The 42,580-nt window shown below is 67.8% G+C and carries 38 protein-coding genes; 11 read left to right on the forward strand and 27 right to left on the reverse strand.

Annotated elements, in window-relative coordinates:
• On the forward strand, window positions 1-936 hold a 936-nt coding region (locus RMP09_RS07275), incomplete at its 5' end, for a hypothetical protein (protein WP_310565305.1).
• 413 nt (window positions 937-1,349) lie between these two features.
• Here RMP09_RS07275 and RMP09_RS07280 read toward each other — a convergent pair.
• From RMP09_RS07280 to RMP09_RS07295, 4 genes are read right to left on the reverse strand one after another with little or no spacing between them, the layout of a single operon-like run.
• Window positions 1,350-1,625, reverse strand: a complete 276-nt coding sequence (locus RMP09_RS07280) for a hypothetical protein (protein WP_310565306.1) — start codon at window positions 1,623-1,625, stop codon at window positions 1,350-1,352.
• Between the two features lie 51 nt (window positions 1,626-1,676).
• On the reverse strand, window positions 1,677-2,438 hold the full coding sequence (locus RMP09_RS07285; RefSeq protein WP_310565307.1) for an FkbM family methyltransferase: 762 nt from the start codon (window positions 2,436-2,438) through the stop codon (window positions 1,677-1,679).
• 46 nt (window positions 2,439-2,484) lie between these two features.
• Entirely contained in the window at window positions 2,485-3,219 is a 735-nt protein-coding gene (locus RMP09_RS07290) for a hypothetical protein (RefSeq protein WP_310565308.1), read from the reverse strand.
• On the reverse strand, window positions 3,216-4,019 hold the full coding sequence (locus RMP09_RS07295) for a SapC family protein (protein WP_310565309.1): 804 nt from the start codon (window positions 4,017-4,019) through the stop codon (window positions 3,216-3,218). Before RMP09_RS07295 ends, RMP09_RS07290 begins: the two co-directional genes overlap by 4 nt.
• 299 nt (window positions 4,020-4,318) lie before the next feature.
• Between RMP09_RS07295 and RMP09_RS07300 the strand changes: the two genes are divergently transcribed.
• On the forward strand, window positions 4,319-4,942 hold the full coding sequence (locus RMP09_RS07300; protein ID WP_310565310.1) for a response regulator: 624 nt from the start codon (window positions 4,319-4,321) through the stop codon (window positions 4,940-4,942).
• Window positions 4,943-5,328: 386 nt separating this feature from the next.
• Here the strand turns inward: RMP09_RS07300 and RMP09_RS07305 are convergent, their stop codons facing one another.
• Complete coding sequence (locus tag RMP09_RS07305) at window positions 5,329-6,315, reverse strand: NADPH:quinone oxidoreductase family protein (RefSeq protein ID WP_310565311.1); 987 nt, start codon at window positions 6,313-6,315, stop codon at window positions 5,329-5,331.
• A 144-nt stretch (window positions 6,316-6,459) separates the two neighbouring features.
• Here RMP09_RS07305 and surE point away from each other — a divergent pair, with 144 nt between their 5' ends.
• The 5 genes from surE to rlmD all read left to right on the forward strand — a co-directional run bounded on the left by surE (window position 6,460) and on the right by rlmD (window position 11,315).
• Entirely contained in the window at window positions 6,460-7,242 is a 783-nt protein-coding gene (surE, locus tag RMP09_RS07310; protein ID WP_310565312.1) for a 5'/3'-nucleotidase SurE, read from the forward strand.
• Window positions 7,239-8,054: a protein-L-isoaspartate(D-aspartate) O-methyltransferase gene (locus tag RMP09_RS07315; RefSeq protein WP_310565313.1), complete on the forward strand. Its 816-nt coding sequence runs from the start codon at window positions 7,239-7,241 to the stop codon at window positions 8,052-8,054. The genes surE and RMP09_RS07315 overlap by 4 nt, the downstream gene beginning before the upstream one ends.
• Before the next feature lie 146 nt (window positions 8,055-8,200).
• A complete protein-coding gene (locus RMP09_RS07320; RefSeq protein ID WP_310565342.1) occupies window positions 8,201-9,046 on the forward strand; it encodes a peptidoglycan DD-metalloendopeptidase family protein in 846 nt (281 codons plus the stop codon).
• Window positions 9,047-9,055: 9 nt separating this feature from the next.
• On the forward strand, window positions 9,056-9,841 hold the full coding sequence (locus tag RMP09_RS07325; RefSeq protein ID WP_310565314.1) for a 3'-5' exonuclease: 786 nt from the start codon (window positions 9,056-9,058) through the stop codon (window positions 9,839-9,841).
• 37 nt (window positions 9,842-9,878) lie between these two features.
• Entirely contained in the window at window positions 9,879-11,315 is a 1,437-nt protein-coding gene (gene rlmD, locus RMP09_RS07330) for a 23S rRNA (uracil(1939)-C(5))-methyltransferase RlmD (protein WP_310565315.1), read from the forward strand.
• A 24-nt stretch (window positions 11,316-11,339) separates the two neighbouring features.
• On the opposite strand, the gene RMP09_RS07335 is transcribed toward rlmD, so the two are convergent.
• Both RMP09_RS07335 and RMP09_RS07340 read right to left on the reverse strand, forming a co-directional pair.
• Window positions 11,340-11,696 carry a hypothetical protein gene (locus RMP09_RS07335; protein WP_310565316.1) on the reverse strand — a complete coding sequence of 119 codons (357 nt, stop codon included), beginning with the start codon at window positions 11,694-11,696 and terminating at the stop codon, window positions 11,340-11,342.
• 136 nt (window positions 11,697-11,832) lie between these two features.
• Entirely contained in the window at window positions 11,833-12,531 is a 699-nt protein-coding gene (locus tag RMP09_RS07340; RefSeq protein ID WP_310565317.1) for a Bax inhibitor-1/YccA family protein, read from the reverse strand.
• Window positions 12,532-12,763: 232 nt separating this feature from the next.
• Between RMP09_RS07340 and RMP09_RS07345 the strand changes: the two genes are divergently transcribed.
• Window positions 12,764-13,171: a heme-binding protein gene (locus RMP09_RS07345; protein WP_310565318.1), complete on the forward strand. Its 408-nt coding sequence runs from the start codon at window positions 12,764-12,766 to the stop codon at window positions 13,169-13,171.
• Window positions 13,172-13,274: 103 nt separating this feature from the next.
• On the opposite strand, the gene hemP is transcribed toward RMP09_RS07345, so the two are convergent.
• From hemP to RMP09_RS07380, 7 genes are all read right to left on the reverse strand, one after another.
• On the reverse strand, window positions 13,275-13,466 hold the full coding sequence (gene hemP / locus RMP09_RS07350) for a hemin uptake protein HemP (protein ID WP_310565319.1): 192 nt from the start codon (window positions 13,464-13,466) through the stop codon (window positions 13,275-13,277).
• A 35-nt stretch (window positions 13,467-13,501) separates the two neighbouring features.
• A complete protein-coding gene (locus tag RMP09_RS07355; protein WP_310565320.1) occupies window positions 13,502-13,915 on the reverse strand; it encodes a biopolymer transporter ExbD in 414 nt (137 codons plus the stop codon).
• Window positions 13,916-13,934: 19 nt separating this feature from the next.
• A complete protein-coding gene (locus RMP09_RS07360) occupies window positions 13,935-14,669 on the reverse strand; it encodes a MotA/TolQ/ExbB proton channel family protein (RefSeq protein ID WP_310565321.1) in 735 nt (244 codons plus the stop codon).
• A gap of 36 nt (window positions 14,670-14,705) precedes the next feature.
• Window positions 14,706-15,377, reverse strand: coding sequence for a TonB family protein (locus tag RMP09_RS07365; RefSeq protein ID WP_310565322.1), 672 nt, complete (start codon window positions 15,375-15,377; stop codon window positions 14,706-14,708).
• 306 nt (window positions 15,378-15,683) lie between these two features.
• On the reverse strand, window positions 15,684-16,817 hold the full coding sequence (locus RMP09_RS07370) for an alpha-hydroxy acid oxidase (RefSeq protein ID WP_310565323.1): 1,134 nt from the start codon (window positions 16,815-16,817) through the stop codon (window positions 15,684-15,686).
• 320 nt (window positions 16,818-17,137) lie between these two features.
• Window positions 17,138-17,830, reverse strand: a complete 693-nt coding sequence (locus RMP09_RS07375; protein ID WP_310565324.1) for a Fe2+-dependent dioxygenase — start codon at window positions 17,828-17,830, stop codon at window positions 17,138-17,140.
• Between the two features lie 260 nt (window positions 17,831-18,090).
• Entirely contained in the window at window positions 18,091-20,439 is a 2,349-nt protein-coding gene (locus tag RMP09_RS07380; RefSeq protein ID WP_310565325.1) for a TonB-dependent siderophore receptor, read from the reverse strand.
• A 383-nt stretch (window positions 20,440-20,822) separates the two neighbouring features.
• On the opposite strand from RMP09_RS07380, the gene ahpC reads away from it, so the two are divergent.
• Together ahpC and ahpF are read left to right on the forward strand one after the other, a co-directional pair.
• Window positions 20,823-21,398 (forward strand): alkyl hydroperoxide reductase subunit C, encoded by a 576-nt coding sequence (gene ahpC, locus RMP09_RS07385; protein WP_310565326.1) that lies wholly within the window; start codon window positions 20,823-20,825, stop codon window positions 21,396-21,398.
• A 236-nt stretch (window positions 21,399-21,634) separates the two neighbouring features.
• The gene (ahpF, locus tag RMP09_RS07390; protein WP_310565327.1) at window positions 21,635-23,236 is read left to right on the forward strand and encodes an alkyl hydroperoxide reductase subunit F; all 1,602 of its coding nucleotides are present in this window, start codon (window positions 21,635-21,637) and stop codon (window positions 23,234-23,236) included.
• Window positions 23,237-23,240: 4 nt separating this feature from the next.
• Here the strand turns inward: ahpF and RMP09_RS07395 are convergent, their stop codons facing one another.
• From RMP09_RS07395 to RMP09_RS07455, 13 genes are all read right to left on the reverse strand, one after another.
• Window positions 23,241-25,244 carry a hypothetical protein gene (locus tag RMP09_RS07395; RefSeq protein ID WP_310565328.1) on the reverse strand — a complete coding sequence of 668 codons (2,004 nt, stop codon included), beginning with the start codon at window positions 25,242-25,244 and terminating at the stop codon, window positions 23,241-23,243.
• Entirely contained in the window at window positions 25,241-25,987 is a 747-nt protein-coding gene (locus tag RMP09_RS07400) for a toll/interleukin-1 receptor domain-containing protein (RefSeq protein WP_310565329.1), read from the reverse strand. Before RMP09_RS07400 ends, RMP09_RS07395 begins: the two co-directional genes overlap by 4 nt.
• A gap of 31 nt (window positions 25,988-26,018) precedes the next feature.
• Complete coding sequence (locus RMP09_RS07405; RefSeq protein WP_310565330.1) at window positions 26,019-27,047, reverse strand: M12 family metallopeptidase; 1,029 nt, start codon at window positions 27,045-27,047, stop codon at window positions 26,019-26,021.
• A gap of 34 nt (window positions 27,048-27,081) precedes the next feature.
• On the reverse strand, window positions 27,082-28,143 hold the full coding sequence (locus RMP09_RS07410; RefSeq protein ID WP_310565331.1) for a toll/interleukin-1 receptor domain-containing protein: 1,062 nt from the start codon (window positions 28,141-28,143) through the stop codon (window positions 27,082-27,084).
• Between the two features lie 33 nt (window positions 28,144-28,176).
• Window positions 28,177-33,774 (reverse strand): CHAT domain-containing protein, encoded by a 5,598-nt coding sequence (locus RMP09_RS07415; protein ID WP_310565332.1) that lies wholly within the window; start codon window positions 33,772-33,774, stop codon window positions 28,177-28,179.
• 53 nt (window positions 33,775-33,827) lie between these two features.
• Window positions 33,828-34,844, reverse strand: a complete 1,017-nt coding sequence (locus tag RMP09_RS07420; RefSeq protein WP_310565333.1) for an N-acetylmuramoyl-L-alanine amidase — start codon at window positions 34,842-34,844, stop codon at window positions 33,828-33,830.
• Between the two features lie 50 nt (window positions 34,845-34,894).
• Complete coding sequence (locus RMP09_RS07425; protein ID WP_310565334.1) at window positions 34,895-35,800, reverse strand: caspase family protein; 906 nt, start codon at window positions 35,798-35,800, stop codon at window positions 34,895-34,897.
• A 161-nt stretch (window positions 35,801-35,961) separates the two neighbouring features.
• The gene (locus RMP09_RS07430) at window positions 35,962-37,398 is read right to left on the reverse strand and encodes a bifunctional serine/threonine-protein kinase/universal stress protein (protein ID WP_310565335.1); all 1,437 of its coding nucleotides are present in this window, start codon (window positions 37,396-37,398) and stop codon (window positions 35,962-35,964) included.
• Window positions 37,395-38,147: a metallophosphoesterase family protein gene (locus RMP09_RS07435; RefSeq protein ID WP_310565336.1), complete on the reverse strand. Its 753-nt coding sequence runs from the start codon at window positions 38,145-38,147 to the stop codon at window positions 37,395-37,397. The genes RMP09_RS07430 and RMP09_RS07435 overlap by 4 nt, the downstream gene beginning before the upstream one ends.
• A 63-nt stretch (window positions 38,148-38,210) precedes the next feature.
• The gene (locus tag RMP09_RS07440) at window positions 38,211-38,714 is read right to left on the reverse strand and encodes a hypothetical protein (protein ID WP_310565337.1); all 504 of its coding nucleotides are present in this window, start codon (window positions 38,712-38,714) and stop codon (window positions 38,211-38,213) included.
• A 52-nt stretch (window positions 38,715-38,766) separates the two neighbouring features.
• On the reverse strand, window positions 38,767-38,943 hold the full coding sequence (locus RMP09_RS07445; protein ID WP_310565338.1) for a hypothetical protein: 177 nt from the start codon (window positions 38,941-38,943) through the stop codon (window positions 38,767-38,769).
• Window positions 38,944-39,052: 109 nt separating this feature from the next.
• The gene (locus RMP09_RS07450) at window positions 39,053-40,813 is read right to left on the reverse strand and encodes an MFS transporter (RefSeq protein WP_310565339.1); all 1,761 of its coding nucleotides are present in this window, start codon (window positions 40,811-40,813) and stop codon (window positions 39,053-39,055) included.
• 177 nt (window positions 40,814-40,990) lie between these two features.
• Window positions 40,991-41,812 carry a pyruvate, water dikinase regulatory protein gene (locus RMP09_RS07455; protein WP_310565340.1) on the reverse strand — a complete coding sequence of 274 codons (822 nt, stop codon included), beginning with the start codon at window positions 41,810-41,812 and terminating at the stop codon, window positions 40,991-40,993.
• A gap of 244 nt (window positions 41,813-42,056) precedes the next feature.
• On the opposite strand from RMP09_RS07455, the gene RMP09_RS07460 reads away from it, so the two are divergent.
• Window positions 42,057-42,580: PEP/pyruvate-binding domain-containing protein (locus tag RMP09_RS07460; protein WP_310565341.1), on the forward strand; the 524-nt coding region annotated here is incomplete at its 3' end.

The following is a 42,580-nucleotide window of genomic DNA, read 5'->3' on the forward strand; positions in this document are numbered from 1 at the left end:
GGCCTGAACCTGGGCGACGTGAGCACCACGGGCGGCCTGAGCCTGGACAGCAACGGCGATATCCAGCAGTTGGCTGGGACGACGGTGTCCGTACAAGGCAGCACGGCGGTTCACAGCTCTGGTGGCAGTGTCCTCCTTGCCAGCGCTGGCAACACCTTCGGTGGCCAGGTGACGGCCATGGCTGGCACTGGATCGAGCAACAGTGTGATCTTGAATGCCACTGGCAGTCTGACCACCAGTGCTTCAGCGGGTGGCAATGGGACCGTGCAGTCCAGCGGCGATGTCAATGCCCAGTTGAACCTGGGCGGGAGCGGCAGTGTGACCAGTTCTGCCGGGGCGGTGAATCTGCAAGCCTCGTCTGTTGGTGGCGATCTGGCGGTGACGGCGCTGGGCAACATCACACAGTCGGGACCGCTGTCTGTCGGAGGTGACACCACGGTCAAGACGCTGACAGGGACTGTCGATCTGAGTGATCCGGGTAACAGCTTCAGTGGCGCATTGACGATCAACACGCCGTTTGTCGATCCGAGTGAGCAGAGCTATCAGCCGCAGTTGCCGAGCCTGATCGTTGAGACGGCGATGTTCACCTCACCGCCTTCTGAGGCCACGAGTTCCAGCGTCAGCACATCTGCGGATGCGTCCGGTAGCAGTGCGCCTGGTGTTGTGACAGATGCGGCTGAATCGGTTGGCGATGACGCTGGTTCGGGCTTCGGGACCTCAGGTTCTCTTGGTTCCGGTCTGAATTTTGTGTCTGTCACAACGCAGATGACCGGATCGGCCGCAGAGAGCGGGGATGGAACAGCTCAGACCAGTACGAGCGAGCAAGAAGTCACCGCCGCGATCAACAACGCGTTGTTGAGCAGCACTGGCGTGGTGCAGGCTATCTCGGTCGATGGAGGTACCCGCAACCCCGACGACGCGATCGTGGCCGAGTAAGGCAGGACTGCCACCCGGGGAGGCCACCAGCCTCCCCGGGTGTCCTTGCCACTACCCACCGAACCCATTGAACGCATGGGAGCGGTGTGAATCGACGTGAAATCAGACAGCCGCAGTGAGCCTTTGCACCATCCCTGGCCAGAGGGGGGAACGCCGCCGGTGAGTCGGGTTCTCGGCTCTGTTGCTTGTGGCTGTGTGGCGGACCGGCGGATAGAGCCGGCGGGTCCCTCCCCGGCAGCTTAGTTCCTGCCATGGGTCATGGTCGGTGGCGTGTGAGGACAGGCATCATGCGGCGGCCGACACGTGGCCTGCGACGTCTGTTGCTTGCGCTTCTTCAGCCTGCCTTGCAACGCGGGCGCTGGTACTTGCGTGGGTGCTGAAGGGACGCAACGCCCCGTAGCGGCTGTGGAGTCTCAGCTGTCGAAGAAAGACAGCGATTCGCGGGTGGGGTCTTGCTGTCTTTGAGGATCGACCTTCTGCAGTGCATGGGCCAAGATCGACGAAGGAAGAACCACGGCAGCGTGACTTTCCGCCTGCCGGCCAGCGGGATCCGTGGGCAGGGTTGATTTCTCAAGGGGACTCCGCCAGTCAAGGCTGGAGAGCCTGCCTTTGCGGCTGGCCTTCATACCGCACGGCTGCGCGCTGCTCACCGCGACGGAACCGCCATCGCAAGGCTTGGACCATGCCATTGGTGGCCTCATGCCACGGTGGCGGTTGGCTCCTCAGCGCGACCCTGGTGTTCAGGCGAGCTGTAACTTGTTGGACGGCGTCAGGGTGATGTCCCATTCGCTTCGGGTGGCCATCACATTCGCCCGGTCAAGCTCCCACAAGGTGTAACCGTGTGGGCGGAGTGTGTCCTTGATGGCTTCATAGTCCGACTTGTGCCTTTCGAAGAACAGGACGGGACGGTGGCGGCGGATGGTGCCCGTGGCACCTCGGAGGGCACTGGCTTCCATCCCTTCCACATCAAGCTTGATCAAGGCGCACCGGTTCAGATCCAGATCGTCGATGCAGAGCGATTTCACGGCCTCTTCGACCATGAATCGCGTGCCGTCGTAGTCGCTCGATCTGACGTTCTTCTCAATCTCGAAGGCACCGAAGTTCGCCCGGTGGTTCAGGTCAGGCGGTGCGATCAGCATGGAACGCTCGTTGTCTTCGCCAAGTACGGCATGGTAGGTCCAGACGTTCTCCAGGCTGTTGAGCGCCATGTTGGCATTGAGCATCTGGAAGATGAGGCGCTGTGCTTCCACGGCATGCACCTTGGTCGGTCGCGTGGCGAGGCTCGAGAACGCCAGGGAATACACGCCATAGTTTGCGCCGCCATCCACGATGTCCACGGTATCGGTTCCCGGGTAGTGCTGTTCGATGATCTGTTTCAACGCCCGGATGTACTTCGATTCCCAGCTGCCCACCTGCGAAATGGTGGGCCCGATGATCGAGTCGTTCCTGTTGATCAGCATCAGACCCAGATCCGAAGGGGTCAGCACATTCTTGAATTTCACGGTGGGTTCCGGATCGACGCGGTGAAGAAGAGGTGATGACGCGGCGTCAGAAGCTCGCCGCCCCCGTATGCACCAGCCGGTGGTTCATGCAGGCAAACACGTCGCCGCCAATCTCTCGCCAGCGCTTGCAGAACGCGTAATCTTCCGAGAGGTACCGTCTCGTGACGGGGTCGATCATGGTGTCGAAGATCGCCACGCAGTGCTCCGGCCGGCAGTTGTTGTTGTAGAAGCTGATGTCGTTCACATACCGCAGTTGCTCACGGTAATGGTCCTGCATCTTTTGCAGCGCGCTGCGGCGGATCATCAGAAAGCCCGTGCCCAGCGATTCGGCCTTGCGCCAGCCGGGCTGGAGCGCTGTTCCGTCGTCGGGCAGGTAGTTGATCGTGAAGCGGCGGGTGATGTTGTGCAGCTTCTGCGTGGTCATGGGGTCGCCTGTGGGGGGCGGCTCATTGATCAGGCGGGTGATCTTGTCCCAGTCGTAGCTCTTGGTGGGATAGGGGATGCCACACACCTCGTGCGGACTCTCCATCAGTTCCGTGAGGGCGTCTGGGTTCCAGGTGATGTCGGCGTCGATGAACATCAACGCCTCGTGGTCGGTCGCCATGAACTGGGCCACCATGTTGTTGCGTGCCCGCGTGATCAGGCTCTCGTTGCCGAACGCCAGCAGATGCATCTGGCAGCCGCGCTGCATCAGATGCTGCCGGGTGTTCAGCAACGAGACCACATAGCCACGAAGCATCTGGTCGCCATAGCATGGCGTGGCGATGACAAGAGACTTCATGCCTTTGCTCGGCGGGTGCTGCGCCCTTTTCTGGCGGGCTTGTCCGTTGCTTTGGGGGACGACGCTGCGTTTTGAGCGGGGTCCTGTTGCGGCTGGGTCGGCTTCTGGACGTCTTCCGCCAGCTGGATCAATCGCTCGATCTGTGTGAGCGACATCAGGTGGGCGTACACAGCGGGCAGATAGCCGCGTTCGCGCATGGCGATGAACTGCTCGTGCGGCAGTGCGGCGAGGAGGCTTTCGTTGATGGCAAACGAACCTTGAATGTTTTTGACGCCGCTTCCCGAGTGCAGCTGCATGTTCAGCGGGACCAAAAGATCCCGTTCCGCCAGGAATTGACAGAAAGCTTGGGTCTGGACGTCCATCTGTTGCAGGTCGGTCAGGTACTTGACCACCCCTTGCAGAACGGGGGTCGGGTTGCCTTCGCTGCCAAAGAGCGGCTCACCTTCTTCTTGTCCCAGGCAATCACTGCCCTCGTCGACGCAAACGACGAAGTCGGCCGGTGTTTCTTCTTTCAAGGCAAGGTTGAAGGGGTATTGCCGGATCGTCGCCGGCACATAGGATGCTTTCCATCGGCCGGCTTCATCGACAAAAAGGTTCTGACCTTCGGTCAGTCCGAGCAGGGCGACCGGACGAAAACGCGCCGAGGCTGGGTCCTTGAGGAACACGAGCGGGTAGAGCGCGGCCGCGCGCGGAAACTCCTGTGCCACAACGCCAGCGACATGTAAGCGGGCGGCATGTGCAAACCCGGTCAGCGGGCGGACCCTGGTGGCGGCGTGACGGTCTCGGTTCAGTGCGGTCAAGTGGGCGAACATGATGGCTTCCCGGTTGGTGTGGACAAAGGTTTTGAGGTGCTGGCAGCCTCAAAAATCACAAAACTAACAATATTATAAATAATGGAAATATATTGTGAGTATGGTTTCGTATGAGGCCGTGTGGCATGTCACGGCAACCGAAACCTTTTTTCGCGGGCGGAAGGCGAAATGATGAACAAGGTGGTTGTGCACTCTTTTGTGGCATCAGGTCTCGGCGCTGGGTCCAAGGGAGTCATAATGCGAAAATTGACAAGACATTCAACATCGCGGTGATGGCCATGTGACACATGGCGGACCGTGAACAACCGGTATCCGGAATGGCAGATCACTGCGGGACTTTCGAAGCGGCCAGATTGCTGGGACTGTCGGTGGGGACTGTGCAGTCACTGGTGGAGCAGGGCGAACTCAACGCCTGGAAAACATCAGGCGGTCACAGGCGCATCTACCTTGAGTCGATCGAGCAATATCGCCAAAAGCACGGCAAGGTTGCGCAGCCGTCCGCGGCGACGGGTGCCGAGGGCGCTTTGCGTGTGTTGGTGGTGGAAGATGACGAAGTGACCCTGGCGGTGATCAAGGCGGCTATCGACTCTTGGCAGCTTCCCATGGAGGCCGACTACACGAACTCGGGTGTCAAGGCGCTGCTCGAGATCGGTTCCTTGCGGCCTCGGGTGCTGCTGACCGATCTCATGATGCCGGGTGTTGACGGATTCGAGTTGGTGGCAACACTCGATCGCGATGCCACGTTCAGCTCTTTGCTCATCGTGGCCATCACCAGCCTCTCTGATGAGGAGATCCAGGCAAAAGGGGGGTTGCCGGCGCGTGTCCAGCTGCTGAAAAAGCCGGTGAACCTGCAGTGGCTCCATGGCTTCTTCACGGCCTTGGTCGCTCAGCGGCGTCTGGTTGCTGCCTGAGACGGTGGCTGAGGCGGTGGATGTGGGCCGCCTCTGGTGGCCGTGCGAGAGTTCAAGTCCCATCCGGTAACGGGTCGGGCTCTCTTGGGCGGACGTGATGGCGTGGGTCGACGTTTCAACCCCGGGGCATTCTCGCGAGAGTGCTCGGGGATGAAAATGATAAAAATCTCATGTCAGGAGCGTTCCCGCTCCCCCTTGTATACCCAGTGAGTGATCCGGTTCCCAGGCATTGCAGGCCTGGCTGGATTCGGAGGCGCTTCGGTCGGGTTCGCGCGGGGTGATCACGTGTAGGGCGTGGGCACGGCGGCCGCTGTGGCTGCGCAAGCCCACAGACGGCTCTCTCCCGCGCGCATCGCTGACCCCTGCCGCCAGCTGAAAAGCGGGCCTCAGTTCACCAACACCAGCTTGCCCTTGACCGAGCGCGATCCCATGACCGCGTAGGCCTTGGGCAGCTCGCTCATGGGCAGGGTCTGGTCGATGACCGGCTTGATCTGACCTTTGAGGTAGAGGCCGGCCAGGGTCTGCATCATCTGTGCATTGGCCTGCGGCTCGCGTTTGGCGAAGTCGCCCCAGAACACGCCGACGATGCTGGCGCCCTTGAGCAGGGCCAGGTTCAGCGGCAGGCTGGGGATGGGGCCGCTGGCGAAGCCCACGACCAGGTAGCGGCCGCGCCAGGCGATGGAGCGGAAGGCCGGCTCGGCAAAGTCGCCGCCCACCGGGTCGTAAATCACGTCCGGGCCTTTGCCGCCGGTCAGGCGTTTGATCTCCTCGCGCAGCGTGCCCTGCGGCGTGTGCACGCTGTAGTTGATGGTGTCGTCGGCCCCCAGTGTCTTGCACAGCGCGCATTTGTCGTCGGTGGACGCGGCGGCGATCACGCGCGCACCCGCCGCCTTGGCCAGCTGGATGGCGGCCGTGCCCACGCCGCCCGCCGCGCCCAGCACCAGCACGGTTTCGCCGGCTTTGAGCTGGGCACGGTCCACCAGCGCGTGTTGCGAGGTGGCGTAGATCATGATGAACGCGGCCGCATCGACCGGCGGGAAGCCCGGCGGCAGGGGCATGCACAGCGCGGCCGGGGCCAGCGTGTGGGTGCCAAACCCACCGGTGCCGCTGAGGCAGGCCACGTTCTGGCCCACCTGCAGGTGCGTCACGCCTTCGCCCACCGCCTGCACCACGCCGGCGTATTCCGACCCGGGCACGAAGGGCAGGGGCGGCTTCATCTGGTACTTGTTCTGCACGATGAGCAGATCGGGGAAGTTCAGGCTGGCCGCCTGGATCTGGATCAGCACCTCGCCGGCCTTGGGCACGGGGGTCGGCAGTTCTTTCCAGGTCAGGGCTTGCACGCCCACGGGGTTTTCGCACAGCCAGGCTTGCATGGGGTGGTCTCCTTGTTGGTTCGGGCTGGCGCGATGATAGGCAGGCCCCCTGGTTTTGACCCAGAGATGCCGGTGCTTTTCTGTCGCGGTCGGGACCCCGGCCGGTGCCGGGGCGGGGCGGGGCCTTCCACCTAAAATCGCGGCATGAAAATCCTCATCTCCAACGACGACGGCTACCAGGCGCCGGGCATCGTGGCCCTGTACGACGCGCTCAAGGATCTGGCCGACGTGGAGGTGGTGGCACCCGAGCACAACAACAGCGCCAAGAGCAATGCGCTGACCCTGCATTCGCCGCTGTACGTGCACACGGCCGCCAACGGCTTTCGCTACGTCAACGGCACGCCGGCCGACTGCGTGCACATCGCGCTGACCGGCCTGCTGGGCTACCGGCCCGATCTGGTGGTCTCGGGCATCAACAACGGCGCCAACATGGGCGACGACACCATCTACTCCGGCACTGTGGGCGCCGCGATGGAGGGCTACCTGTTCGGCATCCCGGCCATCGCCTTCTCCCAGACCGAAAAGGGCTGGGCGCACCTGGACACGGCCGCGCACAAGGCGGCCGAGCTGGTCAAACAACTGATGCCGTCCCTGCCCGATGCGGCGCAGCGTGGTGAACCCTGGCTGCTCAATGTGAACGTGCCCAACCGCCCGGCCGCCGAGCTGCGTGGTTTCAAGGTGGCGCGCCTGGGGCGCCGGCACGCGGCCGAGCAGGTGATCACGCAGACCAGCCCGCGTGGCGAGACCATGTACTGGATCGGCAGCGCCGGCCCCGCCAAGGACGACGCCGAAGGCACGGACTTCCATGCCACGGCGCAGGGCCACGTCAGCGTCACGCCGCTGCAGGTGGACCTGACCGACCACCAGCGCCTGCCGTACTGGGCGCCGATGGCGGCGCTGCTGTCGCAGCCCAAAGGCCCGGCATGAAGCGCCTGCCCCACGGCCTGCCGTCGGGCAATCCGCCCGCCGCACGCCCGCGCCCGGGCTTTCCGGCGCGGCTGGACACACCGCCCGCACCCACGGCGGTGCGTCCGGGCGCCCTGGTGGCCAAGACCGCGCCTGCGCCCCGCGCCGCGCCGGCCACCACCGGCCTGGGCATGGACTCGCAGGCCGTGCGTGCGGCCATGGTGCGCAAGCTGCAGGCCCAGGGCGTGGCCCATCCGGCGGTGCTGGCGGCCATGCACGCGGTCGAGCGCCACCGTTTTGTCGATTCCGCGTTGGTCAACCAGGCCTACGAAGACACCAGCCTGCCCATCGGCCTGGGGCAGACCATTTCCAAGCCCAACGTGGTCGCGCGCATGATCGAGCTGCTGTGCCAGGGCCGCACCGAGAAGCTCGGCCGGGTGCTGGAGATCGGCACCGGCTGTGGCTACCAGGCCGCGGTGCTGAGCCATGTGTCACGCGAGGTCTACAGCATCGAACGCCTGCGCGGCCTGCACGAGAGGGCGCGTGAGAACCTTCGCCCGTTCCGGCTGTCCAATGTGCACCTGCTGTTCGGCGACGGCATGGTCGGCTATGCGCAGGGCGCGCCGTACGCCGCCATCATCGCGGCAGCGGGCGGCGACGCCATTCCCCAGGCCTGGATCGACCAGCTGGCCGTGGGTGGTCGCCTGGTGGCGCCGACGGTGAACGCCTCGGGGCGCCAGAACCTGGTGGTGGTCGACAAGACCGCCACCGGCGTGCTGCGCAGCGAACTCGAGGCGGTGCACTTCGTCCCCCTAAAATCAGGGATCGCCTGAGGTTGATCCCCTTGACAGGGGGCCTGTTTTGTTTATTGGTGGCGGCCTTGATGCGGCCACCTCGTATGGGAGTTTTCATGAGCACATTCCTGATCCACGCATCTGCCGCGCCTGTGGCCGAACGCCGCCCCGTGTGGCGCGGGGCGATGGCCCTGACGCTGCTGGCCGCTGCGTTGGTCGGCACCGGCTGCGCTGGTCGCCGCCTCTCCGGCCCCGCCCCGGTCGAAGACCGGGGTGCTGCGGGCGGCGCCCGGGCGGCTGAAGTGAAGACGCTGCCCGGTGCCGAGAACGCCGGCAAACCCGGTTACTACACGGTGCAACCCGGTGACACGCTGTTCCGCATCGCCCTGGACAGTGGCCAGACCTGGCGCGACGTGCAGAGCTGGAACAACCTGGCCAATCCGAACGTGATCGAGGTCGGGCAGGTGCTGCGCGTGGCACCACCGGTGGGCGCCGCCGCAGCGGCCACCCCGGCAGCGGCTGCGCCCACGGGGGTGACCGCCGCGCCCGTGGCCAGCGCCACCGTGGTCTCGCGCCCCCTGACCGCCACCAGCACGGCGACGGCGACCGGGACGGCGACGGTCGCGCCAACGCCTGCGGCACCCGCGGCGGTGCCGGCGAGCGACGCGGTGAACTTCATCTGGCCGGCCCAGGGTTCGGTGGTCGTCAACTTCGACGAGGCCAAGAACAAGGGCGTGGCCATCGGCGGCAAGGTGGGCGACCCGGTGCTGGCCGCGGCCGACGGCCGTGTGGTCTACGCCGGCGCCGGGCTGCGTGGCTACGGCAACCTCATCATCCTCAAGCACAACAACACCTACCTCACCGCCTACGCCCACAACCAGGCGCTGCTGGTGCGCGAGGACCAGGCCGTCAAACAGGGCCAGAAGATCGCCGAGATGGGCAGCAGCGATGCCGACCGCGTGAAGCTGCACTTTGAGGTGCGACGCCAGGGCAAACCGGTGGACCCGATCGCCTACCTGCCCAAGCGCTGAGCCCCCGCCATGGCCTGGCCGGTGCTGGTGTTCGACATCGAGTCGATTCCCGACATCGCCGGCCTGCGCCTGTTGCGTGACGACCCGGCCGACTGGACCGACGCACAGGTCCACGCGGCCTGGCTGGCCGAACGCCAGGCCAAGGGCCAGAGCGACTTCATGCCGCTGCACCTGCAGCGCGTGCTGGTCATCAGCGTGGTGTTCCGCAACGCCGAGGGCTTGCGGGTGCATTCCTTCGTGGACCGCGATGGCCACAGCGAAGGCAAGGTCGTGCAGACCTTCTTCAACAGCATCGAGAAGCACCAGCCCCAGCTGGTGAGCTGGAACGGCGGCGGTTTTGACCTGCCCGTGCTGCACTACCGCGGCCTGCGCCATGGCGTGGAAGCCAACCGGTACTGGGACATGGGCGAGGACGACCGCGAGCACAAGTGGAACAACTACATCAGCCGCTACCACATGCGCCATCTGGACCTGATGGATCTGCTGGCGATGTACACGCCCAAGAACAACGCGCCGCTGGACGCGCTGGCCAAACTGTGCGGCTTTCCGGGCAAGCTGGGCATGGACGGCTCTCAGGTCTATGCGCAGTATCTGGATGGCCGGGTGGAGGACATCCGCCGCTACTGTGAAACGGACGTGATGAACACCTACCTGGTGTACTGCCGCTTCCAGAAAATGCGCGGCGGCTTCAGCGCGGCCGAATACGAGCAGGAGATCGGGTTCGTCAAGGACACGCTGGGCCAGCTGGCGCCCACCGAGCCGCACTGGGACGAGTACCTGCGCGCCTGGGGTTGAAGCCTGGGCGGGGCCGCGGGCCTGAGACAATCGGGGCATGAGCCAAGACAGCCCCACCACCCAAGACCCCCTGACCCCCGTGTCCCCCTCTGCCGGCCTGCCCGAAGGCCAGCTGTTCGTCGAGTCCCTGGACATCGAAGCCCAGGGCATTGCCCACCGGCCCGACGGCAAGGTGGTGTTCATCGACGGCGCGCTGCCCTTTGAAGTGGTCAGCGCCAAGGTCAACCGCAAGAAAAACAACTGGGAAGCGGCGACGCTGACCGAAATCCACCGCGAGTCGCCGCAGCGCGTGACACCCGGTTGCCCGCACTTCGGCCTGCACGACGGCGCCTGCGGCGGCTGCAAGATGCAGCACCTGGAAGCCAGCTCACAGGTCGCCATCAAGCAGCGCGTGCTGGAAGACAACCTCTGGCACCTGGGCAAGGTCAAGGCCGAGACGCTGCTGCGCCCCATCCAGGGGCCGAGCTGGGGTTATCGCTTCCGCGCGCGCCTGTCGGTGCGCTTCGTGCACAAGAAGGGCGTGGTGCTGATCGGCTTCCACGAGCGCAAGAGCCGCTACGTGGCCGACATGCAGGTCTGCCGCGTGCTGCCGCCGCACGTGAGCGCCATGATGATGCCGATGCGCGAACTGTTCTACGGCATGGACGCACGCGAAACCTGCCCGCAGGTCGAGCTGGCCTGTGGCGATGACGTGACCGCGCTGGTGCTGCGCCACCTGGAACCGCTGAGCGACGACGACCTGGCCCGCCTGCGGGCCTTTGGCGCGCAGCACGGCGTGCAGTGGTGGCTGCAGGCCAAGGGGCCGGACACAGTCAAGCTGCTGGACGAAGGCGGCCCGCTGCTGGCCTACGGCCTGCCGGATTTCGGCATCACCATGCCGTTCAAACCGACCGACTTCACCCAGGTCAACCCGCACATCAACCGCGTGCTGGTCTCGCGCGCCCTGCGCCTGCTGGGCGCGCAGAAGCACGAGCGCGTGATCGACTGGTTCTGCGGCCTGGGCAACTTCACCCTGCCGATCGCCACGCAGGCCGGCGAGGTGCTGGGCATCGAAGGCAGCGAAACCCTGGTGGCGCGCTCGCGCGAGAACTGGTCGGCCAACCAGCACGGGCGTGCCACGCCGATGGCGCCCACGCAATTCGTGGCGCGCAACCTGTTCGAGATGACGCCCGAGCGGCTGGTGGCCGATGGCCGGGCCGACAAGTGGCTGGTGGACCCGCCGCGCGAAGGCGCCTTTGCGCTGGCCAAGACCCTGGCCGATCTGCACCAGCAGCCCGAACTGCGGGGCGCCGACTGGACGCCGCCCAGGCGCATCGTCTACGTCAGCTGCAACCCGGCCACGCTGGCGCGCGACGCCGGCCTGCTGGTGCACCAGGCGGGGTACCGCTGCACGGCGGCGGGGGTGGTGAACATGTTCCCGCACACCGCCCACGTGGAAAGCATGGCGGTGTTCGAGCTGGCCGATCCGGCCTGACGCGGCAGGCCCGGGCGCCGGGCCTCAGGACTTGTGGGTCTTCTTGGTGGCCGGTTCGTGCGCCTTGTCCACCGCCTCGGCTTCGGCCTCGGGTTCTGACGGCGGGGGGGTGAAGGGCATGCCCACGATCTCGTTTTCGCGCATGTAGGCGTCCATCTCTTTCCAGCCGGCGAACACGGCGGCTTTGCCGGCCTTGGGGTTGGAGCGGAAGCAGTCTTCGACACTGCGCACCGCGTGGCGGCAGGCGCTGCCGATGGCTTTGCCTTCGGCCTCTTTCTTTTCGGCCACTTGCGTGGCGGTTTCGAGGCCCAGCGCGTCGCATCCGGTCAGCAGGGCGCTGGCGGTGGCGAGCAGGGCGGTGACAAGGAGGGTGCGGCGCATGGCAATCGGTCCGGTTTGCACCTTGTTTCGGCCGTTGGCGCGCCAACTTGATGCCTGCGTGATGGGCGCCTGGTGCACCGGGCGCAAAAAAAGGGGGCCATTCGGCCCCCTTTTGTCGATCGAACGCGCAGCGTGTTCAGTCGCGGTCGCCGCCGAAGATGCCCAGCAGGGCCAGCAGGCTCTGGAAGATGTTGAACAGGTCCAGGTAGACCGCCAGCGTGGCGCTGATGTAGTTGGTCTCGCCGCCGTCCACGATGTTCTTCAGGTCGTACAGCAGGTAGGCGCTGAAAATGACGATGGCCAGGGTGGCGATGGTGGCGAACATGGCCGTGCTGCCCACGAACACGTTGATGACGCCGCCGATCAGGATGGCCAGGGCGCCGATGAACAGCCACTTGCCCATGCCCGAGAGGTCGCGCTTGATGACCGTGGACAGGCTGGCCATGACCACGAACACACCGGCAGTGCCGGCGAAGGCGGTCATGATCAGGCTGGCGCCGTTGCTTAGGCCCAGGACGGAGCCGATCAGGCGCGAGAGCATCAGGCCCATGAAGAAGGTGAAGCCCAGCAGCACCGGCACGCCGGCGGCGGAGTTCTTGGTCTTCTCGATGGCGAACATGAAGCCGAAGGCGCCACCCAGGAAAACGATCAGGCCCAGGCCACCGGTCAGGGCGGCGGTGATGCCGGTCTGCACGCCGATCCAGGCGCCCAGCACGGTGGGCAGCATGGACAGGGCCAGCAGCCAGTAGGTGTTGCGCAGCACCTTGTTGCGCTGCAAGGCCGACCCGGAGGCGGCGGTGCCGAAGCGGCCGCGGGTGTCGATGGGCTGGTTCATGGTGTGCTCCTGTGGTGTTGAACGCTGCCGGCACAGGCCCTGCAGCGGATGTGGCGCATTGTAGGTGTGGCCGGCGCGCCGCGCCGGAGGCCGGTTTTGGCCACACCGGGGTGGCGACAATGCTGACCCCCGTGCACCCAATTCCTGCGTTAAGGTGGCGTCCCCCCGGTTCGGGCGGCGCCGTGTGCGCACAGCCTTGTCCGTTCAGACTCCCTGTTTCAGAAAGAAGTTCATGAAAACCAAAGCCGTTCTCGAAGCCGCCGACGTGAAGCTGATCGCCGCCGCGGCCGAAGCCGAAGCCCTGAAGAACAACTGGGCCGTGACCATCGCCATCGTCGACGACGGTGGCCACCTCCTGTGGCTGCAGCGCCTGGACGGTGCCGCGCCGCTGTCCTCGCACATCGCCCCGGCCAAGGCCCACACCTCGGCGCTGGGCCGCAAGGAGAGCAAGGGCTACGAAGACGTGATCAACCAGGGGCGTGCCGCGTTCCTGAGCGCACCGGCCGTGGCCGGCATGCTCGAAGGCGGCGTGCCCATCGTGAAAGATGGGCAGTGCATCGGTGCGGTGGGCGTGAGCGGCGTGAAATCGTCGGAAGACGCGCAGATCGCGCGCGCCGGCATTGCCGCCATCGGTTTGTAAGCTCGTGAAAAAATGACTGGCTACCGGGGCGCGAAGCCCCCTGGCTGGCCAAAAAACGACGCTCGGAGAGGGTGAGCTCTCCGGGTCGCCCCACGATGAAAAACTATTTGGTCAGGATCAGCTTGCCCTGACGTGTGGCCTGCAGGCGGTAGAGCGAGCCGTTGTGCGCGATGGCAACGGCGTTCTGGCCGCGCAGCAGGTCCTGGCTGTCGAGCGAATGTGGCGCCCCCGGGGCGGGCGCTTCACGCGTCTGTGCCGCGGTTTGCGGGCGCGGCGTGGTGGTGGCGGTGTGCATGCGGTGCTCCTGGGCCATGGCGGGTTCGGCGGGCTTCAAGGCTTGGCCGGCTCGGTCACGAAGCCGATCTTGCGCACCCCGGCACGCTGGGCCGCGGCCATGGCCAGCGCCACACGCTCGTAGCGCACCGCCTTGTCGCCGCGGATGTGCAGCTCCGGCTGCGGTTCCTGGGCGGCGGCGGCGCCCAGGCGCTGCTCGAAGTCGGCGTCTTCGACCTGGGCATCGTTCCAGAAGTAGGCGCCGTCGGCGGCCACCGACAGGCGGATGTTCTCCGGCTTGTCCAGCAGCTTCTGGTTGCTCGCCTGCGGCAGGTCGATGTTGACCGAGTGGTTGATCACCGGCACGGTGATGATGAAGATGATGAGCAGCACCAGCATGACGTCGATGAACGGGATCATGTTGATCTCGCTGAGCATCTGGTCGCTGTCGTCCTGGGTTCCGATGGCCATGGTCGTGTCCTGGTGAAACTCAGGCCTTCTTCATCGGCAGGACCTTGGCATCGCCTCCTGCCGTGACGCGGGCGCCGGTGACGAAATAGGCGTGCAGGTCGTTGCCGAAGCGGTTGAGGCGGTGCGTCAGCCCCTTGTTGCCGCGCACCAGGGCGTTGTAGCCCAGCACCGCGGGGATGGCGACCAGCAGGCCCATGGCGGTCATGATCAGCGCCTCGCCGATGGGGCCGGCCACCTGGTCGATGCTGACCTGGCCGGCCGCGCCGATGCCCAGCAGGGCGTGGTAGATGCCCCAGACGGTGCCGAACAGGCCCACGAAGGGGGCGGTGGAGGCGATGGAGGCCAGCACCGTCAGGCCGCTCTGGGCGCGGGCGGTGAAGTCGTCCAGGCTGTTGCGCAGGGCGCGTTCGACCCAGTCGCTCAGGTCCAGGCTGTCGTGCAGCTGCGGGCGGGACTGCCCGTCCTTGTGCAGGATGTGGCGGGTGGCTTCGCGGCCTTCCATGGCGAGGGCGCGGAAGGGATTGCCCGGCTCATGGCCCAGCTTGGTCACGCCTTCGGCGAAATCGGCGCTGTGCCAGAAGCTTTCGCAGGCCTTGGCCTGGCGGCGGTGGGCGCGCTGGTCCAGGGCTTTCCACAGGATGATGACCCAGGTGGTCAGCGACATGGCCAGCAGCACCAGGGCCACGGTGCGGGTGACGGCGTCACCCTGGTTCCAGACGTGGGCGATGCCGGAAGAAGCGAGTTGGGGGTCCATGGCGGTGGGGTTCCTGAGTCGAGAAAGTGGGACGGTTTATTCGAGGACGAAATGGATGGGCACGTTGAACCACATGCCTTCGATGACGCCGGCACGCTTGCCCGGCACGTAGCGCCACTTCAGCACGGTCTGCAGCGCGGCCTGGTCCAGGCGGTCGTAGCCGCTGGACGTGCGGACCTCGGCTTTGGTGGCGGTGCCGTTGGCCTCGATGAAGGCGCGGACCACGACCTTGCCTTGTTCGCCCAGCCGTTTGGACAGGGGAGGATAGGCCGGCTTCGGATTGTTGAGGTAGTCGGCGTTGCTGGAGGGCAGTTCGATCTTGGGCGGCGCCGGTGGCGCGGGTGGTGCAGGCGGGGCCGCGGGTTCGGTCGCAGCGACGGCCGTCACCGGTGGTGCCGGTGGCTGGGGTTCGGTCACGCCGGTGGGGGCCTGGGGCGCCGGGGTGGGGGTGGCCACGGCCACCGGTTGCGGTGCCGGCTGGGCCACGGGTCTGGGCAAGGGGGCTGCCTTGGGTGTGGGGGCCGTGCGTGGCTGGGGCTGCGGCGGGGTGGGGGTGACCTGCGGCTGGGGCGGCTCGATCATGTCCGACAGCACCGACACCGGGACCACCAGTTCAACGGCACGGCGCAGCAGGCCGGCCTGCAGGGCCCACAGGCCCAGCACATGAAAGCCGAGCACGGCGATCACGATGGGAATACGGCGGTCCATGCGGGGTGCGGTGGTCCGGGCCGGATGGGGCCCGGGGTGGGGAAGCGCAAGCGCTGCGCTGGCGGAAGACATAGTGTAGAGAGTGTGTGCGGGAATGTTCGGTCCGGGCTGGAGACGCCGCTCAGTGGCGAAAGACCCACCAGAGCGCACCCAACAACAGGACCAGGCCGCCACCCAGGGCGGAAAGGGTTTGAAGAACCATGGGCAGCTCCTGTGTTGTCGGTCGGGTCGACGATGGGATGGATTATAAATGCGAATCCTTCTTATTTGAATAAATCGGTCGAAAAAGACCGAATGGCTGGGGGCTCAGTGCTGTGGCGGTGCATGCAGCACGGCGGCCGCGTCGCTCAACTGGCGACAGCCGCACAGCGCCATGGCGATTTCCAGCTCGTCGCGCAGCAGGCGCAGCACATGGGCCACGCCCTGGGCGCCGGCGTTGGCCAGCCCGTGGATCACGGGCCGACCCACCAGCACCGCCGAGGCGCCCAGCGCCATGGCCTTGAGCACGTCGGTGCCGCGGCGGATGCCGCCGTCCACCAGCACCGGCAGGGCACCGTCCAGCGCCTGCACCACGGCGGGCAGCAGCTCGGCGGTGGGGGGCAGGGTGTCCAGCGTGCGGCCGCCGTGGTTGGAGACGATCACGCCCGCCGCGCCATGTTCGGCTGCGAGCACAGCGTCCGCCGGGTGGGTGATGCCCTTGAGCAGCACCGGCAGGCGGGTGATGGAGCGCAGCCAGGCGATGTCGTCCCAGGTCGGGGCGTGGGTGAGCAGGTCGTCGAAAAGGGCGCTCTGGCCGGGTTGCAGGTCCACCGGGGGCGGCACCATGCGGCCGGCCAGGTTGTCCGCCTGGAACGCCGGCGGGCGGCGGTAGCCGGTGCGGCGCTCGCGGTCGCGCGCGCCTTGCACCGGCGCGTCCACCGTCAGCACCAGCGCTTCGCAGCCGGCGGCTTCCACGCGCTGCACCAGGCTGCGCACGAAGCCGCGGTCGGGCAGCATGTACAGCTGGAACCACAGCGGTCCACTCGCGGCATCGTCGCGCATGAGGCGGGCCACGGCTTCGACCGGCGCGGTGGCCTGGGTGCTGAGCACCAAGCCGGCCCCCTGGGCGGCACAGGCCAGCGCGGTGGCCTGTTCGCCGTGGGGATGGGCCATGCGCTGGTAGGCCATCGGCGCCACCAGGATGGGGTGGGCCAGCGTGCGGCCCAGCAGGTTCACCCGCGTGTGGCCACCCGCCAGCGGGCGCAGCACGCGGGAGGACAGGCGGATGCGCTGCCAGGCCAGCTCGTTCTCGCGCAGCGTGATTTCGTCGGCGGCGCCACCGTCGAAGTAGGCGAGCACGCGCGGGTCCAGCGTCTGGCGCGCGCGTTCGGCGTGGTCGGCCAGGGTGGCGGGCAGGCCGTGAGCGTGGGGGTCTGCGGGCCCGTCGCCGGGCCGCCCCAAGGCGGGCCCAGCCCCTCCGGGGGGCAGCGACCCGCGCAGCGGCGGAGCGTGGGGGTCTGCGGGCCCGCCGCAGGGCCGCCCCAAGGCGGGCCCAGCCCCCTCGGGGGGCAGCGACCCGCGCAGCGGCGGAGCGTGGGGGTCTGCGGGCCCGCCGCCGGGCCGCCCCAAGGCGGGCCCAGCCCCCCCGGGGGGCAGCGACCCGCGCAGCGGCGGAGCGTGGGGGTCTGCGGGCCCGTCGCCGGGCCGCCCCAAGGCGGGCCCAGCCCCTCCGGGGGGCAGCGACCCGCGCAGCGGCGGAGCGTGGGGGTCTTTATGTCCGGTCATGTTTCAGCCCACATGCGCAGCAGGTTGTGGTAGGTCCCGGTCAGGGCCGTGGTCTCGGCGGTTTCGCCGTGGCGCTGGCGCAGGGCCAGCAGGTTCATGTCGAGTTCGTACAGCAGGCGGCGCTGCTCGTCGCTGCGCACCATGCTCTGCACCCACAGGAAGCAGGCCATGCGGTGCCCGCGCGTGACCGGCGTGACCTGGTGCAGGCTGGTGCCGGGGTACAGCACGGCGTGGCCGGCCGGCAGCTTGACACCGCGCGTGCCGTAGGTGTCGCTCACCGTGAGCTCGCCGCCCTCGTAGTCGTCGGGGTCGTTGAGGAACACGGTGCACGACACGTCGGTGCGCACGTATTCGGTGGCGCCGCCGTCGGTGGCCTTGAGGCGGATGGCGTTGTCGACGTGGTTGCCGTAGGTGTTCGTCTCGCCGCCGTAACGGTTGATGCGCGGCGTGAAGATGCGCATCGGCAGCGCGGCGCTGAAGAACAGGGCCGACCGGTTCAGGCCGCCCAGCACCATCTGGCGGATGGCGGTGGCCGCTGCGCTGTCGTGCGGCAGTTGCTGGTTGTTCTTGACGGTGCGGGCCTGCGGGCCGGCGCTCTCGCGTCCGTCCTGCCAGGGGGCGTCGGCTAGCAGGGCGCGTGCGCGCGCCAGGTCGTCGGGCGAGAGGATATTGGGCAGGGTCAGCAGCATCGTGGGGGCCTGTGAAGGGGGTCTACCCTATGGAAAAAGCCTAAGGCAACGCTGATCAAGTCCCTCGTGGCGCGCTCATCCAGCTCTCGGGCGGTCTTCAGCGTTGCAAAGCCTCGCCGGGCCGCCCGGCCCGTCTGCGTTTTGCGCCTTGCAGCCCATCCCGACAGCGGGCGATCGCATCCACGGGGACTTGTTCAGCGTCGCCCTAAAGGCCGCACTGTCGTGGACGGGCGGCCTTTGGGCAGGGAGGGCTGGACCGGTCAGAACTTCAGGCTGGCGGTGACCTGCAGCATGCGGCCGGCGCCCGGGATGTAGTGCGCCGGATACAGCTGGTCGGCGTACAGCTTGTTGGTCACATTGCTCAGGTTGGCCTTGAGGACCAGCTTGTCGAAGTCGAACTTGTATTCGGCCATCAGATCGGCGGTCACATAGCTGGGCACGTTGAACTCGGCGCGGGTCGGCTTTTGCTTGCCGCGGAAGTTCAGGCCGCCCCCCAGGCGCAGCTTGGGCGTGAGCTGGTAGGTGGTCCACACCGTGCCGCTGTGCACCGGGGTGAGGGCCGGGCGGTCACCCTCGCGCTCGCCAGGGGCGCTTTGTGTGCACTGACCCGTGGCCGGGCAAGCGGCAGCCTTGTCCACCTTGGCAATGGGCATCCACATGTAGGAGCCGTAGATTTCCCATTGCGGTGTCAGGCGGCCGGTGAGGTCCATTTCAAAGCCAGCCACGTGGCGTTTGCCTGCGGTGCTGATGAGGGCGGTTGTTGCATTGGGGTCGGTCGCGGTCGGCGCCGGCACGGTGCGGTCGGGGTCGGTGTTGCGTTCGTTGAACTTGGTCGAACGGAACAGGGCCAGGCGGGTGGTCCACTGCTTGTCGGCCGAGTCCAGCTTGGCGCCCAGTTCGATGTTGATGCTCTGCTCGGGCGGCGTGTCCACGTTGCCGGCCCCCAGCGAATAGGCATCGCCCGAGGAGTTGAACGACGTGCCGGCGGAGAAGTGGTAGGACTGCCGATCGGTGGGCTGGTAGAGCACGCCAAGCCGCTTGCTGATCTCCGAGATCTTCATCGTGTAGCTGCTGGTGGTCACGGGGCCGGCCGCGTTGTTCGGAATCGCGTACGCGTTGTAGTCGCCTTCGAGGTTGTCGTAGCGCAGACCGCCCACCAGCTTCCACTTCGGCGCGATCTGGATCATGTCCTGCACGTAGACACCCCAGGCCGTGGAGACGTAGTCGTTGCCCACGCGCAGCACGCGCGAGGCTTCGTCCACCGAGGCGCCGTCGTTGGGGGTGCCCACCGTGGTGGTCGGTTTGGTGATGTTCACCCCACCCTGAGCCGCTGAGCGGGCCGCATAGACGGTCTTCTTCTCCCGCGTGATGTCCACGCCGGCCAGCAGTTCGTGCTTGACGCCCAGGGCGTCGAACTTGTTGCTGAAGTCGCTCTGGACCTGGGCAATGTCCATGTCCTGGATCTTCAGGTGGGTGCCGCGTGTCAGCACGGTGTCGGGGCCGAAGTTCGTCAGGTTGGCCGCCACGCCGCCCGGCTGGAGGCTGGCGTTGGCAAAGCGGATGGCACCGGAGCGCTGGTCGCGGTTGAAGCTGCCCACGCGGGCCTGCGTCTTGAGTTCGCTGTCGTGGCTGAACCGGTGCGTGTGGCCGACGCTGGCGATGGTGCCGCCGCTTTCGTTGTAGTCGCTGGCCAGGCCGTAATAGGCCGTCGGGTCCAGCGGCAGCAGGACGCGGTCGGTGCTGGGTGCACCTTCATAGGGCGCGATGAACGGCAGGCCGTAGTTGATGCCGTTGTTGTTGTCCAGGTGGTACAGGCTGGCCTGGAACTCGTCGCGCTCGCCAATGCCCCAGCGGTAGGCGGCGGCCAGGCCCTTTTTGTCGAGACTGCGCCCCGTGCCGTCGTTGTTGGCGTCGGTCACCATGGCATTGAGGCGAAGGGCGGCGCTTTCGCCGGTCTGGATGTTGAAGTCGCCCACCAGGCGCTTGTAGGCGTGGCTGCCCAGCGTCAGGTCGACCTGGTGTTCGTTGATCAGACGCGGCTGCTTGCTGACCTGGTTGACTGCGCCGCCGGTGGAGCCGCGGCCGAACAGCATCGACGCCGAGCCGCGCAGCAGTTCCATGCGGTCCATGTTGAAGGTGTCGCGGTCGTAGATGGCCGGGTCGCGCATGCCGTCGATGAACAGGTCGCCGGTGGCCTGCAGGGCGAAGCCGCGCAGGCGGATGTCTTCTTCGCCCCCTTCGGCCGCCAGGAAGGTGATGCCCGCGGTGTTCTTGAGCGCTTCCTTGACGGTGTCGAGGTTGCGGTCGTCGATCAGCTTCTCGGTCACCACGGTCACCGACTGCGGGATGTCACGCAGCTGCTGCTTGCCTTTGCCGATGGTGGTTTCCGTCGCGCGCACCGCCTCTTTGCCTTCCGGGGCCTCTGCGCGCTCCTTCACGGTCACGGTCTTGAGCGTGGTTTCGGAAGCGGATGGGGTGGTGGCGGTCTGGGCGAAGGCGCCCATCGAACCGGCCAGCAACATGGCGCCCAGGGGCAGCATGGCGGCGGGGGATGCGGGGGAGGGGAGGGCGTGCGACTGGGCGCGGCGGGACTTCAGGCGTCGGGGCATGGTGGCAGTGAGTCGATGGGTTTTCGGCTGGCTGCAACGGTTCGACGCTGTGGCTGGCTAAGATGCTAGATTGTATTGCAAATGCGAATAATTCGTAAACAATACTTTACAAGGTCTTTGCTGGAGGGGCATCGGCGGGTTACCAGCGGTTTTGGAACGGCTTGAGCGCCATGGGCGGATGTCACCGACCCGAGGAAAGGCATGATCAATGCGAATCACTGGCATCTGACGTGTTCTGGTGCGCTGCAGCACAAAAGCTATAGACCGAATAGAGACTATCAATGTTTGATGTCGATAGTTCTCGGCTATGATTCACGCCGTTGCGGTTCACGTATCGCATCGCCTTCTCCGGTTCTTCAATCCCAACCTGTTAGGAAACAACCATGTCCCTGATCAACACCCCAGTCCAGCCGTTCAAAACCACCGCTTTCGTCAACCGCGCCGGCAAGGGCGAGTTCATCGAAGTGACCGAGCAGTCCCTCAAGGGCAAGTGGTCCGTGCTGATCTTCATGCCGGCCGCCTTCACCTTCAACTGCCCGACCGAGATCGAAGACGCCGCCGACAACTACGCCGCCTTCCAGGCCGCCGGTGCCGAGGTCTACATCGTCACGACCGACACCCACTTCTCGCACAAGGTGTGGCACGAGACCTCCGACGCCGTCGGCAAGGCCAAATTCCCCCTGGTCGGTGACCCGACCCACGCCCTGACCAACGCCTTCGGCGTGCACATCCCCGAAGAAGGCCTGGCCCTGCGCGGCACCTTCGTGATCAACCCCGATGGCGTGATCAAGACCCTGGAAATCCACTCCAACGAAATCGCCCGCGACGTGTCGGAAACCCTGCGCAAGCTCAAGGCGGCCCAGTTCACCGCCGCCAACCCTGGCCAGGTCTGCCCGGCCAAGTGGAAGGAAGGCGCCAAGACCCTGACCCCCAGCCTCGACCTGGTCGGCAAGATCTAAATTGCCCACCCCCGCGCCGCGCTGGCGCGCGGGGCCGCTGCCAGAGGCTGCGGCACTTCGCGCTGTCCCAAGCTGCGCAGGCCGCTTGCGGCCCGGCAAAGCCGGTTCCGCGGCGTTCTGGATTGAGGCACTTCACGCTTCCGTTTGTTCAGGCAGTTCCGCTGCCTCATGGGCTTCTCTGCAGGCCCATGCACCAGCGGTCTTCCGCACCTTCTTTTCCTTTTCAGGAGTTCGCCATGCTCGACGACACCCTCAAAGCCCAGTTGCAGCAGTACCTCGGCATGCTGCGCCAGCCGATCACGCTGATCGCGTCACTGGACGACAGCACCACCGGCGCCGAAATGCGTTCGTTGCTGGAGACCATTGCCGGCCTGTCCGACAAGGTGACGCTGGACACCTCGGGCAAGGATGCGCGCAAGCCCTCGTTCGTGGTCGCCCGTGCCGGTGAAACCAGCGGCGTGCGCTTCGCGGGCCTGCCGCTGGGCCACGAGTTCACCTCGCTGGTGCTGGCCCTGCTGTGGACCGGCGGCCACCCGCCCAAGGTCGAGGCGGACGTGATCGAGTCGATCAAGGCGCTGGATGGCGACTTCCGCTTCGAGGTCTACATGTCCCTGACCTGCCACAACTGCCCGGACGTGGTGCAGGCGCTGTCGCTGATGGCCATCGTCAACCCGAAGATCCAGACGGTGGTGATCGAAGGCGGCGCCTTCCAGACCGAGGTCGAGGCTCGCCAGATCATGGCCGTGCCCATGGTGTTCCTCAACGGCGAGGTGTTCGCCTCCGGTCGCTTGAGCGTGGAAGAGATTGTCGCCAAGCTGGACACGAAGTCGGGCGAGCGCGAAGCCGCCAAGCTCAACGCCAAGGACGCCTACGACGTGCTGATCGTCGGCGGTGGCCCGGCCGGTGCCGCCGCAGCGGTGTACGCCGCCCGCAAGGGCATCCGCGTCGGCGTGGCCGCCGAACGCATGGGCGGCCAGGTCAACGACACCATGGCGATCGAGAACTACATCTCGGTGCTGGAAACCGACGGCCCCAAGTTCGCCGCCGCGCTCGAAGCCCAGGTGCGCCACTACGAGGTCGACGTGATGAACCTGCAGCGCGCGCAGAAGCTGATCCCGGCCAGCGAGCCGGGCGGTCTGGTCGCGGTGCAGATGGAGAACGGTGGCGTGCTCAAGGCGCGCAGCGTGATCCTGTCGACGGGCGCGCGCTGGCGCAATGTCAACGTGCCGGGTGAGCAGGAATACAAGAACAAGGGCGTGGCGTACTGCCCGCACTGCGACGGCCCGCTGTTCAAGGGCAAGCGCACGGCGGTCATCGGCGGCGGCAACTCGGGCGTGGAAGCGGCCATCGATTTGGCCGGCATCGTGCAGCACGTGACCCTGGTTGAATTCGCCGACCAGCTCAAGGCCGATGCGGTGCTGGTGAGCAAGCTCAAGAGCCTGCCCAACGTCACCATCCACGTGAACGCGCAGACCACCGAGATCACCGGCGACGGCAGCAAGGTCAACGGCCTGAAGTTCAAGGACCGCGTGAGCGGCGAGGAACAGCTGGTGCCGCTCGAAGGCGTGTTCGTGCAGATCGGTCTGGTGCCCAACACCGAGTTCCTCAAGGGCACGGTCGAACTCAGCCGCTTTGGCGAGATCGTGGTCGATGCCAAGGGCCACACCAATGTGGACGGTGTGTTCGCCGCCGGCGACTGCACCACGGTGCCCTACAAGCAGATCGTGATCGCTGCGGGCGAGGGCGCCAAGGCCGCGCTCAGCGCGTTTGACCACCTGATCCGCCAGCCGGTGGTGGTCGAGCCGAAAAGCGAAGCGGCCGTCGCCAGCGCGGCCTGAGCGCTCAACGCGGCTGCGCCTGAGCGGTCGGCAGGGCGCTGGTGACCAGCTCGCCCGTGCCTGCGGCCAGGTGAATCATGAACAGCGCCACGCGCTGCAACACCGGCGGCGTCCACAGCGCCTGCTGGCGCGGGAAGTCGTCCACCAGGCCGTTCATGTAGTGGTTGGTCAGGTCGGCAATGGCGTCCGGCGGATAGGTCGACAGGTCGGCCAGCAGCAGGGGCGCGCCCGACTGTGCAAGGGCCAGCCGACCCGGCACCGTGACGAGGAACGGCCCCGGCGCGCTGGTCAGCCGTTGGCGGACCGCCTTCTGGGTCAGCAGGCCGTTCTGCGCGCGCATCTTGAGCTGCTGCCCGAGATCGGAGGCATAGGCCACCTGGCCGGCATCGCGGACGCCTTCGTTGCCCGGGGTGACCGGGATGCAGAACACATTGACGTGCGGCTTGTCCCCGCTCGCCACCAGTCCCGCGGCCGGCAGGGTCTGCAGGATGTGCAGCAGCTGCAGAAAACGCTGCCGGACAGCGGGCGTTTGCAGGTCGCTGGCGCTGCGCACCAGCACGTAGGTGTAGGCACCGAAATCGGCAATCTCGCCATCGAAGCGGCTGAAGAGTTCGTACGCGTGGCTGCGGATTTCGAGACGCAACATGGCAGCAGAGGGGGCGGGCGCGATGCCCGCCATGCCCATGCCGCTGGCGGTGGCAACGTCGAGATCGGGCTCGGGGGCTTGACCGTAGGCCTGCTGGTAGGCCAGTTCCCAGGCCTGCCGGGCGTGTTCGTGTGCGCGCTCGGCGGCGGACTGCAGCTGCACCGCTGCCGCCTGCACAGCACGGCTGGCCGCCGTGGTTTCGGTCACCGCCGGCCCCAGCGTGCTGGCCATGGGCTGCATGCGAACGTTCAGCGATTGCCGCCGGGTCAACAGCGGTGCCAGCTGTTCGCGCAAGGAAGCGGGCGACTGCCGCCATTGATCCACCGCCTGCGCCAGTTGGGCCTGGGTGTCGGTCATGCGTGCGGTCAGCCCGCGCCGCTCGGCCAGAAGACCCGCGCAGCTGGCGTCCACGCAATCGCTCAAGGGGGATGCGGTGCTGAGGTCGATGTACGCGGCCGCGTCCTGCAGGCGTTCCAGTTCAGCGGTCAGGCGCTCCAGGTTCACGCGGTTGGGCGTCAGCGGTCCGGTCAGCACCGCGGTCGGCGCGCCACTGCGCGCGGGCAGGCCTGTGCCCGCCAGGGCCTGTTCCAGGCGCTTGAGCGGCTCGTCGCTCGCGATGGTCGGCGCCGCACCGGCGGGCTCCACCAGACCGGCCTGTGTGGCGGCCAAAAACGCTTCCGACGTTGCTTGCCAGCGTGTGCGCAAGGCCGCGAGCTGCGGCGCCAGATCCCGCGCCAGGTCCACGGCCTCCTGCGCGTGGTCCTGGGTGCCCTGGATGGCCCAATGGGCCGAAAGGGTGTCGCCTGCGCAGACGCGAGCCTGCTCGCTCACCGCCCGGTGCCGTTCTGCAAACGCCATTTCGGCGGCCCGGCGCTGCTGGAAGGCCAGGTCGGCGAGGTGCGCCGCGGGGGCCAGTCCGCCGCCCTCGGCCGATGCGACGGCCCGCACGGCCGCCTGCGACCGGGTCACGGCCTGGGCCCGTGCCGCCAGGGCCGCGTTGTTCGCGGCCAGGCGTTGCTGCAACGGTGGCAGGCAGTCGCGGGCCTGTTCGAACGCTGTGCGTCCGCGTTCGTCCGCCCTCAGATAGCCCTGCCAGGCGATCAGTGCGTCGCGGCCGGCTTGCGCCAGGCGGTCGGCGGCGGCGCGCGTGTCGCCGGCCTGTTCCTCAAGTCCGGCCAGCCGCTCCATGGTCTGCTGGGCGTCGCGCACCTGGCGGACCAAGGCGGGATCGGGCGTTGCCGGCTGGGCCGCGAAGGCGGGCGCCGCGACCCACAGGCACAGCGATCCCGCGAGCGCGATCCAGCCGCTCCGCAGGCCGCGGGCAGGCAGACAAGCGACCGGCCAGTGAAGCGCGTGTTTCACATCGGACTCCTGACCAGGGTGCGTGAGGCCACACGCCTTCGCCACAGGCGCAGCAGGGCTTCCACCAGCAAGGCCATGGCCAGGCCCCACAACAGGGCCGCCGTGACCGCGGTGCCCGGGCTGCTGTCGGCCCAGTTGGGCAGGGCCCTGGCGAGCAGGGTCCGCACGGCCAGCGCGACCACGATCACTACCGTCGCCACGCGCGCCACGCACCAGAACACATGGCCCGCCACGCTGGTGGCCACCTCCAGCGAGGGCGGCCAGGGCGGTTCGTCGTCCAGCGACGACGGTGGCGAGGTGGCCACCTCCAGCGGCGGCATGTCGGGTTCGGCATCGGGCTTGGCGCGGCCCTGGGTCACGCCCTTGAGCAGTTGCTCCCTGGCCTGCGCCCGGTCGGGCAGGCCCACGAGGTCGATGTAGACGATCTGCGCCAGCAGGCCGCTGGGCTGGCACTCGCGCACGCGCACCGGCAGCAGCCGCCCGGTGCGACCGGTCGGGTCCTGGGCAAAGGCCGCGGCCCATTCCGGCGCGGTGAACCGGGAGGCCAGGAAGTCGGGCGAGAGCACGACGATGGTGCGCTGCGCGGCCTCCACCGCGCGTTGCATGTCGAGCACGAAGTTGCCACCCTGGCGGAAGTCCCAGGCCTGGATCACCACCTGGAAACCCGCGGCCTCCAGCTGCCAGGCGATCCATTCGGCCCAGCCCTTGTCGGCCTGGTTGTAGCTGATGAAGAAGTCCTTCATGGAACCGCCGTGCCGTGCTGAACGGTCAAGGTCAGGCGGTGCGCCTGACTTTGACCGAGTAGTTCCCCATCCCGTTGGCCTTGTTGTAGTGCCGCACCTGCGCGTAGTAGGTGCCCGGCAGCAGGTTCCGGCGGATGGATGCGTTGGTGCCCACGCCGCTGTCGTCGTCCTCGGCGATCACGGCGGTCGGGCTGTCGGGGCCGAAGAGCTTCATCACCACATCGGTCGGCCCGCGCGTGTCCACGATGTGCGTGCCGCCGGTCCTGACCTGGAAACGGAACAGGTCCTCTTCGCCCGCCTGGCCGATGGCCGCCGCCGTGCGGCGCGTGGCGTCGACCACGAGTTCGGTCGCATCGGCGATGGTGGGCGCGGCTTTCGGGTAGGCCCGTGCGCTGGCGATGAAGGCCTTGTCCATGGCCGAGAGCACCTCGTTGGCGTGCGTGCCCTGGCCGCTTTGCACCCAGCTGCCCGGGAAGGCGTAGAGCATGATGGAGTCGGGGTCGAAGCTGGTGCCGTTGAGCTGGTCGGCCCGGTACTTGTTGAGCACGTTGTGGCGGATCTGCGCCTCGTTCCAGCTGTTGGGTGGGCCGCTGAGGTCGCGGATCACGGCGGCCTCGTTCCACTGCATGCCGCCGGCCGGGTTCTGGTGTTCGTGCGCCAGGCCGATGGCGTGGCCGAACTCGTGCGCCGTGGTGCCGCCGTCCATGAAACCCAGGTTCATGGTGGGCTGGTCCAGCGGGATGCTGCGGTTGTCGGTGCCCACGTAGGACCAGGCGCCGTTGTTGGGGTCGAAGGCGATGCGGATCTCGGCGTCGGCTGCGTTGTTGAAATCGAAGCGCAGGTTGGCGTGCACCGTCCACCAGCCGGCCTGCTCTTTCACCTTGGCCTGCTGCGCGGCCGTGCCCCCCAGAAAGCGCACGCGCAGCGTGCTGCCGTTCATCCAGAGTTTGCCGATGGGGCTGATGGCACGCGTGCGGCCGCGGCTGCGCAGCGTTTGCTGCGGCTGCATCAGCTCGGCCGGCAGCACACGTTCGGTGCAGATGTGGAGCATCTTGGGCATGGGGTCCTCCTGTGGGTGGTGGTGAAAGACGGGGTCAGGGGCGGCGCACCAGCCGCAGCGGCGTGTGGGCCTGGTCGCCGTTGCTCCAGAGCTGGCCGGTCAGCTCGCGGCCGTCGGCGCTGAGCGTGAGGGTGAGGGCGCCGGTGTCCAGCGGGCCGTGGCCTTCGGCGCTGTGCACGTTGACCGGGATCTGCAGCCGCCCGTTGGCCCACTGGCCGGCGCCGCTGTAGCGGATGTGGTCGAACACCGTGCCCTGTTCGCGCAGGCGCTGCGCATAGGCCTGCCATTCGGGGTACCAGGCCACCGGGATGGCATCGGTCTGCAGCGCCGCGTCGGCGCCGTTCACGCTGATCTGCACCCGGGTGCGGTGGCCCGCCGCGTCCACCGCCCACCACACGCCGGCGGCATCGGTGGGCGCGCTGGGCGGGGTGGTGGCCGCGGCCCGGGGCGCCAGGGCGTTCGTTTCACCGCCGGGGGCAGGGCTGTCGTCGGGGTTCAGCAGGCCGATGAGCAGCAGCGCCGCCACCAGCACCGCCACGGCGGCGGCGCCGAGCTTGAGCCAGCGCTGCACGCCGTGGCCCGTGGTGGTGGACGAGAGCAGCGGCTGGATCGCGGGTGGCGGCGTGGCGGGCACATGGATGCGGTGCGTCTGGAGGTCGTCCACGATGCGCTGCAGGTCGGCGTTCCAGTCGTCGGTGCGCAGCGGGCGGGCATGGGTTTCGCCCAGGAACCGCAGCGGTGGTGGCAGCAGATGCCCGGCGGGCATGGGCATGCCCTCGGTCAGCAGCGGCAGGATCACCGCGCCGTTGTGGTGCGCCGTCAGCAATTCGTTGCGGATCGGGTCGTCCTCGCGGTCGATGCGGCGCCCGCCCTCCGGGTGCTGGGCGTCCAGCAGGTCGGGGGTGATCAGCACCAGCACCACCGGCTGTGAACCCAGCGTGGCGGTGATCGCGTCGCGCCAGGAGCTGCCGCCCACCAGGTCCTGCTTGTCGTAGAACACCAGCTGTTCGCCAAAGCGCTCGTTCAGGTCGGCCGCCAGCCGCGCCGCATCCTTCTTGCCGTCGGACGACCGGTAGCTGATGAAGATGCGGTTCATGGCGGCCTCAGGTGTTCAGCCTCGAACCTCTGCTCAGCCCGTGCGGCCGGCCGCCCAGGCCGCCAGCCGGGCCTGCAGTTGCTGGGCGGCGCGTGCCTGTGCGTCCTGCCCGTCCAGCCAGGGCCGCAGCACAAACCCCGCCTGGTCGGCCACCGACGCCCACATCCACGCCGTGCCGGCGCGCTGGTGCAGGTCTTCGTACACCGCCAGCACGGCGGGCAGCTGCTGCGCCAGCTGACCGGCGGCCAGCGCCTCCAGGGTGGCCAGCTCGGGCAGGCCGACCACGCTCCAGAAGTCGGGCGCGTCGCGGCGCCGGGTCTCCAGCGTCTGGCGGATGTCGGCCACGTCCTGGGCGTCGAAACCGCTCCAGCCGGGCTGGCCGGTCTGGGCCAGCAGCTCGGCCGCCAGGCGGTTGAGCGCGGGGTAGAACCAGTCGGGCGAGCCGGCGCCGCGCGCCAGCGCCTCGGCCTGCCGGTAGTGCGTGGCCATCTGCTGCACCGCCTGGGTGGCGGCACTGGCCTGTCCGGCCAGCAGTTCCAGCCGGTGCAGGCGCTTGTAGGCCGAGCCCAGCAGGCTTTCGCGCTCCAGCGTGGGGCAGACGGTCACCAGCGCCTGCAGCAGCCCGATGGCGGTCTGGATGTCGTCTCGGCCCTGCGCGATGCGTTGCGCCAGATCGGGGTCCTTCTTGCCGGCCCGGGGTGGCGGCGCCACCCGTTCCCAGGCCAGGCGCGCCAGCAGGTTGGCCAGCTGTTCGCTGCTCTTGACCGAGGCGCTGCCGTCGTTGGCGGCCACCGCGCGGCGGTACCAGCGCACCGCGTTGTCCAGGTCGCGCGCGGCGGCGCAGGCCACACCAAAGGCTTCGGCCACCGCGCCCATGTCGCCCCAGTCCACCTCGAAACGCGCTTCCAGGTAGCGGATTTTTTCGCGCTGGCGCGCATCGGGCGCCCCCTGTGTGGTGCTTTCCACCGCCAGGGTTTCCAGCGCCAGCGCCAGCGCCACCGGCGAGGCGATGCCCGCGTAGTCGGCCCCCACCGGTTTGGGCATGCGGTTGAGGTCGCGCTGGTCGGGTTGCCACACCCATTCCGGGTCGCCGTAGCACTGGTAGGCGGCCCAGGTGTTGCCCAGCGGGTTGGCTTCCCAAGCGGCCACGCGGGCGTTGTGCACCGCGTCCATGAAGCGGTCGCCCCGCAGCAGGGCTTGGTAGAAGGCGCCGGCAAAGCGGTTGGCGGCCTCGTCCTCCACCGCCCAGCCGGCCGCCACCACGCAGCGCACGCCGATGCGGATCAGCTGCTTGGCCACGCCGGCCGCAAAGGCCGCGCGGTCGTAGCCCTGCAGCAGGTGGCGCGGGTCGGCCGCCAGGTGGCAGCAGTTGAGGAAGACCAGCTCGGGCACCACGCGCATGGCTTCCACCTCGCGCGGGCCGAGGAAGGTGCCGTCGCTGAGCACCACGCCGCGCATCTGGGGGGGCTTGTCGTCTTCGATCAGCTCGGGCTCGCCGTGGCCGGCGATGTGCACGATGCGGTAGGGCTGCGCCAGCAGGGCGTTGATGACGCTGGCCGCGTCGGCACCCGGCAGGCCGTCTTCGGCAATCAGCGTGTGCACCCGCTCGGCACTCAGGCCGGTGGGGCCGACCAGCGCCTCGGCCACCGCCAGCGCTTCGCTGCGCGCGGCGGGCAGGGGCGGGTAGAGCGTGGCGTCGCACAGCGGCTCGCCGATCACCAGCACCGCGTCTTCGGCGCGCGCGTCGCTCACCTGCGCGCGGAACTGCACCGTGCGCAGCTTGCGCAGCAGCCGGTTGCGGATCGCCCAGGGCTTGCGCGCTTCGCTGCGGCCGTCGTTGGGGGCGTCCAGCAGTTCCCAGGGGATGCCGGCGGTGCCGTCGTTGAGTTCGAGCAGCAGCTCGGTGCTGCCGCGCAGGCTGGTTTCCATCTCCACCGGCACCAGCAGCTGGAACAGGGTGCGGCCGATCTGCGGGTCGCGGTTGGCGTCGTTGCTGGCGCGGCGCACCAGCTCGCTCACCAGGCGCGCCTGGGTCGGCTGCACCCGCGCTTCCGATCGGGCGCGCTGCGTGTCCAGCGTGTAGGTGATGGTGGGTTCGCCGGCCTCGTTCTTTTCCGAAATGGCGCTGATGAAGTCGTGCCCGGTGCCGCGGTAGCCGCTCTCCAGCGGGCGGCGCAACGGGCCGACGCCGGACACCACCGTGGGCGTGAGGCTGAACTGTTCGGGCGCGGCCAGCGCCAGCAACTGCAGTGCGCCCCAGGCTTCGGTGGCGCGGTCCAGGTAGAGCTCGATCAGGTGCAGGTGCGCCACCGTGGGCCAGCCGCCGGCTTCGAGTTTTTCATTGGCCTCGCGCACGCCCTGGGCCAGCGCGTGGGCCGAACTGCCCACGCTCACGCCGATGCCGCCGCTGCCGATGAGGGTGGCGGTCAGCTCGAACGTGCTCTGCCCCTGGCCAGGGACCTCGGCCACGCGCTGCGCCCAGGCCAGTGTGGCCTGGCGCACGGTCTGCACCAGGTCGGCGCTGTGCAGCTTGCCTTCTTCGCCCAGCCCCACCACCACCACGTTGGCCGGGCGCGGCAGGGCCAGGGGGCTGTCCGGGTCCTGCCGGTGGTTGATGAAGAACTGGTGCGTGCCCGGTGCCTCGGGGTACAGGCCCAGGGCGAGCGATGCGCCCATGGCGCCGCCGATGAAACGGTCCACCACCGCTTCGGTGCCGGTGAGGGTGGAGGCGCCGTAGTGCCCCACCATCAGCGTCTTGCTGACGAACTTGAGGTTGCCGTTGTGCACGCTCAGGCGCAGCGCGGCGCCGGCGCTGCGGGCGGTGGCCGGCGGGGGCTCGTCCGCGTCGAGGCGGAACACGTCCATCAGCTCGACCGGGGGGCGCAGGCCCGCGGTGCGCTCGCGTGCCGGGCGGCTGCGCACCAGCGCGGCGGCGGCCGAGGGGGCGCCGCGTGTGACCGCCAGCGGCCGCAGGCGTTCGGTGTCGCCCAGGTTGAGCAGGTCGCGGTAGGCCTCGAAGGCGTTGTCGGCGTCGGCCAGATCACCGTGTTCGCAGTCCAGCGTCCAGGTCTTCACACCGGGCAGCAAGGCGCTGTCGCGGGTGACGCGGCCGTCGCCGTCGTCGGGCGCGTCCAGGTAGAACAGGCCTTCGCGGGCGTTGAGTTCAAAGCCGGCGGGCGTGAAACGGGCCTTGCCCACCACCAGCAGCAGGCGGTCGGCAAAGGCCTGGAGCGTTCCGTCGCGCTGGGCGTCCAGCCGGCGGCGCAGGGCCACGGCCTGGTCCAGCACCGCCTGGGTGGGCACGCCCCAGCGGTAGACGCTGCGCTGCGCTTCCTCGTTGTGCCAGCGGTTGGCGTCATCCAGCAGTTGCGCGTCCTGCTCGGCCAGCGCCCGCCAGCGTTCGCTGCGGTCCAGGCCCAGCTGGGCATCGAGCAGGCCGGCCTGCAGCTGGATGAAGCCGGGCATGTCGGCCATGAGCTGGCGCGCCTGCTGGTCGCGAAACGGCAGGCCGAAGGTCGCCAGCGTGTTGCCAAAACGGTCGTCGCCCGAGAGCACCTGCATGGGCGCGTAGGAGCCTCCGTTGGGCGTGCCCAGCATCAGCAGGCGCGAGCCGCTGCGCTGCAGCCAGCGCTGCCACACCTGGGGCTGCTCCAGCTGCACCGTGCGCGCCACCAGCCCGCCCATGGAATGCGCCAGCAGGTGCACCGGCTGGCCGGTGGCGTCGCGCGCGCTCAGGGCCTGGTCCAGCACGCCGGCCAGGCGGCGCGCTTCCTGCTCGATGGGGCGGCGCCAGTCGAAGGAAAACTCGATCACCTCGTGCGTGGTCGAGAGGAAGTCGGCCAGGTCGTCGTAGCTGCGGCCCATGGCGCCATCGGGCTGCACGTTGGTGGCGTCCGGTCGCCAGGCGATCCGTTCCAGCCCGCCCAGGATGCGCAGGCTCAGCCACACGCGTTTGCCGTCCACCGCCAGGTGGCTGCCCAGGATGCCCGGGATCATGATCACCGCCGGCCGCTCGGCCGCGGGCCGGGCGTCGCGTGTGCGCGGGGTGCCGCGCAGGCCGTCGGCCGAACTGCCGGCCCACGACATGGGCCCGATCGGTCGGTACCCCGCGGGCTGTTCCTGCGTCAGGCCGTTGCACACCGCTTCGGCGGTGCGCGGGTTGCTGAAGTAGGCGAAGTGGGTGACGCCGCCGCCCTGGTCGAGCACGAAGCTGGCGGCCGCGTGCCCGCCGGCCGGCGCCCGCGGTGCGCCGCCGTACATCGACCGCGTCTGCACCACCAGGTCGTTGTCGGTCCAGTAGAAGGCGTCGGCCAGCAGGGTCTTGACCCAGGACATGACCGAGTCGCCCTCGATGTCGCCGGCCACCACGCGCAGCTGGCCGGGCAGGGGGGCATCGGCGCTGTGCAGCCACTGCACTAGCGGGCTGTCGGGCACCATGGATTCGAGACCGGGCAGCAGGCTCGGGTCGGTGCGCTGGCTGGCGACGGCACCGATGAAGTCCAGCAAGGCCGGCGCGACCGGAATGCCGGCCAGCTCCAGCGACCACTTGAGCACGGAGACGTACGCGTCCAGCCGCTTGGACGCGAGCAGCGTGCCGCGCGCCGGGCAGGCCACGCGCACCACGCGCACCACGCGGATGTCGCGGCCCCGCACGGCGTCGGCCAGGTCGCGCAGGGCTTTGTGCTGGTCTTTGTAGGCCGGGTCCTTGAAGGCGCTCAGCTCGGCCGGGTCCAGATCGGGCTGGGCGCAGACCCGGGCCAGCACCTCGGCCACCAGGCCGCCGCGCGAGTGGGTGAGCAGGTGCACGCGGGCGCCGTCGGGCAGCTTCTGCGCCAGCAGCAGCGCGTTCTGGATGGGGCTGGCCATCAGCGTGGGGTGGTCCAGGCCGTAGACGCGGTTGCCGTAGTGGGCAAACAGTTCGCGCACCTTTTGCGGGTGTTGCTGCCACAGCTTGCCGAAGGTGCCGTGCGTTTCAGAAAAGGTGCCGTGCAACAGCACCAGCATCGGCGCGCCCGGCGCGGCGGGCGGGATGTGGTCGAGCTTCTGGCCGCTGCCCTTGAGCGGCGCGTTCAGCCCGTCGGCGCGCAGCGCGTACACCCCGGCGTCGACCTGGCCGTCGAAGCGTTCGCCGATCTTGCGGGCCGTGAGTTGGGCCGCCGGTTCGGTGAACAGGCCGGTGACGATTTCGATGCCGGTGAGCAGGGCCTGCCCCAGCCGGCCGCGCGAGGCCCCCCCGCGGGTGGCGCCCGACGGTTCCGCTCCCTGCCACAGCAGCTGGGCGGGCACCTCGACATCGGTGGGGGCGGCAGCACCGCGGGTGGCGGACCGGTGGGCGGCGCCCGCCTGGGCCTGCATCAGGTCGCGCGCGGTTTCCGGGTGCAGCAGCAGCGACGGGCCGTTGCTGATGTGCAGCAGCACCGTGTCCTGCCCCGGGCGGGCGACCAGGCGCACCACCGCGTTGCCGCTGCTGCGGCGGGCGCCGAGCTGCACTTTCTGTGTGACCCGGCCGCGCCCGCCAAAGCCACCGCCCACCGCCGTGGGCGCGGGGCCGCCGCGTGTGGCCGCCGCGACCGGCAGGGACTGCCCTTGCACCGTGAAGGTGATGGGCTGAGCAGAGGTGTGGTGTTCCATGGTTCAGCCGCTTTCAGGGTGGGGTGCCGTCTGGCGGGGGCGATCGGCAGGGTTCAGCGCGGGGTGGTGGTTTTGCGCGCCGCCGGCCGCGTGGTCTTTTTGGCGGGGGCCTTGCGGGGGGCGGCCGTCTTTTTGGCCGCAGCGCTGCGCGCCGTCGGGGCGGGCGGCGCGGCTCGGGCACGGCTGGCGCGCTTGGCGGGCGGGGTGGCGGCGGTGCTGCGCTCGGCGCGCGACAGCACGGCTGGGCCGCTGCGGCTGGCGGGCGCGCGGGTCACAAAGTCGTTGCTGACCCAGCCTTCCAGGTCGGTCACGCCCACCACGGCCACCAGGCTCCAGCGGTCGCGGGGTTCGATCAGCAGCAGCTCGGCGCCCTGCTTGAGGGCAGGCGCGACCACCGGGAACTCGGCCCCCGGCCCGCTGCGGATGTTGAGCTTGCTGGCGGTGACCAGCAGGCGCGGCTGCACGTCGCCGCCGCGGCCCAGGGCGCGGGCGCGCACGGCCGCCAGCGGGAAGGCCGGGCCCGGGTCGGTCTTGCGACCGCGGGCGATGTCTTCGTGGCCCAGCACGTCGTCCAGCCGGTAATGCGCCACCAGCAGTTCGCACAGTTCCAGTGCGCGGGCGATCTGCGCTTCGGTGTAGGCGTGCCAGGGCTGGGCGCCGCCGCCGTGGCGGTGCGCGGCGACCAGCACCTCGTTTTCAGGGTAGTCCTTGCCGAACCACGAGACGAAACGCTCGCCTTCGCGGTGCAGCAGGCCGGCGTTGTCCATTTCGATGCCGATGGCGTGGTGGTTCAAGCCGTTGAGACCGTTCCACTGGCTCACGCCGGCGTGCCAGGTCACGCGGTTCAAAGGCGCGAGCTGCACGATGCGCCCGTCGCGCCCGAGCACGATGTGGGCCGACGCGTTGCCCTGGGGTTTCTGTGTGCACAGCGATTCCACCGAACTCTCCAGGTTGCGCCCGGCGGTGTAGTGCAGCACCACAAAGCGTGGTGACAGCGCACCGCCCACGTTGGGCGTCTGGCGGAAGCTGACGTTGTCGCCCACGAGCCGGTGGTTCTGGATGCTCAGCATGAGAAGGCCTCCTGACGGTGTGCGGCGGCAGGTCCCCCGCCGCGGCGGGATCAGCGCGTGAACGGCGTCTGCTTGAGGAACCCGGCCGCCGGGCCCAGCGTGAACAGGTTGGGCGATTGCGTGGGCGGCAGGCCCGCGCGCACCTGGGCATGGAAGACCGCGTGGCTGCCCTTGAAGGCGCCGTTGTTCCACACGCGCAGCACCTGTTCGGTGAAGGCGCCGTTGTGGTTGCCGTCCATCGAGAACTGGTTGTCCTGGCAGCCCGAGACGAGGATCACCGAGGGCTCGAACTTCTTGACGATGGCGGTCAGCCGCGTGCTGACGGCGACCTGGGCGATGGCGGTGTCCGGGTCGGTCACGCGACCGCCGGCGGCCTTGGCGATCTCGGCCTGCAGCTGGTCGTAAAAGGCCTTGTGCGCGTTGTAGACCCGCATGCCCACGGCCGGCGGCATGATGCGTGGGCGCTGCTCGGCCGTGCCGGGCGCCGGGCGCGCGGCGCGCACCACGGTGCCGCTGTGGCAGCTGTCGGACAGCACCAGCACTCGCACCCCTTTGCGAAAGCGGCTGAGCTCGAAATACAGCTCGTCATCGATCAGCTGGCCGTCGTAGAGGCACCAGGTTTCGTCGAGTTTGTCGGGTTCTTCACCGCTGGCGTCGGGCACCTGGCCACCGTGCCCGGAATAGGTGAGCCAGAACAGGTCACCGGCCTGCAAGGCCTTGGCTGCCTTGCGGATGGCGGCGAGCGCCGCCGAGCGCGTGCCTTTTTTCGTCAACAGCGAGGTGGGTTTGAAGCCCTGGGCCTGGGCGATGGCCGCCATGTCGTGGGCGTCGAACTCGCAGGCCGCCAGCGGCCCGGTCCAGCCGGCGTAGTGCGCGGCGCTGACTTCGTTGATGCCGATGTGCAGCGACAGGCCGGTGGCGGAGCGCTGCGGGGCGGACTTGGACGCGGTGGCCATGGGGGTTCCCTCCGTGTGCAGATCGAAGTGTGCGATCTGTCACGGATTCTGTGCCCATTGGCGGTCAAAAGTAAACAAGTGCCGCAAAGGGCTGGTCAGGTGCGCGTCCCCCAGCCTGGGGAAGCGCGGCGGCGCGACGGCGGGCCTTTGGGGGCCGGGGTTCAGCCCTGGAGCTGCTCGAACGGCGTGTGCTGCTTGACCAGGATGACGGTGCAGGGCGCGTCCATGGCGACCTTGATGGGCACGGTGGCCACGAAGCGCTGCATCTGCAGGCCGTGGGTGGCGGCGCCCATCACGATCATGCTCACGTGGTTGCCTTCGGCATAACGCACCAGGGCCTGGGCCACGTCGTTCGATTCGAGCACGTGATACGAGGTCTGGTGTCCCGCCAGGTCCAGCGGCTGCGCCCACTGTTTGAGCTGCGTGAGGTGCCGGCGGTGCACGCTGGTTTCGCTCTTGTCGCTGTGGGTGGTGCTGGTGTCGCCGGTCGAGATCACCGTCACCACGGCCAGCCGCGCACCGGGCCGTATGCCCAGTGAGCGCGCCACCGCCTGGCGCAGCGAGTACAGCGTGGCGTCGCTCACGTCGTGGTGCGGCACGGCCACCATCAGGATCGGCACTTCCTCGATCTGGTGGCTGGGCATAGGGCTGGGCTGGTAGTGCTTGCCCGCGGCCTTGAGCCAGCGCTTGAAGTGTTCTTTGAACCCGGTGCCCACGGTGCGCTCACCCCGCGCGGTGACGGTGATCTGGTCCGGGTTGGTGAGGTCCAGTGCCAGGTGGGCGGCCGACGGGTAGCGTTGCGCGGCTTCGGTTTCCAGGCAGCGCAGGATCACCTCCTGCAGCCAGGGGGGCAGGTCGGGGCGCAGCGCGCGTGGGGGCCGGGGGTCCATCCACAGGCGCTGGCGCAGGCCACCGTCGGTCTTGGGCGCGCCGAACGGCAGTTCGCCGGTGGCCAGTTCGTAGAGCATGACGCCGATGGCGAACACGTCGCTGCGCGGGTCGCCGCGCACGCCCACCACCTGCTCGGGTGCGATCCAGGCCGGCGAGCCGACCGCCTTGCGCAGCTCTTCGGCCAGCAGGTCGGGGTAGTGCGCGTGGCACGAGAGGCCGAAGTCGAGCAGCACGGCCGAACCATCGGGCTTGATCAGCACGTTGGCGGGTTTCAGGTCCAGGTGGCAGGTGTTCTGCCTGTGCAGGCTGTGCACCGCGTGCGCCATGGCAGCGCCCAGGCTGGCCAGGGTCGCGGGTGTCAGCGGGGTGTGGGGTTCGCCTGGTTCGGGCAGCCAGTGGTCCAGCGTCTGGCCCTGCACGTATTCCATGACCAGGTAGGGCACGTTGTGCAGGTCACCCGCGGCCACGAAGCGCGGCACATGCGGGCCGGTGAGCACTTGCAGCAGCTGGTGCTCGACCTCGAAGCTGACGATGTTCTCGGCCCCGTCGCCCGCGGTCATGCGCGGGATCTTCATCACCATCGGGAAACCCGGGTCGCGCGCGCCGTTGGCGTAGTGCACGCGGTAGATGTGGGCCATGCCTCCCGAGTGGAGGCACGCTTCGATCACGAACCCGTCCAGCGGGGTCCCGGGTTCCAGCAACTTCATCGACCTTCTTCCAGGCGTTGGGCGAAATATTCGGGCAGGCCGGCACGCCGCACCGCGGCGGCGGCGGCCATGTGGTCGTACGGTACGCGGTGGAAGCTCAGACGGGCCTGCGCCAGATCAAACAGGGCATACATGGCGCTGGGCTGGCCGTCGCGCGGCTGGCCGACGGAGCCGACGGTGGCGATCCACTGCCGGTGCGCAGGGGTGGGAATGGGCACCCCGGGGGTGGGGGCAAAAGCCATCAGGCCGCGCCCGCTGCCCTTGTAGTACAGGGTCTGTCGGTGGACGTGGCCACCGAACACGTAGCGCACCTGCGGGTCGGCCGTGGCGGCGTCCAGACTGGCCCCCGCACTGCGCTCGTCTTCGACGTAGCGCCACTTCTCGGGTGCGTCGGCGCTGGCGTGCACCAGCAGGCACGACTGCAGCCGCGCCGTCAGCGGCAGTGCGGTCAGGAACTGCCGGTGCTCGGTGGTCAACTGGTCGTGGGTCCAGCCGGCGGTGGCTTCGCCCAGGCGGTCGCTCTGGGCGGGGGGGTGCAGCGCCATCTCGTCGTGGTTGCCTTGCAGCACCACGGCGCCCTCGCTGGCCAGCTGCACCACGCGGTCCATGACGGGCGCCGGATCGCCACCATAGCCCACCAGATCGCCGAGCAGGGCGTACTGGGTGGCTCCTTGCCGTTGGGCGTGGTCCAGGCAGGCCTGCAGCGCCTGCAGGTTGGCGTGGATGTCGGAAAGCAGTGCCAGCTTCATGCTTGCCGCCTGTGATGTGTGGAAAGGATCAACCGTCGGGTGCCCGCCCGGGGCGGACGGCGGTCACAAGCCCAAGGCGCGCTTGAGTTCGGCGGCCGCCTTGTCGCCGGCCGCGATGGCGATCTTGGGCAACAGGGCCACCAGATCGTCGTAGCCGGACGCCGCTTCCACCGCCAGGTTCAGCTTGAAGCCCCGCAGGCCCAGTTTAGCGGTGATGCGCGTGGCCACCGGGTAGGCCCGCTGGTAGCGCTGCATGGGGGGCAGCTCATCAGCCGGCGCATGCGCTGCGGTGGAGGCCGGCTCAGCCTCCACGGCCGCTGGCACGGTGTCCACCACCGGCGGCGGGACTGTGGCAGCGCCAGCGGGCGCCACCAGCAAGCCCTTGACCACCAGGTCCTCGATGTCGGGTGCGCCAATGCCCAGGCCGAGGGTGGCTTTCAACACCTCGGCCAATGTGCGCTTGCCGTCGAAGAGCAGAAAAGCCGAACGCTGCCGGCTGCTCAGTTCCGCCGAGCGGGTTTTGAACGCGGTTTGTCCGGCCTCTGTTTTCTGGTAGATCAATGGCATGTATCTGTGGATGTGGGCACTTCCTGTCAGAGGCGGTGGTCAGGGCGTCGACTTATTTGGCCGGGGTTTCTGCGGGGGCCGGGGCAGCGGCTGCGGGCGCCGGTTCGCTGTGGGTGGTTTCTTCGATGCCGTGCTTTTCACCACCCATGTCGATGTCAGCATCGCTTTTCATGAGCATGAACAAGGCCAACGCGGCAAAGATGACGAAGCCAATAAAAATTTTGATCATGAGAGAGTCCTGGCTGGAAAAACAAACCCATGCCGGGGCATGGGTTTGAAGGAGAAAACCGCTCCCGAGTGGCCCCCGCCTGAGCGGGGTGCCACTCGGAATGACGATATCAGTCGTTGGCGTAGATGTCCACGTCCTTGGTTTCCTTGACGAAGATCATGCCGATGACGAAGGTCGCCGCGGCGATGATGATCGGGTACCAGAGGCCGTTGTACATGTTGCCGGTCTGCGCCACGATGGCGAAGGCGGTGGTGGGCAGCAGGCCACCGAACCAGCCGTTGCCGATGTGGTACGGCAGGGACATGGATGTGTAGCGGATGCGGGTCGGGAACATCTCCACCAGCATGGCGGCGATCGGGCCGTAGACCATGGTCACCAGGATCACCAGGTAGGTGAGGATGATGATGATGGTGAACTTGTCCACCTTGGCCGGGTCGGCCTTGGTCGGGTAGCCGGCGGCCTTGAGCGCAGCACTCAGGTTGGCGGTCAGGGTGGCGTCCTTGGCCGTCTTCTCGTCGGACAGGGCCTTCACCGCACCTTCAGCAGCCTTCAATGCCTTCGCGTCGGCGTTGCCGGCGGCGGTCAGGTCGGCCAGCTTCTTCTCGGCGCCGGCCTTGGCGGCTGCGATCTCGTCGGCGCTGGGCACCACGTTGATCACCTTGTCGCCGATCTTGATGGTGGCGGGGGTGCCGGCCGGAGCCACTTCGTTCTCGTAGCTCACCGAAGCGCCAGCCAGTTTCTGCTTGGCGATGTCGCACGAACTGGTGAACTTCTTGGTGCCGGTCGGGTTGAACTGGAACGAGCACTCGGCCGGGTTGGCGGCCACGACCACCTTGCTGGTTTGTTGCGCGGCGTGCAGGTCGGGGTTGGCGGCCTTGGTCAGCGCGGTGAAAACCGGGAAGTAGGTCAGCGCGCCCAGCAGGCAGCCGGCCATGATGATGGGCTTGCGGCCGATCTTGTCGGACAGGGCACCGAAGACCACGAAGAACGGGGTACCGATCACCAGCGACGCGGCGACCAGGATGTTGGCGGTGGAACCGTCGACCTTCAGCGATTGCGTCAGGAAGAACAGGGCGTAGAACTGACCGGTGTACCAGACCACGGCCTGGCCCATGACCAGACCCACCAGGGCCAGGATCACGATCTTGAGGTTCTTCCACTGGCCGAACGACTCGGACAGGGGGGCCTTGGAGGTCTTGCCTTCGGCCTTCATCTTCTGGAAAGCGGGCGACTCGTTCATGGACAGGCGGATCCAGACCGAGACGGCCAGCAGCAGGATGGAGACGATGAAGGGAACGCGCCAGCCCCAGTCGGCGAAGGCTTCTTCACCGATGATCGTGCGGGTGCCCAGGATCACCATCAGCGACAGGAACAGGCCCAGCGTGGCGGTGGTCTGGATCCAGGCGGTGTAGGCGCCGCGCTTGCCGTGCGGAGCGTGCTCGGCCACGTAGGTGGCTGCGCCGCCGTACTCGCCACCCAGCGCCAGACCCTGCAGCATGCGCAGGGCGATCAGGATGACCGGAGCGGCCACACCGATGGAGGCGTAGTTGGGCAGGATGCCCACGATGAAGGTGGCGCCGCCCATGATCAGGATGGTGACCAGGAAGGTGTACTTGCGGCCGATCATGTCGCCCAGACGGCCGAACACGATGGCGCCGAACGGACGCACGATGAAACCCGCAGCGAAGGCCAGCAGCGCGAAGATGAAGGCCGAGCCAGCATCCAGACCGCTGAAGAACTGCTTGGCAATGATGGCTGCCAGCGAACCGTACAGATAGAAGTCGTACCACTCGAACACCGTGCCGAGAGAAGACGCAAAGATCACTTTGCGTTCTTCAGGCGTCATCGGGCGGGCTGGGGTTGTCGCCATGAAATGTCTCCTGTTGTTGAAAGTTGAACGCCCGGATAGGCGTCTGGGGCGCGATTCTTTGAACGTCGCCTGACGGTGTTCTGACGAAAAAACGCCAACGGCCCGCTGGGGGCCGTTGTCTAGGGTTAGCCCCTATGAAATGGGCTTAGGTGTTTTCCCTGTGCGCTGCGCAGGCGCTCAGTAGATCAGCCGTTCGGGCCGGATTTCCTGCAGGATGGTGGTGGCGATTTCTTCGATCGACTTGGTCGTTGTCGAGAGCCAGCGGATGCCCTCGCGGCGCATCATGGCCTCGGCCTCGTTGACCTCGGCACGGCAGTTTTCCAGGCTGGCGTAGCGCGAGTTGGGCCGGCGCTCGTTGCGGATTTCGGAGAGCCGTTCCGGTGCGATGGTCAGACCGAAAATCTTCTTGCGGTGGGGCACCAGGGCCGGCGGCAGCTTGCGGCGATCAAAGTCCTCGGGGATCAGCGGGTAGTTGGACGCTTTGAGGCCGTGCTGCATCGCCAGATAGAGCGAGGTGGGCGTCTTGCCGCTGCGGCTCACGCCAACCAGGATCACGTCCGAGCCCTGCAGGTCCTTGTGGCTCTGGCCATCGTCGTGCATCAGCGAGAAGTTGATGGCCTCGATCCGGTCGTGGTATTCCTTGCTCTTGGAGGCGTCCGAGAAACGCCCCACCCGGTGGTTGGACTTGATGCCGAGTTCGTCCTCCAGCGGTTCGACGAAGGTGCCGAACATGTCCAGCATGACACCCTGGCAGTGTTCCTTGACCACGGCCAGCACATCCATGTTGACCACGGTCGCAAACACCAGCGGGCGCCGGCCTTCCACTTCGGCCGTGTGGTTGATCTGGCGCACCGCCTGGTGGGCCTTGTCCACGTTGTCCAGGAACGGCAGGCGCACGCGGCGCAGATCGATCTCGAACTGGTTGAGGATGGCGTTGCCGAAGGTTTCAGCGGTGATGCCGGTGCCGTCGGAGAGGAAAAAGACCGTTCTGTTGGGCATGGGGTGCTCGGGAACAAGAAATTTCAGGGGTGCACACAGTGGATTTCAACGCCACTGCCGGCCGGACTCGGTCGGCGCGCGGGGGTGCGACCCTACAATCCGTGCCGATGCGCGCGCAATCCATTATCCGGGTTGCCGCTGCCCCCAGATTGCTGCCCTTGACCCGGTGCGGGACCCATAACAGAACCACAGGTCCGGATTCGGTGCGCGGAGCCCCCGGTTTTTTAACCTCAGGAGTCTTCCCATGTCCCAACTGTTTGGCGCGACCGATCTGGTCGTCCCTTTCGAAAAACTGCGCATGAGCGATGTCGAGGCCGTCGGCGGCAAAAACGCCAGCCTCGGCGAGATGATCTCGCAGCTGCCGCAAGGCGTGAAGGTGCCGACCGGCTTTGCCACTACGGCGCACGCCTTCCGCGAATTCCTCAAGTTCGACGGCCTGACCGAGCGCATCAACGCCCGCCTGGACGCACTGGACACCGAGGACGTGCGCGCCCTGGCCGAAGCCGGGGCCGAGATCCGCGCCATGGTCGAGAACCAGCCGTTCCCGGCCGACCTCGAGAAGGCGATCCGCGACGCTTTCGTCACCCTGGTCGGCGGCAATGACAAGGCCACCTTTGCCGTGCGCTCCTCGGCCACGGCCGAAGACCTGCCCGACGCTTCGTTCGCCGGCCAGCAGGAAACCTTCCTGAACGTGCACGGCATCGACGAGGTGTTGCACAAGATGAAGGAGGTGTTCGCCTCCCTCTACAACGACCGCGCCATCAGCTA

Origin of the sequence: Hydrogenophaga sp., assembly GCF_031426985.1 — a bacterium.
Classification (GTDB): Bacteria; Pseudomonadota; Gammaproteobacteria; order Burkholderiales; family Burkholderiaceae_C; genus Hydrogenophaga.

Bases quoted from the DNA above. Each gene is read 5' to 3' on its own strand.
- RMP09_RS07445 (WP_310565338.1), bottom strand. From the start codon at position 38,943: ATGATCAAAATTTTTATTGGCTTCGTCATCTTTGCCGCGTTGGCCTTG.
- RMP09_RS07320 (WP_310565342.1), top strand. From the start codon at position 8,201: ATGGCCCTGACGCTGCTGGCCGCTGCGTTGGTCGGCACCGGCTGCGCT.
- RMP09_RS07435 (WP_310565336.1), bottom strand. From the start codon at position 38,147: ATGAAGCTGGCACTGCTTTCCGACATCCACGCCAACCTGCAGGCGCTG.
- RMP09_RS07340 (WP_310565317.1), bottom strand. From the start codon at position 12,531: ATGAACCAGCCCATCGACACCCGCGGCCGCTTCGGCACCGCCGCCTCC.
- ahpF (WP_310565327.1), top strand. From the start codon at position 21,635: ATGCTCGACGACACCCTCAAAGCCCAGTTGCAGCAGTACCTCGGCATG.
- ahpC (WP_310565326.1), top strand. From the start codon at position 20,823: ATGTCCCTGATCAACACCCCAGTCCAGCCGTTCAAAACCACCGCTTTC.
- RMP09_RS07400 (WP_310565329.1), bottom strand. From the start codon at position 25,987: ATGAAGGACTTCTTCATCAGCTACAACCAGGCCGACAAGGGCTGGGCC.
- RMP09_RS07440 (WP_310565337.1), bottom strand. From the start codon at position 38,714: ATGCCATTGATCTACCAGAAAACAGAGGCCGGACAAACCGCGTTCAAA.
- RMP09_RS07415 (WP_310565332.1), bottom strand. From the start codon at position 33,774: ATGGAACACCACACCTCTGCTCAGCCCATCACCTTCACGGTGCAAGGG.
- RMP09_RS07430 (WP_310565335.1), bottom strand. From the start codon at position 37,398: ATGAAGTTGCTGGAACCCGGGACCCCGCTGGACGGGTTCGTGATCGAA.
- RMP09_RS07335 (WP_310565316.1), bottom strand. From the start codon at position 11,696: ATGCGCCGCACCCTCCTTGTCACCGCCCTGCTCGCCACCGCCAGCGCC.
- RMP09_RS07450 (WP_310565339.1), bottom strand. From the start codon at position 40,813: ATGGCGACAACCCCAGCCCGCCCGATGACGCCTGAAGAACGCAAAGTG.
- RMP09_RS07315 (WP_310565313.1), top strand. From the start codon at position 7,239: ATGAAGCGCCTGCCCCACGGCCTGCCGTCGGGCAATCCGCCCGCCGCA.
- RMP09_RS07345 (WP_310565318.1), top strand. From the start codon at position 12,764: ATGAAAACCAAAGCCGTTCTCGAAGCCGCCGACGTGAAGCTGATCGCC.
- RMP09_RS07305 (WP_310565311.1), bottom strand. From the start codon at position 6,315: ATGCAAGCCTGGCTGTGCGAAAACCCCGTGGGCGTGCAAGCCCTGACC.
- hemP (WP_310565319.1), bottom strand. From the start codon at position 13,466: ATGCACACCGCCACCACCACGCCGCGCCCGCAAACCGCGGCACAGACG.
- RMP09_RS07365 (WP_310565322.1), bottom strand. From the start codon at position 15,377: ATGGACCGCCGTATTCCCATCGTGATCGCCGTGCTCGGCTTTCATGTG.
- RMP09_RS07380 (WP_310565325.1), bottom strand. From the start codon at position 20,439: ATGCCCCGACGCCTGAAGTCCCGCCGCGCCCAGTCGCACGCCCTCCCC.
- RMP09_RS07325 (WP_310565314.1), top strand. From the start codon at position 9,056: ATGGCCTGGCCGGTGCTGGTGTTCGACATCGAGTCGATTCCCGACATC.
- RMP09_RS07300 (WP_310565310.1), top strand. From the start codon at position 4,319: ATGGCGGACCGTGAACAACCGGTATCCGGAATGGCAGATCACTGCGGG.
- RMP09_RS07405 (WP_310565330.1), bottom strand. From the start codon at position 27,047: ATGCCCAAGATGCTCCACATCTGCACCGAACGTGTGCTGCCGGCCGAG.
- RMP09_RS07425 (WP_310565334.1), bottom strand. From the start codon at position 35,800: ATGGCCACCGCGTCCAAGTCCGCCCCGCAGCGCTCCGCCACCGGCCTG.
- rlmD (WP_310565315.1), top strand. From the start codon at position 9,879: ATGAGCCAAGACAGCCCCACCACCCAAGACCCCCTGACCCCCGTGTCC.
- surE (WP_310565312.1), top strand. From the start codon at position 6,460: ATGAAAATCCTCATCTCCAACGACGACGGCTACCAGGCGCCGGGCATC.
- RMP09_RS07410 (WP_310565331.1), bottom strand. From the start codon at position 28,143: ATGAACCGCATCTTCATCAGCTACCGGTCGTCCGACGGCAAGAAGGAT.
- RMP09_RS07280 (WP_310565306.1), bottom strand. From the start codon at position 1,625: ATGGCATGGTCCAAGCCTTGCGATGGCGGTTCCGTCGCGGTGAGCAGC.
- RMP09_RS07360 (WP_310565321.1), bottom strand. From the start codon at position 14,669: ATGGACCCCCAACTCGCTTCTTCCGGCATCGCCCACGTCTGGAACCAG.
- RMP09_RS07375 (WP_310565324.1), bottom strand. From the start codon at position 17,830: ATGCTGCTGACCCTGCCCAATATCCTCTCGCCCGACGACCTGGCGCGC.
- RMP09_RS07290 (WP_310565308.1), bottom strand. From the start codon at position 3,219: ATGAAGTCTCTTGTCATCGCCACGCCATGCTATGGCGACCAGATGCTT.
- RMP09_RS07355 (WP_310565320.1), bottom strand. From the start codon at position 13,915: ATGGCCATCGGAACCCAGGACGACAGCGACCAGATGCTCAGCGAGATC.
- RMP09_RS07455 (WP_310565340.1), bottom strand. From the start codon at position 41,812: ATGCCCAACAGAACGGTCTTTTTCCTCTCCGACGGCACCGGCATCACC.
- RMP09_RS07420 (WP_310565333.1), bottom strand. From the start codon at position 34,844: ATGCTGAGCATCCAGAACCACCGGCTCGTGGGCGACAACGTCAGCTTC.